Origin of the sequence: Bacillus benzoevorans (assembly GCF_014207535.1) — a bacterium.
Classification (GTDB): domain Bacteria; phylum Bacillota; class Bacilli; order Bacillales; family Cytobacillaceae; genus Bacillus_BD; species Bacillus_BD benzoevorans.
In genome coordinates, this window is sequence record NZ_JACHGK010000022.1 from 1 (window position 1) to 57,671 (window position 57,671).

A 57,671-nucleotide genomic window follows, 5' to 3' on the forward strand; every position below is an offset into this window, starting at 1 on the left:
TGGGAGCAAGCTCCCAAAAGTCCGCTCGACTTGCATGTATTAGGCACGCCGCCAGCGTTCGTCCTGAGCCAGGATCAAACTCTCCAATAAAGAGTATGAGTTAGCTCATAAAATTTGTTTTTAAAAACAACTAAAATTAACGTTGACGTTTTTGTTTGTTTAGTTTTCAAAGAGCAATTTGTTATCGCCATCAATCGGCGACTTTATTATGTTATCAGATTAGATAGAGAAAGTCAACAACTTTCTTTCGAATCTTTTCGATAAAATTCGCTGCCGTTTCGGCAACGGAATTAAATATAACATCTTAAATAATAAATAGCAAGAAGTTTTTAATATATTTTTTATAAAAGTATAAATATAAATTTACAATATAATAAAACAGCCATTTCTCCACAGTGTTTGGGAGATATGACTGCTAATTTTTAAAAGATAGGAAGTATAATGTTTCTGAACCTTGGCTAGTGTCCAGCTACAGCGCTAGCAAGGCGCTTCCGCTTTTTTATTAACGATGACGCATTAATGGAAATAACAAAACGTCACGAATAGAAGGTGAATTTGTTAACAGCATGACTAAGCGGTCAATACCAATACCTAGTCCTCCAGTCGGCGGCATACCGTACTCCAATGCTTCGACGAAGTCTTCATCCATTTCATGAGCTTCATCATTACCTTGTTCACGTTCCTTCAGCTGCGCCTCAAAACGCTGACGCTGATCGATTGGATCATTTAGCTCTGTGAAGGCATTCGCATGCTCACGACCAACAATAAATAATTCAAAGCGATCTGTAAAACGCGGATCTTCCGGATTTTTCTTTGCAAGAGGAGAGATTTCAACCGGATGACCATAAATAAATGTCGGCTGGATCAACTTGTCTTCTATTCTTTGTTCAAAGAATTCATTTACAATATGTCCATATTCCATCGTATCTTTGATCTCAATTCCGTTTTCTTTCGCTAATTGTTTAGCTTCTTCTGTAGTACTTACATTCCAGAAGTCAACACCGGTATATTCTTTAATGGCATCAACCATATGAAGTCTTTTCCACTGCGGTTTTAAATCCACTTCATATTCACCATATTGTACAGTTGTTGTACCTAATACCTCCTGTGCTACATGGGCAATTAAGTTTTCCGTTAATGCCATAATATCACGGTAATCTGCATATGCTTCATAAAGCTCAATCATTGTGAATTCAGGATTGTGGCGTGTTGATACCCCTTCATTACGGAATACACGGCCGATTTCATAAACCTTTTCCAGACCGCCGACAATCAGACGCTTTAAGTGAAGCTCAATCGCGATCCGCATGAATAATTCCATGTCTAATGCATTATGATGGGTAACAAACGGACGTGCAGCTGCTCCCCCGGCAATCGCATGCATCATCGGAGTCTCCACTTCCAGATAGCCATTTTGGTCAAGATAATTACGCATTGAGCGAATGATACGGCTTCTTGTTACAAAGGTTTCCTTACTCTCCTGACTCATGATTAAATCTAAGTAACGCTGACGATATCTTTGTTCTACATCTTTCAAGCCGTGGAATTTATCAGGCAGCGGACGCAGGGCTTTTGCTAGAACCTCAAAGCTTTGCGCTTTGATGGATAACTCACCCGTTTTTGTCCTGAACACATGACCTGTAATCCCAACAATATCTCCTAAATCAGCTATTTTAAAAACTTCATACTGTTCTTCGCCAACAGCATCCTGACGGACATAGATTTGAATTTGCCCGCTTAAATCCTGAATATGGGTAAACCCGGCTTTCCCTTTGCCGCGCTTTGTCATGATACGACCGGCTACAGTAGCAGTAATTTCCTTGCCTTCAAGCTCTTCATTTTCGAATTCACCGTACGTTTCGATAATCTCAGAGGCTAGATGCGTGCGTTCGAACCTTTTTCCGAACGGATCCAACCCTAAATCGCGTAATTTATCTAATTTCTCCCTTCTTACTTGCAATTGGTCATTTAATTCTTCATGACTCATTTATTTCATCTCCTAATAATAAATCTTTGTATGTAAACTATCTAAATTATCCGCTTCATTTTTTTGCATACTATATCATTTTACACAAACTAATGCCGACGTAAAAGTTCTAATAAAAAATTATTTCTAAATATAGCAAAAAACTGCCAGTAAATCTTAGACCGACAGTTTTATTATTCACCTTTAGACTTTCTCTTCACTCAAGATTATCCTACTTGTGTAGAGAGCGGCTTTTCTTCGACTTCTTCCACTAAACCATTTAACAGCAGCGCAAGATCTTCCCTTGTGTTGCATTCATTGATCGCATTTCTCACCTTCGCATTGCCATGGATGCCTTTTAAATACCACGCGGCATGCTTACGCATTTCTCTTACGGCAATGTGCTCTGATTTTAATCCAATCAATCTGTCAAGGTGTAAAAGGCATACATCAATTTTTTCCCGAGCGGAAGGTTCACCCATCAACTCTCCTGTTTCCAGGTATTTAATGGTGCGGTAAATCATCCAAGGATCCCCCAATGCCGCTCTTCCAATCATTACTCCGTCACAGCCGGTTTCCTCAAGCATCCGCTTGGCATCCTGAGGAGTCTGAACATCACCATTTCCGATAATCGGGATATCAACAGACTGCTTAACTTCACGAATTATGTCCCAATTGGCTTTGCCCTCGTACATTTGTACACGTGTACGGCCGTGCATAGACACCGCTTGACCACCGGCACGCTGTACAGCCCGCGCATTGCGGACAGCATAAATATGATCTTCATCCCAGCCCATACGCATCTTTACTGTTACCGGTTTATCAACTGCATCTACTACCGCCGCAACCATCTCATAAATTTTATCAGGATCTAAGAGCCATTTTGCTCCAGCATCACATTTTGTAATCTTCGGCACCGGACAGCCCATATTAATATCGATGATATCCGCATTCGTATTTTCGTCTACAAATTTTGCTGCTTCTACAAGAGATTCTTTCCCGCCGCCAAATATTTGCAGACTGAGCGGTTTTTCCCGCTCATCGATATAGAGCATGTTTAATGTTTTTTCATTCTTAAATACAATTCCTTTATCACTTACCATTTCCGCACAAACAAGCCCTGCACCAAACTCCTTAACGGTTAAGCGGAATGCAGAGTTGCATACGCCGGCCATTGGAGCTAACACGACAGGGTTTTTCATTTCGATATTCCCTATTTTTAACATCCGTGAATCTCCCTTTTGTTTATTCAGCTCCACTTTCCCCTTCTGGTGGAGCTAATTCATTCTTGCTTATATGAAGTACATCGATTATTTGTTCAATTAGTTGTGTTTCAGGCATTCGATTTCCTCTCTCAATCTCACCAATCACCGAAATCGAAACACCTAATTCCTTTGCAAAACCTTCTTGAGTATAACCTTTCAGTTTGCGAAAAGCGCGAATACGTCTTCCCCATTTCTCTGCTTCCATATTCGTACCCCTCCTCTATCAGGTAACTCGTGCGCCAATTCACACAACGGCTTATCGCCAGCCGGCAGCGTGATGTTCGGACAGATCTCTAATAGCGGTATGACGACAAAGGATCTTTCATGCAGCCGGGGATGAGGGACAATCAATCTCTCAGTTAATATATTTTCATCATTATACAGCAAAATGTCAATGTCTATTGTTCTTGGACCCCATCTAATTTCCCTCTTTCTCCCAAGAACCTGTTCCGCTTCCATGCAGGCATCTAATAATTCAAAGGAGGAAAGCTGCGTCCTTACTTCAATCACCATATTCAAAAATAATTCCTGTTCTTCGTACCCGACCGGATCTGTCTCATAAATAGATGAAACATTTACCACTGATATAGGATATCGCTTGCTTAAATTTTTAATCGCAGATTCCAAGTAACCGCTGCGGTTTCCTATATTGGATCCGAGCGAAAGAAAGGCTGTTTGTTCCACGTTATCCCCTACTCCTTTTTATCTCTACGGCAACTGATTGAAAATGCCCTGGAATGGGAGGATCCGGCTTAATCACCTTTACCGTGACAGCTTTGATTTTATTGAAATTATTTAATATTTGCTGGGCAATTTTTTCAGCCAAGGATTCAATCAGGCTGTATGGTTCTCCTTCGACCACCTTTTTACAAACTTCAAACAAATCAACATAGCTGACTGATTCATTCAAATCATCCGTTAGACCGGCAGCTTCGAGATCAGCCTCTGCTATTAAATCAACAATAAACCGCTGACCAAGAACATTTTCTTCCGGCAGCACTCCATGATATCCATAGAACTGCATTTGATTGACATAAATTTTATCCAAAGTCTTCAACCTTCCCCATCAGCGCATCCATCATTTTCGCCATTCTGCTTATTTCCTTTACATCATGAACACGAACAATTTGACAACCCTGTTGGATGCCGAAGCAGACTGCTGCTCCCGTACCTTCCATGCGTTCAGTTACTGGAAGATCCAGTACTGCACCAATCATCCGTTTTCGTGATGGTCCTAATAAGACAGGATAGCCAAGAGCTGTAAAGGTATCCAAATTGCGCATCATTTCCAGATCCCTTGCTGCGTTCTTGGCAAAGCCGATACCCGGGTCGATAATAATCTGTTCATCCTGAACGCCCGCTGCTCTGGCTATGGCAATACTTTCATACATGTCATTCAAGCAGTCCCTGAAGAAGGACTGATAATGTTCATTGTCCCGATTATGCTGTAAAATGATTGGAACAGAAAGGTCAGCCGCAACCTTGGCCATATTCGGATCCGCTTTAGCCCCCCAAATATCATTAATGATATGCGCTCCGGAATTTATTGCTTGTCTTGCTGTTTCTGCCTTGAAGGTATCTACGGACAGCACAACAGGTACCTCACGTGTAATTGCCTCGATAAATGGAATAATCCGTTCAAGTTCTTCTTCCACTGAAATAGGCGTATATCCGGGACGGGTTGACTCTCCGCCAATATCAATAATGTCAGCACCACAATCGACCAGTTCCTGCGCTCTTCGAACAGCCTGAACAAGCTGATTATATTTTCCCCCATCCGAAAAGGAATCGGGAGTCACATTTAAAATCCCCATAATAAGGGTCTTCTTTCCATAATCAAGTGTATAAGAACCGCAGTGAATCATATTATTCGCCATCAATCATCTCTCCTGTATTTCACATCTAAGATTTAGGAATATCATAATTAATAATAATAACGTAAACTCATTTTCAATGCAAAAAGAGACAACAGTCCTCGGACAGTTGTCTCTTTTTCTTAAGCTTAGCTTTTCTTACTCAGCATCAAATTGATATAATGCAGTACTTAAGTAACGTTCACCGTTATCTGGAATAATCGCCACGACTTTTTTGCCTTTTCCTAGCTTTTTAGCCACTTCAAGAGCTGCATAGATAGCAGCACCAGCTGAAATACCGCCTAGAATTCCTTCTTGGCTTGCTACTTGACGGGCAGCACCAAATGCTTGCTCAGTCGTTACAGTGATTACTTCATTGTAAATTTCAGTGTTTAATACTTCAGGAATAAATCCAGCACCAATTCCTTGAAGTTTATGCGGACCTGATTTTCCTTCAGAAAGTATAGGAGAATCAGTTGGTTCTACGGCATAGATTTGGATGTCAGGATATTTTTCTTTTAATACTTCACCAGCACCTGTGATTGTACCGCCTGTTCCAATTCCTGCAACAAAGGCATCTAATCCGTCTGGGAATTGCTCAACAAGCTCTTTACCAGTTGTTAATCTATGAATTTCAGGGTTTGCTTCGTTTTCGAATTGCTGTGGCAGAAAATAGCCGTTTTCTTGAGCCAATTCTTCAGCTTTTGCAATTGCCCCCTTCATTCCAGCAGGTCCAGGAGTTAAAACTAATTGTGCACCATAAGCACGAAGCAGGTTACGGCGTTCTAAGCTCATTGTTTCAGGCATTACAATAACAGATTTATAGCCCTTTGCCGCAGCAATCCATGTTAAACCGATTCCAGTGTTACCGCTTGTAGGCTCAATAATCGTTCCGCCTGGTTTTAAAGCGCCGCTTTTTTCAGCAGCTTCAATCATCGCTAAAGCGATACGGTCCTTTACACTGCTTCCTGGATTGAAATATTCTAATTTTAAGTATACATCTGCACTGTTGTCATCCACTACTCTATTTAATTTTACTACAGGAGTTTGACCGATTAATTCGGCAATTGAATTTGCATTTTTAGCCATTGATGATAGCACCCTTTCTTAATCCGACTATATTTATATGATTAATTGATTGATTCAAATTTAGCAAGAATCTCTGCCAATGTCAACCATTTTAATTGGAAAAGTATAAATTTCTTATAATTATATGTATAAACCAGTTAGCTCAATCTAAGACTTGCATTTTTTATGAGAAAAAAGTGGCCCTTCAGCCACCTTTCATTCTTTGCATAGTATTTACTTTGATTCCTTCTTTAATTCCTCTAATTCTTCTGCGCTAAAAAGATATTTCTCATTGCAAAAATGGCAGTGTACTTCGGCCTTGCCGTCTGTATCAATCATATCTTGTATTTCTGCCCGGCCCAGACCGATTATCGCATTGCCAAACCGTTCTTTTGAACATGTACATGTAAAAGAAACAGGAATTTTTTCAAGGAATTTGATTTGGTCCTTTTCTAAAACAACAGCTAATAATTCTTCAGGAGTCAATCCCTTTTCGATTAACTTCGATACCGGCTCCATACTGCTCAGGCTATTTTCGATTTTTGTAATCGTTTCGTCATCCGTACCCGGCATTAACTGAATAATAAAGCCGCCGGCAGCTAGGATTGAATTATCAGGGTTCACTAATACACCTACCCCCACGGATGAAGGGACCTGCTCTGAGGAAGCGAAGTAGTAGGTGAAATCTTCACCAAGCTCTCCTGAAACAAGAGGTATCTGCCCAGTGAAATAATCACGAAGCCCGATGTCCTTTACGACACTCAGCATGCCTTGTGTGCCGACGGCTCTTCTAACATCTAATTTTCCACTTTCATTCAAATCAAAATGAACCTGCGGGTTTGAAACATAGCCTCGGACTTCCCCTTTTGCATTGCTGTCGACTAGAATATGTCCAATCGGACCTCCGCCTTCGATTTTGACGGTTATTTGATCATCACCTTGCAGCATAGCTCCCATCATGACAGACGCTGTCATCGCCCTGCCCAGTGCAGCAGAAGCTGTAGGCCATGTCATATGGCGTTTTTGTGCTTCATTCACTGTTTCTGTGCTGCGGACAGCATACGCACGGATTTGACCATTATAGGCAAGCGCCTTAACTAAATAATCCCCCATCTTCGTTCTCCTTTCATTTTAAAGCGTAAGCGCTGTAGCTGGATACCAGCCTCATTCCATACCTTATGCTTTCTTATCCTTAAGACAAATATTTACTTCTTCATATTTTCCAGGTTCCGATGATAAATAAGCAGAAGTCCCTTTAAAGTTAAATACGGATCGACGATATCAATACATGTCGATTCATCGGCAATAAGCTGCGCCAATCCACCGGTCGCAATCACAGTTGGATTTACTTTGCTTTCTGCCTTCATTCGTTTAACCAGCCCTTCAACTTGTCCTACATAACCAAATAGTACGCCGGACTGCATGGCCGCAACTGTATTTTTACCAATCACACTTTCCGGACGGGTGATTTCAATTCTTGGCAGTTTGGAAGCCCTTGTATATAAAGCCTCGGTTGATATCCCAATCCCCGGAGCAATTGCCCCGCCAATATATTGCTTATCCTCATTGATATAGCAATAAGTCGTAGCGGTACCAAAATCAACGATAATTAACGGACTGCCATATTCATGAATAGCCGCAGTTGCATTGACGATTCGGTCGGCACCAACTTCTCTTGGATTGTCCGATTTAATATTTAATCCGGTCTTTGTTCCCGGGCCAACAATAAATGGTTTTACATGAAAGTAATTCTGACACATTTTTTCTAATGAGAACATAATCGGCGGTACTACCGAAGAAATAATAATTCCTTTAATATCTGAAAAAGACAAACCGGCATAGTCAAATAATGATTTGATCATCATTCCGTACTCATCACCTGTCCGATTGCGATGTGTTTCGATCCGCCAATGATGCTTTAATTCATCACCATCGTATGCTCCTAATACTATATTCGTATTTCCTACATCAATTACAAAGATCAACGATTTTCACCACTTTTTCTATTATTCGGATATATTACTGCAACATCATACCATAGCTAAGAGGACGCATACACTAGTCCTTGATTAAACCTTGTAAGATTGCTCCAAATTTAATGATAAAAAGGTGCTCTGTAGCGAGCACCTTTTTAATCATCATTATTTTTCTTTTGAATCAGGATTATCTCCTGAATTTAATCCTTCAATCGCATTGGGTACGATGTTTCCTGTAAGCTCATCATCATCTTTCTTACTGATGTTCACTTTTACATCAGCGCCCTGCTTTCCGTCTTTAGTCAGTGCCACTTTACGTTCCGGCAGTGTACCATGGTCAGCAAGATGTCTAATTTGTTCAGCATCCAAAGTTTCAACTTCAAGTAATGTATTGGCAATAACATTAAGCTTCTCACGATTTTCGGTAAGCACCTTTCTTGCCTTTTCATAACATTCTTTGATGATCCGTTGAATTTCGAGGTCAATTTCATAGGCAATCGCGTCTGAATAATTTTGCTCATTATGGAAGTCGCGTCCTAAGAATACCTGTCCGCCCTGAGCCTGTCCAAATTGCAGCGGTCCAAGCTTATCACTCATACCGAACTCTGTCACCATACGGCGGGCAATACCTGTTGCGCGCTGGAAGTCGTTATGAGCTCCAGTACTAACTTCACCAAAGACAATCTCCTCTGAAACACGTCCGCCAAGCAGACCGACAATTTTATCCAGCAGCTCCGGCTTTGTCATAAAGAAGCGGTCTTCTTTTGGAAGCATTACCGCATAACCGCCTGCCTGCCCGCGAGGGACAATTGTTACTTTATGAACGATTTCAGCATTATCGAGCATTAAACCGATAACTGTGTGACCTGCTTCATGGAATGCCACGATCCTTCTTTCCTTTTCAGAGATAACACGGCTCTTTTTGGCAGGTCCGGCAATGACTCTGTCTGTAGCTTCATCGATATCTTCCATATCGACCTTTTTCTTATTTCGACGAGCTGCCACAAGGGCTGCTTCATTCAATAGATTTTCCAAATCAGCACCTGAGAATCCTGGTGTACGCTGCGCAATAGCCTTTAAGTTAACAGCTTCATCAAGTGGTTTATTGCGTGCATGGACCTTTAATACCGCTTCACGTCCGTTTACATCAGGACGGTCCACCGTAATTTGACGGTCGAAACGGCCTGGACGAAGAAGTGCTGGATCCAAAATGTCAGGACGGTTTGTTGCAGCAATAATGATGATTCCCTCATTAGCGCCAAATCCATCCATTTCAACAAGCAATTGATTTAATGTCTGTTCACGTTCATCATGTCCGCCGCCAAGACCAGCGCCGCGCTGGCGTCCAACAGCATCAATTTCATCGATGAAAATGATACAAGGGGCATTTTTTTTCGCTGTTTCAAATAGGTCACGCACACGCGATGCCCCTACCCCGACAAACATTTCAACGAAATCCGAACCACTGATGGAGAAGAACGGTACTCCCGCTTCCCCTGCTACAGCACGGGCCAGCAATGTTTTACCTGTCCCTGGAGGTCCAACAAGAAGGACACCCTTTGGAATTCTGGCTCCCAGTTCGGAGAATTTTCTTGGATCTTTTAAGAATTCAACCACTTCAACGAGTTCTTGCTTCTCCTCATCTGCTCCTGCTACATCTTTAAAGCGGACCTTCTTCTTGTCCTCGTTGTATAGCTTGGCTTTACTTTTACCAAAGTTCATAACCCGGCTTCCGCCGCCTTGAGCTTGGTTTAACAGGAAGAAGAATAAGATAAAGATAATGATAAACGGAATAATAGATGTAAAGAAAGTCACCCATCCGCTTGTCTCTTTCGCAGGCAGCACATCCAATTTCAATTGTGGAACATCCCCTGCCAGCGTTTGAATGCGCTCAATTTCACTATCGCTGTTTGTAACATAAGTGATAAAATATTTATCTTTCTCATATCCGTTAAGCTGTCCGCGAATCTCCAGCACACCGCGTTCCGGCTGCATGGTCATGCTGGTAACCTTATCTTGTTCAAGGTTTTGAATAAATTCATTATAGGTTATATTTTGCGTAGGCTTGCTTCCGCCATTAAAGAAACTAACAACGCCGATAATAACTAGAAAAATTAATAAATAAAAGATGGTATTACGGAAAATCCGATTCATCCCTTACCTCCTCCCACGGTCAAGAAACTATAGAGTATAGTAACATAGAAAATAATAGTAATACAAGGAATTACACTTCTATACAGTAGTTATTTAAATATTGCGGTGTACATGTCAAGAAGAATTTAACGGTCTTAATTGCCGCTGCTATATACGTATGGCTTTAGAATACCAATATATGGCAGATTACGGTACTTTTCAGCATAATCAAGCCCATATCCAACAACAAAGGCATCAGGGACAATGAATCCTGCATAATCCGCTTTAATATCAGCCTTGCGTCCTGTCGGCTTATCCAGCAGGGTTACAATTTTGACCGATTTCGCTTTCCGATATTGGAAAAGCTGAACGAGATAGCTGAGTGTCAACCCGCTGTCAATAATATCCTCAACAATGAGAATATCGCGTCCTTCTACAGAGGTATTCAAATCTTTGACAATTTTCACTTCTCCTGAGGAAACCGTTGAATGACCATAGCTGGAAACATCCATAAAGTCCATTTCCAAAAATACGTCGATACGTTTAATTAAATCTGACATGAACGGCATAGCACCTTTTAATACACCTATAACAAGAGGAAATTTGTCTTGATAGTCCTCTGTTAATTGTACCCCCAGTTCCCTTACTTTATTTTGAATTTCCTCCTCTGATAGTAATACCTTCTCAATATCATTCTTCATCTTTTTCGTATGCCTCCTAGAAGTAATTGCGCCTATTGTTGATGCCCCGCCCTCTTATATGTGAAGAGCAGCGCCTTTGTTCCTTTTTCATAATCCATTTCCATAGCAGATTTTTTTAATCCAGGAAGCCACAGGATTTGACCATTTCCGTCTGTTACAACCGGCCAGCTTCCCCTTTGCTCTAAAGGTATTTTCTCGTCAATGAAGATAGACTTAATTTTCCGTGTGCCCTTCATCCCTTTTAAGCTCATTCGGTCTCCCGGCTCTCTGGTCCTGATCACGATAGGGAAAGCAGCATCCTCAGGATTCATTTTGAAGGTGTACGGACCCAAGTTATGAAGTTCTGGCACATGATCCGTTTCCTCAAGAATGATGGAGTCCCCATTAGGCAGAATGCATACACCCGGCGAATCGAGCTCAACATGGAATTCCTCTGTCTGGATAGAATCAAAACAAAAGTGACAAATACGATAGGAACGAATAACCTTTAATCCATCTGGAAAATCCAAACTTCCTGATGGATGGGGTCCTTCGATGAGAGAAAAAAAGTGCTCAATATGTATAGCAGACAGGGATTCGGGCCTTTTTTCGGACCTTTTTTCATAAAGATAATTTAATATTAGTTGAACGACTCTTCTTTGTAAAGGAATCGCCATATCCTGAAAAGCGTTAATATCAATGGTTACGAGACCTTCCTGCTTGTCTTTACATACTGTACTCATTTTTTGCAGCGCTAATTCCTGTAAAAATTGTTCATCCTCCTGGAGCTCTTCGCTGAATCGCTGAAAATGCTCATGAACACGGGAATTTTCCCTCTGCAAAAATGGTACAACATATTTTCTGAATCGGTTTCGGAGATACACGTCCTTCTCATTACTGGGGTCTCGCCGGGGATTTAACTGATTTTCACCGCAATAACGCTCAATTTCGTCTCGATTCAAGCATAAAAAAGGTCTGACAATATAACCGTTCTGGAAAGGTCTGAGAAAGGGAATCCCTGCCCGTGCGGCTCCCGAACTGCCGCGTGTTAATCTCATCAGCATGGTTTCAATCTGATCATCTCCATGATGTGCCAGAACTAGATAGTCAAGCCGCAATTCCTTCATGACCTTTGCAAAAAACTGATAGCGGCATTCTCTTGAGGATACTTGTGAGCTTTTCCCAGATTCCTTCATATACTCTGGAACATTCATTCTAGTCATGCGAAAAGGGATGCCCCGCACCGCACAGAACGCTTCAACAAATTTAGCCTCGTTATAAGATTCCATCCCTCTAAACATATGATCAACATGTGCAACGGTAATAGAAAAATCATATTGTTCCTGCTGTTTCCAAAGATAATGCAGCAGCGCTAGTGAATCAGGTCCGCCTGATACACCTACAAGTAATCGCTTCCCATTCAAAATAAACCTTTTTTGCTTTAAAAAAGACTCCACTTTCTCTTCTACCATGACACATTCTTCCTTACTATTAAACATATAGTTTATTTCCCCATATATTTCATGGGTTTCTAGGTATATCCTCTAGCATATCATGTTTATTGAGAACACCCAAAGCTTGAACCCTAACTTTTTTGTATTTTTTCTGACCTGCATACTCCATAACCAGGGGGTACAATTTTCCTAAATGAGCTGGCCAAACATATATATGACATAAAAGGAAATAACGATGAGAAAGATAATAACAGTCTCCATGATACCGCCCTTTTTCCTCTTATGCTGCTGACGTTTCGCACTTACCTTCTTTGTCGTTCTCGACTGCTGTACAACCGAGCGGGCTGCGGGCTGTTCTTTATTGACCGCTGCAAGCAGTTCCCTTCTCATTTGAGCAGCGCTTTGATAGTGCCCCTGAAAGGCATGCAGGATGATCTTTTCATACCCTTTTAGCACGTCCTTTTGTTTAACCATCCAGGTTAATTGTGACAGACCGCCTTCACTTTTGTTAAACCGCTTTGGATAAACCGTATTCATCATAATCATTGCGACAGCGAATAAGTCATAACCGGGGTCAGCCTTACGCGAACCAAGTCCCCAATAACCCCTGTCGTAAAACTCGGTAAATTCCTTGATGGCACGGCCCCTTAATGTGGTACCGCCTACATCAATGCAGCGCACCTGCACCGGTGGTCCTGTAACAATAATATTTTCCGGCTTTAAATCGCCGAATACCCAGCCGCTTTGATGCAGCTTCTCTAAGTCATTCAGCAGCTGCAGCATCAGTACAGGAAGCCAGGCATGCCCCTTTTGTTCTATAAAGGTCAGCAAATCGGGACCTTGTATATACTCCATCACATAAAAAGGAATATTTCCGCTTTTTGTTACCCAATCATCAACATCAAGCAAAGAAGGTCCAAGTGCCGATGCTTGGACCTTTGCAAAAGATTTAAGTACGTTGACCTCTAAAGTGATAGAGGCACCGTTACTGCTCATTTTCAGCGCGGCATACTGATGATTTCGCCTTACAAGATAAACCACCCCATTCGCCCCATATCCTAATTCCTTAATAAGGGTATAGCAATTTTTATGCCATTTGCCTTCAATCAGAGTTCCAGGTGCTGCTTTACACTGATTCTTCATAGAATTCATCATCAGACAGCATACTCCTTAATGAACGTTTTTTTCTGAAGTAGTTAAGGGCTTCACTTAAGGCTGGTCCTGTTGGTGTGATTCCGCCGGTAGACAACTTAGAGAAGATTCCTGTTAATGATTCAAGCCTAGGTGTCCAGTCGAGCAGTTTTTCCACCTCATTGTTTTTCCCGGGAAATATAAACACCGAAAAACGGTTTTCCCCTGTCCGTGCATTTAAACTTAAAGAGAGATCAAGGAGTGCTTCCTTCACGGTCTGCAGCTTCTCCTTCATACTTGCACTCGTATCAACAAGAATAAGGACCTCAAGCTCGACAGTTTCTCCTAGTTCGTCGACTACCTCCATGATTTCGCCTCTTTTCTCCGGCGGGAGATCCTCCATCGTCTGTGAACGCCCGAGAATTTGCTTTAGTTCCTGATTGACTAGTCCTTGGAGCGTCTGTGTCATTGCCTTTCTTGTCACCATCTGAACGGTTTGCGAGAGATTATAAGTATAAACAATTTGGCTTACCCCGCCTCCGGACATAGAGATTTCCTCAATTTCCTTCATTGCCTTTTCATCTATCACATCATGTTCCATGACACCAATAACATTTACCGTAATACCCTGTTCCCTGGCCAGTGCCGCTTTTGCCACCGGGTCATCTCCCTGGTTTGAACATCCATCCGTAATTAATAGGATTTGCTTTAAAGTTCCTTTTCTCAATGGAATTCCCCTCCATAAGTGAATTGTTACCATTTTCGACTGTATGGAGGGGAATTATACCTATCGCTATTTAATTTGCCTTTTGCCTGTATTTCAGAACGGGGATCGATGCCCATTTAGGTGTATTATGCTTAATTTTTGCGACAACAACAGTCATATCATCCGCAATTTGTCCGGACCGTGAACGAATGACCTCTTCTATAATTAAATCCGCCACTTCCTGCGGATTTTCCGTTTTCAATTCGGTAATTTTCCGTTTCATCCATATGTCATAATTCTCGACATGCTTCGGTCCTTCAAAGACCCCGTCACTCATCATAATGAGCAAATCTCCTGCTTTCAGTTGTTCGCTGACGACATCAACCTCCAATTCCTGAATGATCCCTATCGGGAGATTATTTGCCTGAATTTTAATGACTCTATCTCCTCTCTTAATGAAGCTGGGAATAGAGCCAATCTTCAGAAATTTGGTAGCAGCATTTTGTAAATCAATCATCGCCAAATCCAGAGTAGAAAAAATCTCATCCGTTGTCCTCAATGACAAGACGGAATTAACCGATTTAATCGCCACCTTCTCCTCGATCCCTGATTGCAGTATTTTTTGCAATAACTGCAGCGTTTCCTGGCTTTCTATATGGGCACGCTCTCCATTTCCCATTCCGTCGCTGATGGCAATGGCATATTTCCCTCCGCCTAATTCAATCGTTGAATAGCTGTCACCGGAGATTAAACCGCCGTCTTTAGCTGCGTGAGCCACCCCTGTTTCAATCGAATAGGTCTTGGCCGAGCGGAACGTGACATGATAAATGCTAGTTGAATCCGGTGCGTAGGCCTCTTTATTCACCAAAATATTCTCGCCTAAAATATCAGAAAGCATTGGAGCAATAATTTTTTCACATTCTCCATGTCCTTCATAGCCCGGCAGTGTCATTTCAATATCGACATTACCTGGTTCAAGACTGTACACATCCACGTTTTCAATTTCGATGCCAAAATCCTGAAGTGCCTCCAGAATTAACTCTTCTTGCCTGTGATGGTTTTCCCTTTCTCTTTGAATCTCCTTCGCGAAATTCTCCATCACTTCAGATACTCCTAATAATTGATCAGCCACCAGTTTTCTTGATTCCTTCACCTGCTTTTTCAACCTTTGATTGGCCTGATGAAAGGTTAACTCCTGATCCATCACCTCGATTACCTTCTTCGGCTTAATACAATAAGTTTCAAAATCACGGTATAGTTTTTGCGAGACCCCCTCTTCTCTTTGCTCCATTTCCAGCATAATTTGTTTCATATAATCATAAGTTGTAGTAAAGTGCTTTGACCAGCATTTATCCTTCCGGTGGCATAACTGGCATGTCTTTTCCGTTACATTGCCGAGGAAGTAGTCCAGTTCGCGGTCAATATCATCGAATTCCATTTTTTCATCCTGACTTGAAAAGCTATTAGAAAGCGCCTGGAAGACGCTTGAAAACTGCGCCACTCTTTGCGCCGTAACATCCCTCATTTTTCGCATATATACCTGCTGTTCCTGTGTATGCTCCGCTGTCCCGGGAATATATTTGGCCAGTTTAGAAGTAAGACTATTAGGGGTTAGGAAAAATAAAAGAACCGCTGCAGTGGATTCTGAAATGGTTTTAACAAGGTTGGCGCTGCCGTCACCATACATTCCCAAGAGTAAAGTGGCAATGAACAGACCAATAGCCACACCTATTTTTTGCCCCTCTTTTAACAGACCTCCGAGCAGTCCCGAGAATGCCAGCAAACTCATATGAAAGAAGCTTGAAACACTGGCCAGGCTGAAGATCAGTCCTGTCACAACACCGACGGTTGAACCTACAGTTGCCCCCGCAACAAACGCAAAGAGGATAACAAGATAACGGGAAAAAATATGTTCAACCGAAAGATTATAAATCGACCAGCCAATCGTCCCGGTCATGACAGATGCCAGCAGAATAATTAAACAGACAATTTCCTCTGTCTTTAATGACTGTCTTCTTTTGGTAATCGACAGCAATGGAAGGCTCTGCAGGAAAATTAAGGTCAAAATAAAACCTAATCCTGCCTCTACCCCTGCCATGATTAAATCATAAAAGGCGATCGTCCCATTAAAGAAATATCCCTCAGCAAGACCTCCCAGCAGAATAATAGATAATACATAGAATGGGATCATTTTGACTTCATTTTTCAGCCACTTTCTTGTAACCCGGTAAACAATTAAATAGAGAATCGTTAAGGCAAATGTTGATACAGCATCCCGGATTGACAAAGTTGCAGCCCCGGCAACTAATCCAACCAAGGCTATAGGGGCACGATCACGTCTGATTAAATACACAGCAGCAAAGAAAGGAATACTAAATGGGGTTAATTTCGCTAAGATTAAGGCTCGTCCGAGTAGAAAACCGATTAACAACAGAATATAGGCTTTTTTGAGGAAGATTGTTTCAAGCTTAGATTGAATATTTATGAAAGGGTTATCAAACTTAAACTTAGCTTTGCTGAAATCTACTTCACGCATAGGTTCCATGAAACTCCGCTCTACCTTTTCCACATAGCTTCACTCCCTGTTAAAGATACTGTTGCTAAACATTATAAGAGATTCGTAACTTAAAAGTTTGTCAAAACGAGAGAGAGCTGCCTGATTTTTGTTCGACGCTATTCAGCGTAATCACTGAAAAGGAAACAGATTTATATATATTCAGTAAAAAAGCCCTTCGATATTGTGAAAATATCGTATATATTCCCCGGGTTTTGTTTTCTCTATTATTTTGCGTGTTAAATAGTATCTTGCTCTGGAATGATAGAGTGACCTGATCTATTGTGAAACAAAAAAAAGACCTCTAATTAATAGTAGAAGTCTTCTTTTGCTGTTCATTTTATTTTATAGCGGCGGAGGGGATCGAACCCCCGACCTTACGGGTATGAACCGTACGCTCTAGCCAGCTGAGCTACACCGCCGTAATACATTTTACGACACAATATATATCATACAGAGAAAACATGTCGATGTCAATAAAAAACATGGATTCACTATATAACCACTGCCACAATAGAAAGGTTCTTTTAAAGAGCTGCTTGTCCAAAGATAAAAAAGACAAACCCACGCAGGATTTGTCTTCAACAAAGGGAATATAAATGATAAACCCTGCTATATTTATGAATGAATCAGCAGCAAGTTAACCTCTTCTGGCGCCTCTTCCACCGCGTTTGGATTCAGTATTGCGCTTGAGAGAAGATAAGCGATCTTCACTGTCCTTCAAAAAACGTGCCATTTTTGATTCAAAGTTCTCTTTAGGAGCTCGGTGGCTATCATTTGACTTCCCATGACGCGGACGTCCTCCAGAGTATCCGCCTCTTGAATCGCCACGATCACCTCTATCGTGTCTCGCCGGTCTTTCTGATCTTTCCGGTCTTTCCGGGCGGTCAATTGCTTTCTTAATGGAAAGACCTATTTTCCCGTCCTTTTCCACATTAATAACCTTTACGGTAACCATGTCGCCAACCTTTAAATGATCATTAATGTCCTTTACATAATTGTCTGCGACTTCACTAATGTGAACAAGTCCGGTTGAGCCTTCCGGCAGCTCCACAAACGCTCCAAAATTAGTAATGCCTGTTACCTTTCCTTGTAACTTGCTGCCTGCTTCGATTGACATAAAAAGAAATTTCCTCCTTAAAAATATGCAAAATCATACTTAATCTATATTATACAAAATATGTGAAAGGAGTGCAATAACACCTTTATTTTGCCGTTTCTTCCTTATTATCCTTTTTAGGCAGGGTAAAAATAATTTCATCCTTTTCCGATAAGAAGTATTCTTTTCGCGCTAATTTAGCGATATAATCATCATCATTCAGCTTGACAATTTCATCCTTCAGCGATGCCTCGTCATTTTTCAAACCAGCGAGTTCCTTTTCCAGCTGTTCCTTTTCTTCCAGCTTTTTAGCCTCGGCATGATTCTGCGATACCACGGTTGAAACCATTAGGAAGGCGATGACAGCAGTTAGTACAAAGAAAGCACTCAACCGTCTGATAAGAACCTTTTTCCGTCTTGCAGCCAGCAATTGGCCTTCCTCTTGCTGTACAGCATATTGAGTTTTGAGCTTGGTGATCTGTGGCTTTTTCATTGCACCCATCTGCAGTCCCCCTTACTTTATTTATTCTTCCATTTATCTTTCCAATTACTGTAATAATTCTTTAATAATAGTGATTTTCCTGCTAATTTATTATATAACTTCTCGACTGATTTTTTAATATTTTTCGGAATTAATTTCCAAAGCAGTGTCAACATCCATTGAAATGGTTTTAAGGCTGCTTTGATTAATACCACAATGCATTTAAGCAGCCACTTAGCTGCCGTATATAAACCTTTGCCAATTGAGATAATGATAGCTATTAAGGTAGTAATCAGGATATATATCGGCTTATAAATAAATATATTAATAAGCTTAACAAGAAAACGGTAGACAGAAATACAGAATTTTATCATCTTCTCAAGCGATTTCAAATACCATTGCTTGAGCATAGCCTGATAAGCAGCAAACCCGCACAATATGGCGATAAAAATATAAAACCGCAGATCTCCCTTGTTTACCTGGAATAGCGTATAGAAAACGAGCAGACCCTGTATGACCATAAAAAGGACATCATTAAGAAATACGAGCCAGCTCTTTCTTTTGCGTCTTTGTAAAAACCGATTATAAGTGTCAAGTGAAGCGCCAAAGAAAACTCCCATGCTGATCATTACCAGCATGGTTGCAAATTGTGTACTGAGGGTCATCGGAACAACTTGCTAAAGAACCCTTTAGCTTTATCTCCAGGTTGTTCGTCAATATAAACCAGGTCAAAGACCCTCCCTTTAATGGACACAATTCCCCTGTCCACATCAAGATTCTTCATTTGCAGATTTTCACCTTTTATCGCCAAAAAGCCCATCACAGTTTCCAATAAAAACTCTTCGTTGTCAAAGCTCTCTACCTGCTTAACTCCAGTAATCTCTAATGTCTTTCTGCCCCTCATAATGACATCGTGCTCCTGGACAGCCTTCGTCGAATTAGATTCGTAATACTGACTCATCCTTATCCCCTCACAATCACAAAAGTACAAGCTGTTTGTACATGATTATGAGGAGCACGAGCAATATAGAACTTCGATTAGCGAAGCGGGGGCGGCTGGAAGATGGGTCTGACTTCTTCACCCCCGGGATCAGACACCCTCGGAAATTCTTTCATCCTTAAGAGTCGTATACATTTCTGCAGCTTCTTCTTTTTTCGATGTTTCCTTTATGCTGTCAATTCTAACCGTTACAATTCTTTGACCGAAACGGATGGTTAGTTCGTCACCCTCCTTAACATTCGTACTTGCTTTAGCCTGAACACCATTGACTAAAATTCTGCCTTGATCCGAAACTTCCTTTGCCAATGTCCGGCGTTTGATTAACCGTGATACTTTTAAAAATTTATCTAGTCGCATCTTTAATTCCCCCGTTATCTCATTTCACTTCTTTTGGCTTCTTCCCAAAAGGAGTCAAGTTCCTCAAGTGTATATTCCGCAAATGCCTTTCCGCTTTCCCTTACCTTTTCTTCAATAAAATGAAACCGGCGGATAAACTTTTGATTCGTCATAAATAGAGCCTCATCCGGGTTGATTTTATAATAGCGGGCAACGTTCACAAGAGCAAAGAGAATATCGCCGAATTCCTTTACAGACTTTTCATCATTATAGCTTCCGTTTTGCATCTCTGCTTCAAACTCGGAAATTTCTTCTTTTACCTTTTCCCATGCTCCGGTAACATCATGCCAGTCAAAGCCTGCTGCAGCAGCCTTCTTTTGCAATTCAAACGCGCGAATCAAATTTGGAAGTGATAAACCCGTCCCATCTAATATGGATGCAGACTTAACCCCCTTCTCCTCCGCTTTAATTTCCTGCCAGTTCTTCACGACCTCTTCAGCGGTTTCAGCCGTTCTTTCCCCGCCAAACACATGCGGATGACGGCGGACCATTTTCTCTGACAACCCTTCAATGACATCTTCAATTTTGAAAAATCCCTCATCCTCGCCAATCTGAGCATGAAGCAGCACCTGAAGCAGGACATCCCCCAATTCCTCGATAAGATGATCATAATCCCGCTCCTCTATCGCTTCAATCACTTCATATGCTTCCTCAATTAAATATTTCTTCAGTGTTTGATGGGTCTGCTTCCTGTCCCACGGACAGCCATTTGGTCCCCTTAATACAGCGATAATTTCCCGCAGCTTCGCAAAATCTTTATAAAGAATAGTTTCATCCGTTACCGGCGGTATATAAACGGAAGTTAAATTATTTAATTCAGCCGCGCGGTCTAACTCGTACAAAGGAACTTTGCGGATTCTCTCTTCCCTGCTCCCGGCAGCTGTCACAATATATACGGCATAATCATACGGCAAGAGCTCCATAAAGCTTAATTTAACATTGGAAGCAACGAACGCATCATAAACCTGTCCGATAATCATATGCTGGCGTAACCCAATCTCCTCTGCTTTTAAATCAGTCGCATCGAGCAGTTGGAATCCCTCAATCGGATCAATCTTTAGCGCAGCAAACAGATCATCCAAAAAGCTCTGACCGCCCTTGACTTCAATCTCAACACCAGCCGCAGGGCCTGCCTCGATGAGCAGCTGGACTGTTTTTTCCGCTACAAGAGGGTGTCCCGGAACCCCGTAAACAATCACTTCATGTTCTTGATGATTTAATAAAGTTTTAACGATTTCCTCATAAACCGCTTCAAATTGCTCATGCTTTTCATAAATCGAATCAAAGGATTCGAAGCTAAGCCCCTCCTGCACCAATGCGCTTATCACAGGATGCTCCTTTGTCCGCAGAAAAATAGGGATCCCGCTTTGCAGCAATTTATAAATTCCGAGCGGCAGCTGGTCCAAATCCCCTGCTCCCAAACCTGCGATGATGATTTTTTTCATAGACACTTCATCTCCTGTTTCTTTTCGGTAAAAACATCATAAGCTTACTGCCGAACGGCAATAATGAAAGCTCTTCTTCTTTAAAAATACGTCCCCTTAAAATGATGATCGTGTACACAGCCCCGCCGATGAAAACTGCGCTTACTGCTTGAATTCCGGCCGATAAACGTTCTGAATAACCTAACCTATAAATAAAATAATCACTTAAAAACATATACAACTGCAAGACGCACGTCATGACAAAAGCTGCAAGCGTGACAATAAAATAGAATCTCTTGTTCATCATCACTGTACCAATCATCGTACGCAGCTTCATGATTAATAAAACCAATATAAAAAGGAATGCCAGAATCGAAGCACAAGCGGCACCCATAATTCCATACTCCGCAATCAGGAAGGTATTTAACCCATATTTAACTGCCGTAGAAGCTACTATCACGATTGCGGGAAAAACAGTACACCCTAAACCTTGCAGGATTGCGATTACAGTCATAATCACCGAACCGAGAAGAATGAGTGTACTAAGTACCGCTAATACATCCGAGCCGTTTGTGTTTTCAAAAAGGAGCTGATTTGTCTGCCCGATAATATTCCATAATCCCATTGTCGCCCCTGCACCGACAAGTATACTTATTTTCAAAGCGGACTCAATTTTTTTTCGCAAAAAGACAGTATTTTGCTGCAGCTTTTCTTTTGTTATCAATGGTACTAATGTTAAGGACATCGATGTCGCCACAACCGTACCTAATTGGATCAGCGGCTGCCCCCGATCATAGACTCCCTTTAATTTCTTCGCTTCCTCTGCCCCCATGCCCGACTGCACTAATAGCGAGTATAAATTCAGCGAGTCGGCCAATTGGATAAATATCAAAAGCATTGCGCTGATGCAAATGGTAAACCCCTCGATACTCAATGTTTTCAGGATTATCTTGCTCTTTCCTTTTTGGAACGTACCCGCAAGACGCAGATTAGACCTGTGCCGCCGCCAAAACAGAAGCAAGAGGATAACGGACACTAGCCCGCCTGTGATTGAACCGAACACAGCTCCGCTGCCAACAACATACAGGGAATAGGACTTACTCATGAGGATGACGGCTGCTGCTAATATCGTAGCAACCCTGATAAACTGTTCGCTAATCTGTGAAACTGCCGTTGGAATCATATCCCCGCTTCCCTGGAAAAATCCCCTGAAAAGGGAGATAAAAGGCATAAAGAGAAAAACCCATGCCACCATCCGGAGCAGCGGGACCAGCTGCGGATCATGCATATGGTCAGCCAGCCAACCCGCGCCCCAATATAGAGCGGAAAAACAGACTAAACCAAAGCTAAGCAAAAAGAGACCCGATACAACAAATAATTGCCTCACACTGCCATGCCTTTCCTTAGCTGTTTCAAACGCATATAATTTAGAGATAATAAGCGGAAAGCCGTATGTCGATAAAGCCACCGCAATCCCGTAAAAGGGATAAACCTGTTGATATATGTAAAAACCGACATCTCCGACGATATTTTGAAACGGGATCCGATAAAAGGCGCTGAGTATTTTTGTCAAAAGGGCGGCTATTGTGAGAATGAATGTCCCCTTAAATAATTTCTTGGCATGATCATTGGGCATGATTGTAATAGCCCCTTCCACAAAATGAAATTCCAAAGTATTATAGCATATTTTTCCACGGGAGTTTTATAAAAGAAAGGCTCTATTAATGTTCATTGTTGATATTAACCTTATGTGTATGGCGTGAACGTGTTTTCCTTGGTAACAAGGAACGTAGTGAAACCCATACACATAAGGCGGTATAAGGGTCAACAACAAGATTTAACAGCGCCAAAAGAAAAGGAGACAGCAACGGCTGCCTCCTCTCTCTCTATTCAATAATTAATCTCTAATAAACCACAATTTTAAGATTCCATCTGTCGTGCCAAGAAACCGGCGGCTGTTTCAACAGCCTTATGCTCAACTTCGCCTAATGTACCCTCTTTGGAATAGATAATAACGGCGCCAATTGGGTCTCCATTCGCAATAATGGGTCCAATCGTATAAGAGGTCATCTCCTCCAAGTTGCCATCTGCTAAAGAAGTCTCGCCTGATTGGTTAATGAGAATCGAATTCCGGTCCTCCATCGTTTTTTCGACCAATTCGCTTATCCCTTTATTTAAGTAATCCTTTTTCGATCCTCCAGCAAGGGCTATGTAGGAGTCCCTGTCACAAATTAGAACAGGATTTCCAAGGCTATCATATAAAGCTTCAGCATACTCTTTTGCAAAGTCACCTAATTCACTAATCGGGGAATATTTCTTCAAAATCACTTCTCCATCACGGTCAACGAATATCTCCAATGGGTCGCCCTCACGGATTCTTAATGTCCTGCGGATTTCCTTGGGAATAACTACACGACCTAAATCATCGATTCGACGAACAATTCCAGTTGCTTTCATTCAACGTTGCCTCTCTTTCATCTGATGATTTGATTCATGTGGCAATGATTCATATTCCTCAATATGTAACCTTCGCCATATTTGAACTTAGTATCTTTCATATGGAAACTTCTATACACATCCTAATACTTTTTCTTGTTGGTATTATTAATTCCAAATTAGGATGGAATTTCCAGATACATAGGACATAGGCGAGGTTTTTAAGAAACTGGTGTTGCTCCGTCTTCCTTTGTTTCATGGAGACCCTGCAAAATTTCATGGATGGCCTTAAGCCATGTCTCAAGCTCTACCTTCTTAATGTGAAGGACCATTTTCAGCTGTTTCCCTTCCATGCCAAGCCCGACCATCCGACCGTATTGATTACTCAATTTGAAAACCCTTTGCCCATCAATCGTGCTGCTGGCCTGTTCAGATAACAGGATCGTTACTTCATCCTTAACCTGCTTAATGCTTTCAACGCCAACAAGCACAGCAAATACTTTAATTTCAGCCACTTTAAACAAGTACCTGACTTCCTCTGGATATTCCCCAAAACGGTCGATCATTTCTTCCTGAAGTTCTGTAATATCTTCCAGATCCTTCACGCCGCGGAAGCGTTTATACATTTCAATTTTTTGCTGTCCATCGGAAATATATAGATCCGGGATATAGGCATCGATATCTAAATCAATTTCAATCGAAACCGGTCTTGGTTCATCTGTATGTTCTCTTCTTCGTTCTTCAATCGCTTCTTTCAGCATTTGTGAATAGAGGTCAAATCCAACCGAATCAATAAATCCGTGCTGCTGTGCCCCTAAAAGATTTCCTGCGCCGCGGATTGACAAGTCCCGCATGGCTATTTTGAAGCCTGAGCCAAGCTCTGTAAATTCCTTAATGGCTTGGAGACGCTTCTCTGCCACCTCCGCCAGTACCTTATCTTTGCGGTAAGTAAAGTAAGCATATGCCACCCGGTTGGAACGCCCTACACGACCGCGCAGCTGATAGAGCTGGGAAAGTCCCATTTTATCTGCATCATTAACGATAAGTGTGTTTACATTTGGAATATCAACACCCGTTTCAATAATCGTTGTGCTGACGAGGACATCATACTCCCCCTCGAGGAAACTGAGCATGACAGACTCGAGTTCATTTTCGTTCATACGACCATGAGCAAATGTCACCTTTGCATCTGGAACCAGCATCGAAATTTCCTCTGCCTTCCGTTCGATATCCTCCACGCGGTTATAAAGGAAATAGACCTGTCCGTCTCTTGCCAGCTCACGTTCAATTGCCTCTCTTATTAATTCACCGTTATACTCCATTACATACGTTTGAACCGGAAAACGATTCTCCGGCGGTGTTTCGATAACGGAAAGATCGCGGACACCCAGCATGGACATATGGAGAGTACGCGGGATTGGTGTTGCCGTTAAGGTCAGAACATCTACATTGGTTTTTAACCTTTTAATTTTTTCTTTATGGCTGACACCGAAGCGCTGTTCTTCATCAATAATTAACAAGCCGAGTTCATGGTAAATAATCTCCTTTGATAATAATCGATGGGTACCGACAACGATATCAACCGTGCCATTTTTAAGTCCCTTAATGGTCTCCGTTTGCTGCTTTCTTGTTCGGAACCGGCTGAGGAGACCAATTTTCACCGGATAATCCTGGAACCGCTCCGTCATGGTTTGGTAATGCTGCTGCGCCAGGATTGTTGTCGGTACCAAGATCGCCACTTGTTTCCCATCCGCCACTGCTTTAAAAGCCGCACGAATCGCGACTTCTGTTTTTCCATAGCCTACGTCACCGCAAAGCAGACGATCCATTGGCCGCTCTTTTTCCATATCCTTTTTAATTTCCTGAATGGAGCGAAGCTGATCCTCTGTCTCTTCATAAGGGAAGGCTGCTTCAAATTCACGCTGCATTTCCCCATCAGGACTGAAAGCATAACCGACCGCCGCTTCACGCTCTGCATATAGCTTTATGAGATCTTCGGCAATATCCTCCACCGAAGATTGGACCTTTTTCTTTACCTTCCTCCAATCATTTCCGCCCAATTTATAAATTTTCGGTTCTTTGCCTTCTGAACCGACATATTTTTGCACAAGGTTAATTTGCTCTACCGGAACATACAATTTATCCGAACCCTGATAACGAATGTGAAGATAATCCTTATGAACGCCATTAATGACAAGTGTTTCAATCCCGAGATATTTCCCGATCCCGTGATTCACATGAACAACATAATCTCCAACATTCAATTCAGAATAACTTTTAATTCTTTCAGCATTCGATAATTTTTGCCGGCGCTGTGTCTTTTTCGCCCGCTTCGTGAACAGTTCTTCTTCCGTAACAACGGCGATTTTTTGAATGGGCAGTTCAAAGCCAGTCAGCAGGTCGCCTTTGACAATTTGCACTTTGCCCGTTAATAGATCTGTCCCGCTCGTTATGTCTGCCTCAATCTCATAGTCTTGAAGAACACGTTCCAGCTTTTTTATCCGCTCTTCATCCATACCAAGAAAAAGGATAGAATAATGGCTCTTTTTCCAGCGTTCAATTTCTCCTCTCAGTACATTCATCTGACCATGAAAGTTCTGCATTTGTTTACAATTAATATTAATGATATTCTGTGGATTCGTATTAGGTACATGCCGTAAAAACAAGGATAAATAAACGCGCGGCAGTTTTAGACCGGAGAATAATTCCTGCACATTATGAGAAACTTTAATCCCCTGAATGATATTGCCTTCAGCTAATAAATGCGTATACCATTCCGCTTCTTCCCGCTCCAGTGATTCATTCATTTCCTGAACGCGGCTAATCTCATCGATAAAAAGAATCGTATTCTTTGGAAAATAGTCTAGTAAACTACTAGCATGATCTTTGGTAATGGATAAATATTTGAATAGTCCCTCAGGCTTTTGCTTATTCCGCAACTGTTCAAGCTCATAGCCGACATTTTGCAAGGCCTGCGCTTTTGCCTTTTCATCCTTAATAACCTTTAAGCTGGCCTTAAGACCTGTCTCAAGCTTCTCCGCCAGCTGTTCAAACTGCTCGTTCTTGAAAGGTATTTCCGATGCCGGCCCAATAGACAGTTCTTTGCGTTTTTCAATCGAACGCTGATTTTCCAATGAAAAGCTGCGTATCGAATCGATCTCCGTATCAAACAGCTCAATTCTGACAGGATTAGACTCAGTCAAAGGATAGATGTCAACAATTCCGCCTCTTACACTAAATTCGCCGGGGGCTGTAATCATTTCTGTACGGACATACCCCATTTCGACAAGGAGCTGCAAATGCTGCTCCACATCAATCTCTTCTCCCAGCTTAAAGGTTAATTGATATTCCCTCCAAACAGCCGGAGATGGGATCATTCTTCTTATTCCAGCAATCGGTATAATCGTGATTCCCTTTTTTTGCAAAGACAAACGGTTTAATACTTCGACCCGCTGTGCTCTTAATTCAGGACTGGCAATACTAATCTCGGCACTAATAAGCTCGTTAGCTGGATATAAAAATACATCATCTTCGCCAATAATATGGGTTAAATCATCAAAAAGCTTTTGCGCCTGTAATAAATTATACGTAATAATGACAACTGATTTTTTTGTTTTTTCATAAATTGAGGATAGAAATAGAGTTCTTGCAGAGCCGGACAAACCGGTAACAAGCTGTTCTTTTAACCCACCTTCAATGCCCGCAATGATGCTCAGAATATCTTCCTGTTGATGAAAAAAGTTCTTCAATCCTTTCAACGCAGTCCCTCCCTCCAAAATTCGCCCTATATCTAATTTTTATATAAGAAAACTTAAATATGATTGCAATATTAATAATACTTTATTAAAAAAGTAATAAGCGCCTGAGCAAATCGAAACAGAAAAATGCTTTGGATGCGGCTCCAAAGCTTTAATGAATTAAAAAGTCATTTTGGTAATATTCAGGATTTTTCTGCAGCGATTCCTGGCAATCTTCACAAATTGATTTAATATGCAAGTCTCCATTCTCATTATAAGTAATCATTTCATGTCTTTCTTCGTCCGTCAGTTTATTTAAACCAAGACGTTCAGCCTCAACAGAGACTTGATCAATCATTCCTATTTTCATTCCACAATGTCTGCAGTGGTAATGAATAGCCATGCTATTCCCTCCTCATAACACAATAAGCGATGATACCTGCATAGGCGTCACAAAACAGCGCAGCAAAAATCTTTCATTCTGTTTCCCTTTGCATCTTATTTCCAGACAGGTCATACGCTTTTTATAATGTTATTATTACCTGCAATTGTGAAAATCATTCTATTGATTATAAGTATTCATGACTTGCAAAAAAGGTTTCTTCGTCCATTCTATGCAGGCATCCGCACTTCGTTCAACAGCTTCTTGAATTGGATCCTGCTCTTCCCGGGCAAAACGGCCAAGAACATAGTCTGTAATTGCCATCCCATTCGTCGGGCGGTTGATGCCGACCCGGATACGATTAAATTCCTGAGTGCCCAAATGTGAAATCGTTGATTTAATTCCGTTATGCCCGCCTGCACTCCCTCTTTGCCGCAGGCGAATCTTTCCGGCCGGCAAATCTAAATCATCATAAATAACCAAGATGTCTTCTGGATCTATTTGATAAAAATCCATAATCGCACGGATTGACTCACCCGATAGATTCATATAAGTTAATGGTTTTAATAATAGGACTTTTTCACCTTCAAAGAAACCTGTGCCAAACAGACCTTTAAACTTGGCCTGATCGAGCTGAATATTCAGCTTCTCTGCGATTCTTTCAATGACCATAAAACCAATATTATGTCTTGTTTGTTCATACTGCTTTCCGGGATTCCCCAGGCCAACGATTAGTTTCATTCTCCCCCACCTATCATATGCCGCTACTGCCCCTCTAGATCACTTGCCGCAAAAACATTGGCTGAATAAAGTTAAAGCGTTTGCAAAGGCAGCCCATAAGAGAGCTGTTGCCCGTACAGGGGTCCCCGGTACGCGGTTTGCATCCTCCTTATGGGCCTGATATCCATTTATGAACATCCGGGCAAAGGCTGCCTGTTACCATTCCGCTCTTTATTATTCGCCGCCTGTTTCTCTTCCTTCAAGATTTTCAGGAGAAGCTTCACTTTGCGTTTCACCTGTACTGATTTCCTTTTCCTGACGCGGAGGAAGAATCGAGCAGATCACTTCATCTTCATCATGATCAATATGATAAGACTGAGCCCCTCTGATATCTTTAACGGTCATCGTTTCTGCCACTTGCAGACCAGTGACATCCACCTCAATAGAGGATGGTATATTATTGGGTGTTGCCGTAACGGAGATCTCATGCAAGGACTGCTGCATCACACCGCCGTCTTTCACGCCGGCAGCATCTCCTGTTAAAACCAGCCTTACTGCTGCTGTTACTTCCTTTGACAAATCCACCGCCAGAAAGTCGATATGTGTTAATACCTTTTTTAACGGATCGGATTGGTAATCAGTCAGGATAACATTTTTCTTCTGCCCCTCAACATCAAGTGAAATCACGCCATTTCGGCCTATGTCCTTAATCGTTCGCAATAAATCAGATTCATTCAAATAAATCGATTTATTTTCAGATTCAGACCCGTAAACGACCGCGGGAATTTGACCCTCTTTGCGTAACTTCTTCAATTCAGAACGGCGGAATTCCTTTCTTTCCTTTGCCTGTAAAACTGCATTCATGTTCATAGTCCCCTTCCATTTTTGCTGGGCGTTTCTTGAGGCTGTCTAGAAATCTATACCCCTCTATTTAACGTTGCCCTTTGACAGGAAAAAATAAACATGAAAGTTTTTTGTCAATCTATGCATAGAAGGCTTGCTGAATAGCAAGCCCTATATGTCTCCATTAATCAAACAATATGCTGACAGATTGTTCCTCATGAACGCGGATAATTGCCTCCGCAATAAGCGGTGCAATCGATAAACTTTGGATCTTCTCGATTTGTTTTTCCTCTTGTAATGCGATGGAGTTTGTGACAACAAGCTCTTTAATTTTTGAATTATCGATTCTTTCAATTGCCGGACCTGAAAGAACAGGATGCGTACAGCAGGCATAGACTTCCTTCGCGCCATTTTCAACTAATGCATTGGCTGCTAAAGTAATCGTACCAGCTGTATCAATAATATCGTCAATCAGGATACATACTTTTCCATCGACATTCCCGACGATATTCATAACTTCAGCTACATTTGGTCTTGGACGGCGTTTATCAATAATAGCGATTGGCGCCTTTAATCTTTCGGCTAATTTTCTAGCCCGTGTTACACCGCCGTGATCAGGAGAAACAACGCAAATATCGCCGCCAAAATCACGATTTTTAAAGTGCTCAGACAGAATCGTCACAGCCATTAAATGGTCAACCGGAATATCAAAGAAGCCTTGAATTTGCGGAGCATGCAAGTCTAAAGTGATCATGCGTGTAGCACCGGCAGTTTCAAGTAAGCTTGCTACTAATTTAGCCGTAATTGGTTCACGTGCACGCGCTTTTCTATCCTGGCGCGCATAGCCGTAGTAAGGCATAACGACACAAATCGTTTTAGCAGATGCTCTTTTCAGGGCATCAATCATAATGAGTAACTCCATTAAGTGTTCATTGATCGGAGTGTTGGTTGATTGGATAACGAATACATCACAGCCGCGGATACTTTCTTCAATATTGATTTGAATTTCCCCGTCGCTAAAACGGCTTACTGAACATTTCCCCAGCTCAACACCGATATTTTGAGCTATTTCTGCAGCAAGTGCTCTATTTGAATTTAATGAGAACACCTTTAAATTTGGATCTAAATACTGATTAGACATGTTGACCTCCAATTTTCTTGATTAATATTTAGTTTTTTGTACATAATTCTCTTTATTAACTTGGCGGGCGCGCGCAAGTGCAAGCGCATCCCCAGGGACATTCTCTGTTATGGTTGAACCTGCTGCGATATAAGCTCCCTTTCCTACAGTAACAGGGGCGATCAAATTAGAATTGCAGCCAACGAATACTCCATCTTCTATTTTGGTTAAATATTTATTTTTCCCATCATAGTTTACCGTAATAGAGCCGCAGCCGATATTTACATCGCTGCCAACTTCGGCATCTCCAATATAACTTAAATGCGAAGCCTTGCTTCCCTTTCCAAATACAGCCTTTTTGATTTCAACGAAATTCCCAATTTTTACATCATCTAAAATATCGGACTGTGGGCGGATATGAGCAAATGGTCCAATATTCACCCCAGATCCAATGTGGCTATCATATGCAACAGATTGGCGGATGACTGTAGCATCACCTATTTGGCAGTCTTTTATTTCACTGTTTGGACCAATTTTACAGTCAGATCCAATCTTTGTTTTTCCGCTGATCATGGTACCCGGCATGATGACAGTATCTGGGCCAATCTCAACATCTGAACCAATATAGGTTGTGTGCGGGTCCATAATCGTCACACCGTTTTGCATCTGCTGCTTATTTATCCGCTGTCTCATGATTCTTTCCGCTTCGGCAAGAGCAACCCTGTCATTGACTCCAAGCGTTTCTTCGAAATCTAACGTTTTGTAGGCTGAAACAATTTCGCCCTTGTTTTTTAAAATTTCAATAACATCAGGTAAATAATACTCACCCTGCACATTATCATTTGTCACTTCATTTAATGCTTGAAACAAAGCCTGATTGTCAAAACAATACGTACCGGTATTGATTTCCGAAATCAGACGTTCCTCTTCAGATGCATCTTTATGTTCAACTATTTTTTCAACAAGACCTGTTTCATTCCTTACAATACGGCCATATCCTGCCGGTTCAAGAGCCTGTGCTGTTAATACCGTAACTTTTGCACCTTTTTCCTCATGATGAGTGATTAGTGCCTCCATCGTTTCCGCTTTAATAAGAGGTGTATCACCGCATACAACAAGCGTAGTCCCCTGTTTGCCGCTTAGAATAGTCTTTGCCTGCAGCACAGCATGACCAGTGCCAAGCTGCTTTTCCTGCAGTACGTATTGGCTTTGTCCACCCAGCCCGGCTTTTACCTTTTCTGCACCATGACCAATAACGGTGACAATTTGTTCGATATTAAGCTTTGTGATTTGGTCAATCACATGTTGTACCATCGGTTTTCCGCAAACAGGATGCAGAACTTTATAAAGCTTTGATTTCATTCTAGTTCCTTGACCTGCTGCTAATACGACTGCATAACGAGTAAGCATGAATTGGCCTCCAATTACCTTTTTATCCAATAAAATATTATCTTAAATACCATGCTATTTCAAGGTTAGAAAAAAGGGAATCTCCTTTTCAACTGGAAAAAGGGCAGAAAATGCTTAAAATATTGAGGAATTTGAAATAGAAAACTTCCGAAAGGTATGGGACTGTCTTCTGTTTCAGGGGGGGTGCTAATCCGGCGCGTAAAAAAGAGCCTTACTTTTTGGTCAGGCTCTTGATGTTGATATTCTTTTTTATGCCTATGAAGCCCCAGCTTCTTCAAACTCAACTTCTACTTCACCTAAGCGGTGGTACTCAGTTAAAACCGCCTCTTGAATTTTACCACGTGTTCCAGAGTTAATTGGGTGGGCGATATCGCGAAATTCACCATCTGGTGTACGTTTGCTTGGCATGGCTACAAACAAGCCATTGTTTCCATCAATAACGCGAATATCATGAACGACAAACTCGTTATCCAACGTAATAGATGCGATGGCCCTCATGCGTCCATCCGTATTCACACGGCGTAATCTTACGTCAGTTACTTCCATTTTTGTTCACCACCTTTACGTAATCTATTATTTTTTTCTAGTTAATAAATTCAACGGATTTTTTCTTTCTCCTGCTTAATAATTAAAATTTTTAGAAAAAGATAGACAAAGTGGTGAATTCTGAAAATAACTATCATTTAAGTGTTGTTTACGGTAAATAACGTAAAAAAACGCTCGTTATTATTTAACGAGCGCAATTACTTCGATCTCAACTAGAACATCTTTTGGAAGACGCGCTACTTCAACGCATGATCTAGCTGGTTTATGTGTACTGAAATATTCTCCGTAAACCTCATTGACTGCTCCGAAATCGTTCATATCCTTAATAAAAACAGTCGCTTTCACTACTGTATCTAGTGCCGCGCCGGCTTCACTAAGAATGGCCTGAAGGTTTTTAAATACTTGATGAGTTTGTACCTTTACATCTCCGTTCACTAGTTCGCCCTCTGCTGTCAACGGAATCTGCCCAGAAGTGTATAACATATTATTAACGATAATCCCTTGTGAATACGGTCCAATTGCTGCAGGTGCCTCAGTTGTATTTACTACTTGCATATGTATTCCCTCCAATTTCTTTATCAGCATCATTCGATGCCTATCCTTATATAATTATATGGCAAGGATTACTATTCTGAAAAGTAGTTTCCCTCACACATTTTAATTTGTTTTTGCTTTAAATCTACATCTTTCAATCTGATTAATGAAAGATATTCATCAACCAAGCGGCCTTCTGCTTGTTCAGCTTCCATTAATACCGCGATCCCCGCTACGTTGGCACGGAATTCCTCCAGCATGCTCACCATGCCGTTTACCGTACCGCCCGCTTTCATAAAGTCATCAACAATAAGCACATTCGAACCCGCTGCGAGGCTTCTTTTTGAAAGAGACATCGTCTGGATGCGGTTTGTCGAACCGGATACATAATTAATACTTACAGTTGGACCTTCTGTTACAATGCTGTCCCTGCGGACAATTACAACAGGGACATTTAAATAATTAGCGACTGAATAAGCTAAAGGGATTCCCTTAGTGGCAATCGTCATAACAACATCAACAGGAGTTTTGCTGTATTTAGAGGCAATCATCCTTCCTACTTTTTGCACGATCGCCGGATCACCTAAAATGTCTGTCATATACAAGTATCCACCAGGAAGAAGTCTAGCCGGGCTAGTCATCGTTTCACATAACTGCCCAATAAACTTTCTCGCTTCTTCGTAAGTGGAATGGACTTGATACTTTACTCCGCCTGCCGCCCCGGAAACTGTTTGCAAGGTGCCAATACCTCTTACTTCAAAGACCTCTTTTATGATGGCTAAATCCTCACTAATGGAGGATTTTGCCGAACTGTACCGTTCTGCAAAGAACGTAAGAGGGACTAGTTTTCTAGGATGCTTTAATAAATAGTCTGTCATATCTATTAATCGTTCGCTTCTACGAAATTTCACTGTTCACCCTCCCTTAAAACCGAATAATTTAAGGTTAATATAACATTAATATACGGTTTTAATCAAGAGTCTCTTGCTCGCCTAACATTCTTACCGCAAAGACTTGGTCACAAAAACCTCTAAGCCCGTTATATACCCTTTGCATTCTTGAATCATGCTGCACAAGTCCAAAAACGGTCGGACCGCTGCCGCTCATTAAAACAGCATCTGCACCAAATCGTTTCATTTGTTCTTTGATTAAGGCTACTTCCGGATGAAGCTTAAAGGTAACATCCTCCAGTACATTTTCCAGGTTCGAACATACACCGGCGAAATCTCCGTATTCTATCGCCTCAATCATCTCCTGAGTATTTGGATGTTTAATGCCATTTAAGCTTAAACGGCGGTAAACATCTGCTGTTGAAACACCGATGAAAGGTTTTGCTAAAACAACCCAGCACGTCGGCGGCGCCGGAAGCGGCGTAATGATTTCCCCTCTTCCTTTTGCCAGCGCCGTACCGCCGTACACACAGAAAGAAACATCCGAACCAATTTCCGCTCCAAGCTCAGCTAACTCATCAAGGGTTAACCCTAACTGCCAAAGCTTGTTTAATCCTCTTAAAGTCGCAGCAGCGTCACTGCTTCCGCCGGCTAGTCCAGCGGCAACAGGAATATTCTTTTCAATCATGATCGCAACACCTTTATCAACAGAAAAGCGCTCCTGCAGGATCCTGGCCGCCTGATAGGCCAAATTCCGCTGATCATCCGGTACAAAACGGTTATGTGAAAGGATCCGAATCTCCTTTCGATCTAATAAAGTTAATTCTAAGCGGTCGGCAAGATCAATGGTTGTCATGATCATTTCAACTTCATGATACCCATCAGGTCTCTTATACAAAACATCTAAAGATAAATTAATTTTTGCCGGCGCCTTAACTAAAAGCCTCAACTAACTCCACCTACTTTTAAAAATTCAGCGACTCCATTTTTTGTCCTATTTTACCACAAAATAGCGAAAGTAAGACGTACCATTCGTGATAATCTTTTCACATTAGACATTTTATTGATTGAATGGACTGATGTAAGACCTTTTCGCTGATCAATTGAATGCCGGAGGAGTTGTCCATTTGCCTCGCCTTCGATTAAAACGGGGCCGTCTCACAGGCAGCAAAATACTAGTTGCCTAAGACAGCCCCAGCCATGATGAATTTTTTATTGTTAATTGGTCTCGTTACAATTGTATCGGTAACTTAAACGGCAATGGAAAGAGTTATCACTTTTGTTCCAAAAGATTTTGCTGAGCTATTTCAACGGCCCTTTTGACCATATTGCCTGCATCCCTGGCCTTTATTCCGCCCCAGCCTTCCTTCTGCACAACATCATAAAATCCCAGTTCTTTCGCAAGCTCCTCTTTAAATCCTTCAGACATTATTCCTCTTCTTCTGCCCAACCAAAGCACTCCCTTCATCACCACGGCATTAATTAGTATTAAATGATCTGTACCGATTATGAAGGGTAATAAAAGGCAGCAAAAAGGGCAAAAATAAAACGGTGAACGCCCGCTCACCGCCTGCTTCTTTATTAACTTAAGGCAACTTGTCCTGATGTATCCTCATAGAAAGTAATTTGTACCGTTTCCGTCAGTACATCTGCATAACTGTACGAAACACGTTCAAAAGAATTTTCTTCTTGATCCAATTCGATAACAAACACAGATGGATAGGTCTCCGCTAGAACCCCTGAACGTTCAATCGTTTTCCGTCTTCCACCGTTAGCCTTGAGCAAAAGCCTTTTTCCTAAATTTGAATCAAGAGCCTTCTTAATATCTAATAAAGTTTTTGCCACAACGATCCACCTCACTAGTTTGAGTATATAACAATGCTGCAAAAAAGTCAATCAAAAATATAAATTATAAAGTTTTTAAAAATCAAAGTCAATATATTTTCTTCTACAATTTATCCTTTTTTTCTACAATCCTATCTTGTCCCTTTTTGTTATTATTATGTACGATAATGCCAAATTACTTTTAAGTTGACTAATTTGCTGGAATTTCCCACTTTCCTGCTCTTTAGGTTATTCCTGCTTTTTTTGAAGACAGTAAAAATAAGTCGTTTTTTGGCAAAACGACTTATGAAAGCGTATGATCAGGTCCGCTATTTTTGGGCATTCCTGTTCTTAAAATTCCCCTCGTTTCAATTCCACCGAGACCCTTTTCACCAGTCAAAGTATTGCGCAGTACATCCCAGACATTAATTCTTTCCATAAATGGTGTAAAGCTAATTTTCGCGACAATATACACTGGATCCAGCGCATGGATATTGACGCGGGATGGAGAACTGGCAAAATTGGCCCCAGCCTGAATAAGGGATTCAAAATGCGACTGGCAGGCCCCGGCAAAAATAACGAGCTGATCGAGACTTGAAATTTTCCTCCTTGCCTCCCTTACCGTTAAACCAAAGTGCTTAGAATGACGATATGCATTCAAATCGTTAATGTCCCCTTTTGACTTTGTATAGGCGTCATGTCCAGTAATAACCAATATATCCGGGCGGTAATAATCAAGTAATTGTCCGATTTTGCTTGGCATCTCTTTTTCATTGCAATGAACTCCCGTTACCGGTATCCCAATTCTCTCATAGAGTGCTAAACATTTGTTTAAATAAACCGGGTCACCATCCAAGTGCAGGACTTTTCCGGGGATTTGAAAATAATTATAGGTTTTCGCATATCCTCCGGTTGACTCATACTCGTGCTTTTCCTGCAGCAAATGCAGATCCTGGCGGAATAATTGCAGCGACTGCTCCTCCAAAGAACGAAACTGCTGCGATTTTTTTAACCGTTCCTTCTGATCAATCTGGACTAAATCTTCATAAGGGGCATCAGCAACGAGGCGGAAATCCTCCCCATACAGGATGGCCACTTTCCCGTTTTTACCCTCTTTTATTTCAATAACCCTAAATAAAATATCGCAATTATAAGAGATCCTTCCTACAATATCCATCTTGCTTATGCCCATCGATGTCACTCCTGCAAACAAAAATCAAGTTTCAAGTCATAATCCTAGTCATAAAATATGCAGGGGCCGATGAATCTGTGTCGGGAAATATTTCTGCACCTAACTGTGATGGGTGCAGAAATATTTAGGTACTGCAAAATAAGGTCTTTAGTATGCAGGCATAGTTTTATTTCTTTGCCGTACCTAAACAAAAAACACCCTAAAAAAGGGTGTTAATGAAAATAGGGATAAAGAGCATCGCTTAAGCGGGCAAATTCAGGGATAGAAAGTGATTCCCCACGTCTTCCCGGTTCAATCTCAGCAAGGGAAAGAGCCTGTAATATCTGCTCTTTCTTTTCCTTTCCGCCCGGCAGCTGGCTCGTTAAGTTATTTAAGATTGTTTTTCTTCTTTGGGCAAAGCTGGCTCTTGTCACAGTAAAAAGAAAATCCTCACTGATCACCGGGACTAGCGGACTTTCCCGTTTCGTTAACCGAATCACGGCTGAGTCTACGTTAGGCTGCGGCATAAAAACCGTCTTTGGAACAATCATAACCGTCTCTGCCGCTGTATAATATTGAATCGCAATGGAAAGAGAACCATAATCCTTCGTTCCGGGTTTGGCTGAGATTCTGTCCGCGACCTCCTTCTGCAGCATCACCACAATTCCACGAATCGGGAGGTTCTCCTCTAATAACTTCAAAATAATCGGAGTCGTTACATAATACGGCAGATTTGCCACGACCATAATATCACTGATTCCGGCTAACTCCTCCTCAATCACCTTCGCGACATCCGCCTTTAGGACATCCTGATGGATAATGTGCGTGTTCGGATAAGGCTCCAATGTATCCGCTAAAATAGGCAGCAGCCTTTGGTCAATTTCAAACGCGACGACTTTTTTACATCTTTTCGCCAATTGTTCTGTTAATGCTCCAATTCCCGGTCCAATTTCGATTGCGGCTGAATTCTCCGAGAGTTCAGCATGTTCAACAATATTGCGTAAAATATTGGTATCGATAAGAAAATTCTGACCTAAGCTTTTTTTGAAGGAAAAGCCGTATTTTTCTAAAATAGCCTTTGTTCTAATAGGCGTTGCAATGTCCTTATGCATTCCCCTTTTGTTCCTCCTCGCGAATCAATTGAACGGCCTTGGAAAAATCCTCCCGGCTGATTTCAAAAACCATCAGTCTTTTGTGGAGCTGTTTGCCATTTGCAAACCCGATTTTCAGGATTTTGCCCAACAGCTCTCTACGCCATTTTGCGCCAGCGCCGCCCATTAATCCAGCATCTATTAAATCATCATAGGTGATCATCTCAGGTGTATTTTCCTGCATCACCTGTGCATCCTTTAAAGCCCGTCTGATCGTTTCAGGGGAAGCATGCTCTACCCCAACTCCCTTTCCTCTTCTATGTATGGCATCTTCCTTTGCAATAAAGGCATGCTTGCAACCAGGAACCTGAGCAGCAATCGTATGACGGATTTTCTGTCCGGGATAGTCTGGATCTGTTAAAATAATAACCCCTCTTGTCTTCTGCGCTAGACGGATCTTTTCTATCGTCTCTTCGTTGATTGCCGATCCATTTGTTTCAATCGTATCTGCTGATACGGACTGCTGCACCGCAGTTGTATCATCTTTTCCCTCAACCACAATGATTTCTTTTATTTTCATTTAATCCTCCAAATTTTTTCGTAACATTCATGAGCAGGTATCCCCAACCCAGTATGTAAATGTCGTGCAGCCTGCTTTCTCTGCCGCGCACTTCTTACTGCGTAAAGAAAGGCTTGTTCAAGCTGGCTGCCCGGCATCCTAAGTTTTACACAGAAAAATGAAACCTTTTTATCACATAATTCGTCTATATAAAGTGGAACTTCCAATAAAAAAATAGTTCATCCTATTATAGCGCAATCTTGCCAAAAAGAGAAAAGGCAGTGGAAATGATTCCACCGCCGCAAAATTTCGATTCTATTCAAGAATTTTTATTTTAACTGTTCTCCTGCCCCAGCGGTATGCCTCGGCCTTGGAAGCAATAAAGACATCGATTTTATTCCCTTTTATCGCTCCGCCAGTATCAGCGGCTATCGCATAGCCGTAGCCTTCCACATAAACCTTTGAGCCTAGGGGAATGACACTTGGATCGACGGCAATTACCTTTGCGTCTGAGTTGACATGAAGATTAATCCCTGTAGCGGTAGTACCAGAACAACCGCTGCAGCTTGCCGTATAAGCAGTGGCAACGACATACATTTCCCTGCCAGGTTCATTTCCGCGGGAAGCTACCTGGATTGGCTGCAGCTTCGTTCCGACAGCGACCACTTTATCCTGCTTATCGCGGATCATCTGCTCACTGATCACGTTCCGGGAAACTTCAACCCCGTTCTCTTTTATAACTTCATATTGTCTTGAAACAAGACCTTCTTTACCATCTGTAATAATCTTTTCTGTACCGCTTGGTAGATTTTCATCCTTTTGCGCTACAACAGCATAACCAATTGGTTCTTCCACTACATCGGTGACCTTTTCTACCCGAATAACGTTTATCACGCTATTTTCTATCACTCTCTCCTCTAACATTGGCTCAACCCGGTCCAAATCTGTTAAAGTAATTCCCTGTTGTGTTAAAAAGCCAGCGACCGTAGTCGAAGTTGACCATACTTTCTTCTCAGTCCCGCCATCAAAAAGCGTTACGGGAAAAGCCCTGTTAACAATAACGTCCATACCTTTTTCTAAATTAGTCTTGGACTCTGGATATACCCGATCATACTCGTTTAATGCAATTTTCTGTTCCTCTAACAAATCCTCAACTGTTACTGCTGTTGTCCATACAAATCTTTTCTGGTTATCACTTTCTAATTGCACCTGTTTTGCTGGATTCCAAACAATTTCTGAATTGTTCTTAACCTTTGAGTCTAGTGAGGGTTGTATATAATCTTTTGAAGATATATTAATATCTAACTCTTCAAATAATTCTTCAACTGTTGACGCATGTGTTTTAATGACCTGTTCTTGGCCGTTTAATGTAAGAGCTACCCTTTTGTCAGTAGTTTCATAGACTACAAAGCCTAATGCAGCGATAAACACAATCAAGCCAGCTGCAAATATAGACCACTTTTTTGCACTCAAAGATTTGAAAAACAGGTTTTTCATGTTTTTATACCAAATGAAAAACGCCTCCTTCTCTCTCGGTGATTATATAAACTAATCTGCCAATTTGTCAACCCATGCCTTTTTTGGCACTTCCCCCAAACTTAGTCCTAATTATGCTAAAAGTTTGTTTCGTCTGTAAAGGGGGATTTATCGACAAGATTATTACGAGAGATGAAGAAAGCGTGTAGAAATTATTAGAATTCAATCATATCAAGGCTGAAAAGTACACCATTCGACATCACATTTTATCAGTTTATGGCGAATAATCTTTTTGCATTTTCCGTTGTTGCAGCGGCAACCTCGTCCAATGTCAGACCTTTCAGTTCTGCAATTTGTTCTGCTACCAATTTTACATAGGCAGGCTCATTTCTTTTCCCCCTGTATGGATGCGGGGTTAGATACGGACAGTCCGTTTCGATTAACAATCGATCAAGCGGAACCTCCTTTGCCACTTCTTTTGGCTTTTTCGCATTTTTAAAAGTGACGGGACCGCCGAGAGAAATATAAAAATTCATATCGAGGCATTCCCTTGCCGTTTCCACACTTCCGCTGAAACAATGCATGATTCCTCCTACCTCAGAGGCTTCTTCCTCTTTAAGGATCCCAATGATATCAGAGGTGGCATCCCGATTGTGAATGATAATCGGCAGCTTCACCTTTTTGGCCAGACGAATCTGTCTCCTGAACACTTCCTGCTGAATATCCTTTGGCGACTTGTCCCAATAATAGTCAAGCCCGATCTCCCCAATCGCCCTTACCTTCGGATGAGCTGATAATTCCTCGATCCATTGTAAATCAGCATCACGCATCTCAATGGCATCCACCGGGTGCCAGCCAACGCTGGCCACCATAAAATCATACACTTCAATGAGTTCCATTGCCTTCTCAATCGTCGGACGGTCGAAACCAACAATCGTCATCTGCTCGACCCCAGCCTGAAGCGCCCGCGCAATAACTTCAGACAAATCATCGTTGTACTGTTCGGCGTTTAAGTGGGCATGTGTATCAAATAACATCACGAACCCCCTTCTTTAACGAATATTAATTTTTTATTACATTTCTTTCAATGGTGTAACTAACATAATAGAAGAAACGCATCTTCTATGACAAATAATACAAAAATGCTTCACGCAAATTGTTCCACGTGAAACATTTTTCTACATGATCAATCAATTTTTTTCGCAAACCGCTGTAATAACCTTATTTAACCTTAGATCCTAACGGAAGGGAATCAGGAACGGTTGCTAATGCTAAAGCCCCATCCTTGCTGCCGGCAAGAATCATCCCCTGCGATAATTCCCCTCTTAATTTGACAGGCTTTAGGTTTGTAACACAGATAACCCTTTTGCCGACTAATTCTTCAGGTTTATAATATTGAGCAATGCCGGATACAACTTGTCTCGTTTCGTAGCCTAAATTTAATTGAAGCTTCAATAACTTATCAGCTTTTTTAACGGGTTCTGCTGCTGTTACTTCAGCTACCCGCAAATCAACCTTCATAAAATCATCAATCGTGATCTCATCAGCTTCAGGTACCGCTTCCGCCTTTTCTTCTTTTTCTTCGGTCTTAGGCTGAGTTCCCTGCATCTTTTCTTTAATATAATTGACCTCTTCTTCTATATCTAAACGAGGGAAAATAGGTTCACCTTTCGTAACTTTAGTCCCCTCAGGGATCGCACCGAATTTCTCCATACTGTCCCAAGAAGTCAATCCGCCTTCTGCAATACCAAGCTGCCCAAAGATTTGTTTTGGCGCCTGGGTTAAAAATGGTTGTAACATAATTGCAATTCTTCGTAATGTTTCTGCCAAATGTGTCATAACATCAGCCAGCTTCGACTGATTTTCTTCCTCTTTGGCCAGCTGCCATGGCTGTGTTTCATCAATATATTTATTGGTTCTGCTTACCAACTGCCAAATTGCTGTTAAAGCAACAGAGAATTCCATTTTCTCCATAGCCTCTTCATACTTCCTCACCGTTGTTTCATTGACTTCAAGCAGTGATTGTTCAAATTCTCCCGCCGACTCTTTATATCCAGGAATAACTCCGGAGAAATACTTATTAATCATCGCAACCGTACGATTAAGCAGATTTCCTAAATCATTCGCTAAATCAAAATTCAGGCGCTCTACAAATCCTTCTGGAGTGAAGACTCCATCTGCACCGAATGGAACCTCTCTTAATAAGTAGTAACGAAGCGCATCCAGACCGTATCGATCAATCAAGGTTACCGGATCGACTACATTCCCTTTCGATTTAGACATTTTTCCATCCTTCATTAAAAGCCATCCATGAGCAAATACCTTTTTCGGCAATGGAAGATTCAATGCCATAAGCATAATCGGCCAATAAATAGTATGGAAGCGGACAATTTCTTTTCCAACTAAATGGACATTCGCCGGCCAGTAATTTTTATATTTTGCTTCATCTTCTGAACCATAGCCCAGCGCCGTAATATAATTAGTCAATGCATCAATCCATACATAAATCACATGACGCGGATTGCTTGGAACTTTAATTCCCCAGTCAAAAGTTGTCCGTGAAACAGCCAAGTCTTCAAGACCGGGTTTAATAAAGTTATTGATCATTTCATTTTTGCGCGATTCCGGCTGAATAAACTGCGGGTTTTCTTCATAATATTGCAGGAGACGATCTGCATATTTGCTTACCTTGAAAAAGTATGACTCCTCTTTAACTCGTCCTACCGGTCTGCCGCAGTCCGGACAGTTTCCTTCTTCATTCAACTGCAGCTCAGTAAAATAAGATTCGCACGGCGTACAATACCAGCCTTCGTATTCCCCTAGGTAAATATCGCCTTGTGCCAAAAGCTGTTCAAAGATTTGCGCCACTACCTTTTTATGGCGTTCTTCTGTCGTCCGGATAAAATCGTCATATGAAATGTCGAGCTTCTTCCACAGATCCTGAATCCCAGCGACAATCTCATCAACATATTGTTGAGGAGTGACACCTTTTTCCTCCGCCTTTTGCTGAATCTTCTGACCATGTTCATCCGTTCCTGTTAAATACATAACATCGTAACCGCGGAGGCGTTTGTAACGGGCCATTGCATCGCCGGCAACCGTTGTATAAGCATGCCCTATATGTAGATTTCCACTTGGATAGTAGATAGGAGTAGTTAAATAAAACGTTTTCTTATCTCCCATAATTTGTTCCTCCTTTTCATCATCACCGATCTATCTAATATACCATATTTCATTATATATCTTGCGAAATAACAGGCAAAATTTTTTCAAAAATATATTTTATTGGATTTTTACTGAAAGGGCTATAACGTCAATATAACCTCACACACTACCAAAATATACCTAAAAAATGCAACTAATGCAATACCATCCTGCAAAAGCCATCTTTCACTACCTTTAATCCAAATGTCCCACACAACACCTAAAACATGACGATAGAACTGGTATCGTTCATTTCTAGCAGATGAAACGACTATGGATAATATTACCAAAATATTTTATTACCCTTTTACTTTATTAATATAATAAGATAAAAGAGTGTCTTTTTTGAATAATTCCTATTTTCCATGATAAATGGCGATATACAGGTGGAAATCATTTCCACCGTATCCATAAACAAAGCAATTGACGTTTATTGGAAGAATTGTTATTATTATATTCATAATAAAATTATTGTCGAATAATGACGAATAATTAATACTAGAGAGAGAACCCAATTGCACATATGGAGGAGAAACACTATGAAATCTACTGGAATTGTCCGTAAGGTTGATGAATTAGGACGGGTAGTTATTCCTATCGAATTAAGAAGAACTCTTGGTATTGCTGAAAAAGACTCATTGGAAATTTACGTTGACGATGATCGTATTATTTTGAAGAAATATAAACCTAACATGACTTGCCAGGTTACTGGTGAAGTATCTGATGATAATCTTTCTTTAGCAGGCGGAAGATTAATTCTTAGCCGTGAAGGCGCTGAAATTCTTTTAAAAGAAATTCAGGATAGTTTCAATCTAGCTAAATAATAAACCCCATAGAAAAAGTGCCCCTCCTCATAACGGAAAGGCACTTATTTTTTTCTTTAGTTTTCTGTATTTTTATTCGACATGATATAAATGATAGACATCACGCTTATTCATGTCCCTGTCCTTTGCTGTCTGCTTAATAGCATCCTTTGATGTCATACCTTTTTCCTCAATATAATGTTCAACATGATCCGTAATAGATAAATCCTCCCACCAATGATCTTCCACTCTGGTCACCGGCTCACCTTTTTCAATAATTAAACAGAATTCACCACGCACCTCCTGCTCGGAGGCCCATTGAATGAACTCAGAGACAGTACCGCGGATAAATTCCTCGTACCTTTTTGTCAGTTCCCGGCATAAAGCCATTTTCCTGTTTCCTAATACTTCCTCAATTAAGATCAGTGTTTCTTTTAATCGATGTGGTGCTTCATATAAGATGATCGTTGCCGGAATAAACCCTAGTTCTTCGAGTTGCTTGCGTTTATCCTTCTTCTGCCGATCAAGAAATCCGAAAAAGTAAAAGGGCTGTGTGGAAATACCCGAAGCAATCAGTGCCGTCAATGCGGCATTGGCACCCGGCAGCGGTACAACTGTTAATTGCTCCGCTATCGCTGCAACTACCAGCTCAAAACCGGGATCCGATATCGTCGGTAATCCCGCATCGCTGATCAGGGCAACTTTTGCCCCCTCTTTTAACAAGCCGATGATTTTGCGTCCGCTATTCTCTTTATTATGTTCATGGTAACTCATCAATGGAGTATCAATTTCAAAATAATGTAATAACTTCTTGGAATTCCTTGTATCTTCAGCAGCGATGTAATCTGCCTCTTTCAACATTCGTATCGCGCGGAAACTCATATCCTCTAAATTGCCAATCGGAGTCGGCACAAGATAGAGAATTCCCTTCGTCTCTTCGTTATCAAAGCTTTTCTGCTGCCACATATTGACCCTGCCCTTTTATATATTGCTGTTTCTTTTTGCGATCCAGCTGTTTAAATGCATATTCTGCCTTAAGCGCTTCGCTTTTCGTTGCATATTTTTTGCTGAATACCAGCTTAACCGGTCCTCTGCCGCGTGTATATTTTGCGCCCTTTCCTTCATTATGAAGTTTAATCCTTCGCTCTATATCATTGGTGTAGCCGGCATAGAGGCTGTCATCCTTGCAGGATAGGACATAAAAATAATGCTCATCCTTCTCCATATAAAATGTTCCTCATTTCAGGAGTATATTCGTTATTATCTTGATAGACTGTCAGAGGCGGCGAAATTTTCAAATCAGCATTACCTCCCTTTATCCCTTCGATTAATAAAGTATTCGCTTCTTTTCCCGCCTTAGGATAGACAAATTGAACCCGCTTTGGCTCTAATTTATATTTCCGCATCAAGGTAATGATATCAATCAGCCTGCCTGAACGATGAACAAACGCTGCTTTGCCTCCCTGCTTAAGCAGAATGCTTGACGCGCGAACAGCATCCTCCAGGGTACAGAGAATTTCATGGCGGGCAATGGCCAAGTACTCATTTCCATTCATTTCACTTTTTGCCGGCGTTGAAAAATACGGCGGGTTACAGGTCACGACATCATATTGATCATGACCAATCGTCTTGTGGATCTCTTTTATATCCCCATGGATCATATGGAGGCGGTCTGTGAGATGATTATAAGCAATACTGCGGACAGCCATGTCATATAATCGTTCCTGAATTTCAATTCCTGTGATCGTGCCTTTCGTTCTCGTACTTAAAAACAAAGGGATCACCCCGTTCCCGCTGCATAGATCAACTAATTTCCCTTTTTGAATCGGGACATAAACAAATTTCGCTAACAAAACGGCATCAAGGGAAAATGCAAAAACAGAGGGGCTTTGAATAATCCGCATATCCTCCGCTAATAAATAATCAAGCCTTTCATCCCCTTTTAACTCAACCAAATTGATCCCCCCTCTTCACTTCCATTTATTATGAAAAAACAGCCTTCCCAATAAAATAAGGAAGGCCAGAAATTATTTTTTATTTAAAAAAGATAGACAAAAAATACAATCCCCGTCCGTGCGCGGGCTGCCAAATTGCAGGTTGCATATATGAAACCCTTCCTGGTAAAGACGGGCCAGATTATCATAGCCTTCTCCAATTTCAGCAAGTATTTGATCGGTTGAATGAGCCTTTGCCGTGCCCTTTTTTTTAACCCTCTTTGACTCTATATTTTCTGTTCTTTCATCAAGATGACGTCTTAAATTTTCATTCTCCAGCTTAAGAGAATTATTTTCCTCCAGAAGTTCTGCCACATGCTGTTTTAATTCTCCCAGCTGCTGGTATAACTGCCCAATCTGACTTTCCAAATTACTTACTGAATCAAAAATTCCTCTTTTATCCACTGATTCCACCTCATTACTCTGTGGATTGAACAGAAACGGCACCTTCTTTTAAAATTTCATCCAACGTATATTCTAACACACGTTCATGCTGTGGAATTTCAACCTGGAGCACACGTTCAAGAATATTCAGCCCGACTACTTTTCCATTACCAAGAGGAGTTTCTATCCACTGGCCCAGATCAGGTAATAATTCCTTTGATGATTCATACTCATCATTTTCATATTTTAAACAGCACATCAGCCGTCCGCATAAACCGGAAATTTTCGTTGGGTTTAATGACAGATTTTGATCCTTTGCCATTTTAATAGAAACCGGCTCGAAATCCCCCAAAAATGTCGAGCAGCAAAGCATTCTCCCGCATGGTCCAATGCCGCCGAGCATCTTCGCTTCATCACGGACACCGATTTGCCTAAGCTCGATTCTTGTCCGAAAAATCGCCGCTAAATCTTTTACCAGCTCCCGGAAATCAACTCTCCCATCGGCTGTAAAATAGAAAATGACTTTATTGCGATCAAATGTATACTCTACATCTACCAGCTTCATTTCCAGTTGATGAATATTTACCTTTTCACAGCAAACATCATAAGCCTCTTTTGCTGCAGCTTTATTTTCTTCGACAATCAGACGATCCTTTTGATCTGCAATTCGCAATACCTTTTTTAAAGGAAGAACAACATCATTTTCATCTACCTGTTTCGGGCCGATTACCACTCTTCCGTACTCTACCCCTCTAACTGTTTCGACAATAACGTGTTCATTGTTTTGAATTGGAAGATCTCCGGGATCAAAGTAATATATCTTACCCGCTTTTTTAAAGCGTACTCCTACTACATTATACACTTAAGATCCCTCCTGCAATCTAAGAACAAGCTGCTCCATCAATAACTGTGGATTCATGTTCGCCGCCAGCTTACCCTTTGCCTCTAATATGGCTGTCATTTGCTCGCCTAATTTCCTTCCTGATATCTTTAGTGCCGACCGCTCTAATAATGAACGCTCATTGACAAAGACCATTCTGTCCTGCTTACCAATCTGTATATATAATAAATCCTTAAATATAAGAAGTAATAAATCTAAACCACGGTCTATCTGTTCTTTGTCCTTAAAATGCAAAAACCATTCCTCTTGCAGCGCCGTAAGAGCTTCAAGCGGATCTTTCTTAAGGACTGAAAATAATTTTACCACTATCTTTTGTGCTTGTGCAAACCAATCATCACTATTCAGCGCTACTGCTTCATCCAAATTATTGGTTAGGCAGGAAAGTATAGGCGCCTTCTGCTCCGGGACCCCGGCCTCAACCATTCTGCGCAGCAAACTCTGTCCGGAAAGGGGCTGAAATGAAAGCGTTTGGCAGCGGGAGACAATGGTCGGCAGTATTTTCTGAATTTGTTCTGTGACTAAAATAGCAAATGTCTGCTGAAAAGGCTCCTCGAGAAATTTAAGCAGACTGTTCGCCGCATTGACCGTCATCCGATCCGCATGAATGATCATATAGATCTTCTGACGCGATTCAACCCCTGTCTTCGCAAACTCCTCCTGCAGATCATGGATTTGCTGCTTTTTGATCGACAAACCGTCAGGCTCAACGATATGAATATCAGGATGGTTGCCATGATTAATTCTTCTGCAGTTCGTGCATGCCTCACACGGCCGGAAGCCATCTATCAAAGATAAACAGAACAGACTTTTTGAAAGCAGCATTCCTGTCTCGTGTTTCCCTGTCCCTCTCATCCCTTCAAATAAATAAGCATGGGCGAGGCGTTTTTTTTGCAGACTGTTTTTGATCATTTTTAGTGCAACCGGTTGAATCTCTTCCAGCTCTTCCCACGTTTTCGACAAAGCTATCACTCACCTCATGTATTGACAACAATCGTGTTTCACACTGCTTAGAAGTTAAGCCAATGCATCTTCATTATAACAGCAAATACGCTAGAAAAACACGACTTACCGCTCAAACACACGAAAGTTGACAGGCACCCTAGCGCCATCCGCTCTTATTGATTGCTGTTGATAAACAAGCGATGCTGCTCCCTTCAACATCCAGCCTTCTAATCCTTCTTTTCGCTAAATTATGCATACTTTCCTGCCAAATTGGAGATTATTTGATAGTACAGCATTTTTTTAGGGGGAAACAAGTGTGATTTTAAATAAAGAACAACTCAGTGTGGAAGCACACAAATCTGCATTAAGTCATGACCCTTTTATCAAGCGTAAGCCTATTGGGCGTTTCTGGAACGGTCATGTTTCCGATATGGAAAAGATCCGTGTGTTTGTGAACCAGCTTCGTGAGAGAAATTCAACCTGTTCACAGCCTGCTGAGGAATGGCTTCTCGATAACGCAGAGTTTCTAGAAGAACAGGCTTTGACCATTAAACAAGAGTTGAGCAAACAGCTGATAGATTCCCTGCCCCATCTAAGCAAAAAAGGGGAACCGAGAATCTTTTCTATTTGTAAGGATTATATCAACTATACGGACGGTCATATAAATATTGATACCTTTCTCTCCTATATCCATGCCTATCAGGAAGTATCTATATTAAAAATTTCCGAGGTCTGGTCGATCCCGGTAATATTGCAGATTGCACTGATTCATCGCCTCGCCGAAATGTCGGATGAGCTGAAAGTTCGGCTCGATATTTGTACAAAAGTGAACGAACTCCTTTCCGGGATAAATTCTACGGAGTTAAATCCGGAGAGTTTAAATAGAGCGCTGGAGGATGCAGGTCTGGAAATGCCGCTTGCCGGTTCCATGATTGTTCATTTAGTCAGGCATCTTCAGGAGCGTGCCGATTATACAGCAATGGTTAGTGAATGGCTTAGCTGCAAGCTGGAAAATGGGACAGAAAGCTTAGAGCAGATTTTATCCTATGAATATCAGCTTCAGGCTTCCTATCAAATGTCTACCGGAAATATTATCGGAAGCATGCGGAAGCTTACACGGTTTGACTGGCATGAGTTATTTGAGAAAATGAGTTTGGTTGAACAGACATTGAGAACAGACAGTACAGGAGTCTATCCCCAGTTGGATGTATCAAGCCGCAGCACACTGCGGAAAAGAATTGAACAGCTTAGTCTCCGCCTGAATCTGCCAGAAAACTTGATTGCCTGCCAGGCAGTAGAATTAGCAAATGAGTATGTACAGCAATTGCCGGAGGAGAATAGGGAAGATTGCGGGCGCCAAGCATCTATTGCTTTTTATTTATTAGAGCCTGCAGGACTGAAGCTTTTAAGACAAGGACTAAAAAAATGCGGCGAAGGCAAACCGAGAATGATGCCGGAAAATGGGATTCTGCGCCGCCCGACAGAAACGTATTTTAATATGTTAGTACTTATGTTTGCGGCTGCTCTCCTCGCCTTTTCTCTCTGGATGGGCATGGGCTGGAGCTTTACACCGCTTCAATGGCTGGCCATTGTTCTCGTCCTTGTCCTGCCGGCTATGGAATGGGCTGTTACAGCATTGCATTGGTTCATCGAACGGGTCAGACGTCCGATCCCCTTACTAAGATATGATTTTTCGAAAGGCATTCCTAAAGAGGCCGCGGCAATGGTTGTTATTCCGGTGATTTGGTCGGCGAAGGAGGAGGCTTTGGAAATTGCCGAACGCCTTGAGCTGCACTATTTAGCAAACCGTGATTCTAACCTGCACTTTGCTATTTTGAGTGATTTTAAGGATGCCAAAACAGAGCAGCTTGATGAGGACAAAATAGTAACAGAAGCGGCACTCAAGGAAATCAGACGATTAAACCGGGTTTATCCTGACAGCTCCTTCTATTTATTCCAGCGGAAACGTTTATGGAATCCTGCAGAAAATGCATGGATGGGCTGGGAAAGAAAACGCGGCAAACTAGTCGAATTTATTGAGCTGCTAAAAGGAAGAAAGGATACCAGCTTTACAGCTATCGAAGGAGATGTTTCGCTGCTAAAGGATATCCGCTATATCATTACACTCGATGCAGATACAATGCTGCCGCTTGAAAGCGCTCAGCGAATGGTCGGTACGATGCACCTCCCATTTAACCGCCCTAAATTAAACAAAACAGAAACAAGAGTGATTGAAGGCTATGGTGTTCTGCAGCCCAGGATTGGAATGAGTCATGAAGCGGCAGCAAAATCCCGTTTTGCTGCACTTTGGTCCGGAGATCCGGGTATCGATCCTTATGCATTTGCTGTGTCTGATACTTATCAGGACGGTCTCGGTCAAGGGATTTTTACAGGAAAAGGAATATTTAATATTGATGTCTTTTACCGGGTGCTTTGCGAAAGGATTCCAGAAAATCGGGTGTTAAGTCATGATTTGCTAGAAGGAGGATTCCTGCGCACAGGGGTGCTTTCAGATATTGAATTAATCGATGATCATCCAGCACACTTTCACTCCTTTCAAAAAAGGCTTCACCGCTGGGTCCGCGGCGACTGGCAGTTAATATCATGGCTCTTGCCGAAGGTGATAAATCGCAGCGGTAAATTACTGCCGGTAGATTTATCTATATTAACCCGCTGGCAGATCATAGACAATTTAAGGCGCAGCCTGCTTTCTCCGGCATTATTATTGACCCTGCTCTTAGCCTTAACCATACTTCCCGGTTCTCCTATCCGCTGGTTGGCAATTGTAATGATAACTTGGCTTCTGCCTTTGCTTCGTCAGTTAGCTGCAGTGAAGGCCAGTCTCAAATATACAAAAGGGCTGCTGTTCACTGCAGGACAAGTACTGGTTAACATCATGACCCTGCCATTTCAAAGCATTCTGCTCTTTGATGCAATCGGAAGGGCGCTTTATCGATTATTGATTTCGAAACGGAACTTGCTGGAATGGACCACATCGGCTGAGGCAGAACGAAATAGTCAAAGGAATGAAGCTCCAATCCTTTTAGGAATGGCGGGAGGTTATCTGCTGATCCTTCTATTTTTCGCTGCAGCAGTTTTCAGCGGATATTTACCCGTTCAAATAACAGGCATAGCACTTGCCGTGCTGTGGGCATGCGCCCCATTTGTTATAAGATGGCTAAACCAGCCGGTGCCGCAGGAAGGTCTTTCTTTTTCCAACAGTGAAAAAGAGGAATTACAGACGCTGTCAAAGCAAATATGGAGCTTCTATGAAGACTTTGTTACGGAAGAGGATAATTGGCTGCCTCCCGATAATGTGCAGATGGAGCCGCCTAAGGGAGTGGCACACCGGACATCGCCTACTAATATCGGGTTGTATTTGTCCTGCGCCTTGGCCGCGAGGGACTTTGAATTTATCGATACACCGGAGTTGATTCAACGGCTGGAACGGACATTGGGTACAATGGAAAAAATGGAGAAATGGGAAGGTCATCTTTACAATTGGTACGATACGGTAACACTCGCGCCACTACCGCCCAAATACGTCTCAACCGTGGATTCCGGCAATTTAGTATGCTGCTTAATTACAGTAAAAGAAGGTCTGCTGGAATGGATGCAGCATGATTTCGGGATTGACATGGGAGAGTTTCCTGCAGGAAAGGATAAATCACTTCATATCGCCTTCTCCGAGGAACTGGCCCCGATCATTACCGATGATTTCCTGAAACAGTCAAATACACATTGGCGCGATCGCGGACAGAAGCTGCTGGTGCGAATAGAGGAATTTATCCGCAGCACGAATTTCCGCCCGCTGTATGATCATAAGGCAAGACTTTTCTCCCTAGGCTGGCATATGGAGCGCCACGTGCGTGATGAAGTGCTTTATGACTTAATGGCCTCAGAGGCAAGATCAGCAAGCTTTATTGCGATTGCACTTGGACAGGTTTCCGTCGCCCATTGGAATGCCCTTGGCAGAACGATGACGAAGACTGCGAACAAGCCATTATTACTATCTTGGTCCGGCACCATGTTTGAATATTTAATGCCATGGCTCTTTATGAAAACGTACCGCAATACTTTGTGGGACAGCACCTATAAGGCAGTGGTCGAACGGCAGATTGAATATGCAAAGCAAAGAAGCGTACCATTTGGGATTTCGGAATCGGGCTATTACGCATTTGACTACCAGATGAATTACCAATACCGCGCCTTCGGTGTACCGGGACTCGGGTTTAAACGCGGGTTGGATCAAGACTTAGTTACAGCACCTTATGCAACCATTCTGGCCCTGCCTTTTGCAAAAAGTGCTGCTCTTAATGCGCTGAAAAAATTTGAACAGCTCAAAGCCCGAGGAAAATACGGCTTTTACGAAGCAGTGGATTTTACTAAAAGAAGGCTGCCAAAGCAGAAAGAATACATGGTCATCTGTAGTTTTATGGCACATCATCAGGGCATGAGCTTACTTACGCTTGCAAACGTACTGCTGCCGAAAAAGATGTATCAACGGTTCCATCAAAATAAAGAAATCAGGGCAGCTGAACTGCTGCTGCAGGAACGGATTCCAAAACGGCCGAAGCTTATCCAGCATCCGTCAATGAACCGCGTTCATAAACCATTTGAAAAAATGACACACAATAATACGCCAATCAGGGAATTTGTCTCGCCGCATACAAAAACCCCAGCAGTCAATATCCTCTCAAACGGGACTTTCACGACCGTGGTGACCAATTCCGGAAGCGGATACAGCCAGTTCAAGGATGTGTTAGTCTCAAGATGGCGGGAAGATCCTGTTATGGATCCATGGGGAAGCTTTATCTATATCAGGGACATTTCCAAAAATACGGTATGGTCGCCATCCTATCAGCCCTGCATGGTAGAAGCTCCTGAGGCTCGGGTTCAGTTTGGCTTAGATCGTGCTGTTTTTATGAGAACGGACGGCGAAATTAAAACGACGATGGAAATCAGTGTTTCTCCAGAGTGTAACGCAGAAGTCCGCCGCATTACGCTGTTAAATAACAGCCTTGAAGCTAATGTCCTTGAGGTTACATCATTCGTAGAGCTCTCCCTTTCAAATCCGATTGCCGATGCAGCCCACACCGCCTTCAGCAAGCTGTTTATCCGGACTGACTTCGATCCGGAATCAGAATGCCTGATTGCGAGCCGCAGGCCGCGTGAAGTAAATGGAAATACGCTGTGGTCAGCCCATTCCCTTATGATCAAAGGGGACACACTAGGCTCAATCGAATTTGAAACCGATCGCACAAGCTTTATCGGCCGCGGTTATTCTCTCGCTAAACCTCAGGGAATCACAAGCCGCCTGCGCGGTCAGACAGGCTCTGTTGCCGATCCGGCCTTTGTTATGCGGCGCCGTATCAGCATCGGTCCGGGAGAGCAGGTCCAATTAATAGCGGTCACCTCTGCTGCCGATACATGTGAAGAGGCGATTCATATCGTGCGTACGTTTACCGCGGAGCAATCCATCGAACGTACCTATCAAATGGCTTGGAACCGGGTTCAGATCGAACTGCGGCATCTGCAGTTGAGCAATACGGAAGCTGTGGAATTTCAAGGACTCGCCGGGCATATTCTCTACCGCACGCCGCTAAAGAAAGAACAGGAGTCTAGTATTTCGATGAATCAGAAAGGGCAATCCGGTCTTTGGTCCTTCGGGGTATCCGGTGATCGGCCAATTGTTTTGGTCAAAATTGCCGACAGCAGCCATATGCCCTTTATTCAAAAAATCCTGACAGGTCATGAATACCTGCGCCGCCTGGGTCTTCTCTTTGACCTTGTTATCTTCAACGAATCGATTGGCGGATATCAGCAGAATCTGCAGGAGGCGATACAAAGTGCGGCGGAGCATGGTGTTGATCGCTTTGGTGCTGCCTCATCAGGAGTCTACACCATTGCCGCCAACCAGCTGACCGAAGAAGACACAGCATTGCTGATGGCTTCCGCACGGGTCATCCTCCAGGCGGGAAGATCAAGCTTAACAGCGCAAATGCGGCGGCAAAAAACGGAAGAGGGACTGCCGGAGGCATTGGTTTTGAATCCTTCGCTGAAGATAGAGAATCCTCCATCGACGCTGCCACAGCTAATGGATACGAAGACCTGGCAGTTCTTTAACGGCTGGGGCGGATTTTCCCCGGACGGAAAGGAGTATTGGATCCTGATTAAAAATGGAAATCATCTTCCTGCTCCTTGGGTGAATGTCATCGCCAATCCCAAGCTTGGTTTTATGATTTCGGAATTAGGAACAGGCTACACCTGGTGGAAGAACAGCCGGGAGTGCAAGCTGACACCATGGTCGAATGACCCTGTGCTTGATCCGCCGACTGAAACGGCTTATTTGCGTGATGAGGCGAGCGGTGAGGTCTGGACGGCAGCGCCAACAGCCGGTTTTTCCGAAGCACCTTATAAAATCACTCACGGCCGCGGCTACACCCGTTTTGACCATGAAAGAAACGGCATCACACATGAGCTGACGATGTATGTGCCGCTTGAGGATCCGGTCAAAATTATGAAATTGAAGCTAAAAAACAATTCTGCTGTTCAAAGGGAGATTTCCTTAACCTATTATGCAGAATGGGTACTCGGCGTCCAGCGCCAGTCCAATGCACCTCATATCGTAACAGAGTGGCTTGAATCTGCCCAAGTTCTAACAGCGCGGAATACTTATCAAGAAACGTTCCGTGATGCCACTGCCTTTTTGGGGATGTATCAGCAGCAAACGGCGGATAGTGATGTTTCTAAGGATGAGAACCTGTCCTGGACAGCTGATCGAAATGAATTCATCGGACGCAATGGCACGCTGGGACATCCGGCGGCACTTGACCGCATCTCTCTATCAGGCCGCACCGGTATACTTTATGAGTCGTGCGGTGCCGTGCAAATGAAGCTTACACTAAGACCTGAGGAGGAACACGTTGTCTATATTCTTCTTGGCTGCGAGGCATCCAGAGAGACAATTGCCTCCTTAGCGAAAAAATACAAACAGCCGGCTCAATGCGAGACCGCTTTGCAGGAAGTTCATGACTTCTGGGCGGAACATCTTGATCAAATCCAAGTAGCGACGCCATCCCCGGAAACGGATATTCTGTTAAACGGCTGGCTGTTGTATCAGTCGCTGGCATGCCGCATGTGGGCAAGAACGGCTTTTTACCAGGCCGGCGGTGCCTACGGTTTCCGCGATCAATTGCAGGATTCTCTTGTCCTGCTTCATACGCTGCCAGAAATGACAAGAAAACAGATTCTGCGCCACGCCGCCCATCAGTATCTTGAAGGTGACGTGCAGCACTGGTGGCATGAAGAAACGGAACGCGGTATACGAACCCTTTTCTCCGATGATTTATTATGGATGCCATATACTGTATCGCGCTATATTGAACATACAGGAGATTGGTCCGTACTGGATGAAATCGAGCCTTACTTGACAAGCGAGCCGCTTCATGATGGGGAGCACGAGCGTTATGAACCGACTGTGATTTCCTCGGAGCAAGGAACCATTTACGAACACTGCCTGCGTGCGATTGACAAATCCCTGTCCCGCATCGGGGAGCACGGCTTGCCGCTTATCGGTGTCGGCGATTGGAATGACGGGATGAATCTTGTCGGCGCAGAGGGCCGCGGGGAAAGCGTCTGGCTTGGATGGTTTCTAGTGGATGTGCTGCAGCGCTTTAGCGGGATTTGCTCCGAGCGCCATGATCAAGAAAAAGAAAAGCAGTATCAGAAGGCGCGGGAGGATTTCATTTCTGCCCTTAATGAGCATGGATGGGACGGGCAATGGTACCGCCGCGCCTTTACAGATGCAGGACAGTGGCTTGGATCGATTCAAAATGAGGAATGCCGCATAGACGCTATTGCTCAGTCCTGGTCGATTATTTCCGGGGGTGCACCACCGGAGCGTGCCATCCAGGCGATGGACTCCTTTGACCGCGAACTGGTTGAGCGCGATTTGAATGTCGTCAGATTGCTGACTCCGGCCTTTGACAAAACAGAACCGAGTCCTGGATATATCCAGGGATATCCGCCGGGACTGAGGGAGAACGGTGCCCAGTATACCCACGGTGTCATCTGGGGCATCGTGGCATGGAGCCAGATGGGACGGGGAGATAAGGCAGTGGAAATGTTCCAGATGCTAAACCCTTTAAACCACACTAGGACTGACTTCGAAGTCAAGCGATACGCTGCCGAACCATATGTAATGGCGGCCGATGTCTATACCGCAGCACCGAAGGAGGGTCATGCCGGATGGACCTGGTACACAGGAGCAGCAAGCTGGATGTATCAGGCCGGGATTGAGTGGATTCTCGGCATTCGCCGCCGCGGCAACAAGCTCTATATCAACCCATGTATTCCAAAGGACTGGTCCGGCTTCACCGTGACATACCGCTTTGGTAAAACGCCTTACAAGATTCAAGTTGCGAATGAAGCGGAAAATAGGATTCGTGCTTCTGTTGAAATGGATGGAAAGAATATTCCTCTCACAGAGGACATTCCTTCTATTGAATTAATCGACGATGGGCGGGAGCATCAAGTTCATGTGAAAATGTAAAAAATAACAATGGGTCCTTATCGTTTCATTATCCGATTTTGTCCTTCATTGCCCCGATGAAGGACCTTTTTCTCGTTTCATATTCCGATTTTGTCCTTCATTACCCTAATGAAGGACCTTTTTCTCGTTTCATTTTCTGATTTTGTCCTTCATTGCCCCGATGCGGCTCAGCTGTTATTTTTGTTTGTCTCAATAAAGGTTAACACAGCATTTAAAGCATCATGAAATACTTCTTCAATTGTATTTTCCGCATTGATGACCTTTATCCGATTTGAATACTGCTGCTGCAGCAGTTGATAGCCTTCTCTTACTTGATAATGAAACTTTATTGATTCTAGATCTAAACGATTCACTTCTCGGTCTTCATCCTTAGCAATTCTCGATAAACCGATTTCCGGATCAAGGTCAAAATAAAGGGTTAAATCAGGCATATAGCCTTCGATTGCAAATTTATTGATGGAATAAATCTCTTCCATCCCAAGTCCCCTGGCAAATCCCTGATAAACTAAACTGCTGTCAATATAGCGATCACATAGGACCATCTTCCCCATTTGCACTGCCGGGATAACTTTTTCTACTAAATGCTGCCGTCTCGCTGCGGCATACAGCAATGCTTCCGTTCTTGAATCCATAGCCGTATTGGCCCGATCGAGAATGACTTTCCTAATTTGTTCTGCGATATCAATACCGCCGGGTTCTCTTGTCCGAACCACTTCGAATTCCTTTTCTTCTAAGGCTTCTGCTAATAAATTCAGGATCGTTGTTTTCCCCGAACCTTCACCGCCTTCGAGAGTAATTAAATAGCACATTTGCGATTCCCCTTGCTTCTTAAAGTATATATCTATTTTTTCAACTCAAACATTTCTAATATACATGAAATCCTCAACCCGCACATCTCTTTATTTTAGGCATTTCCCCTTGCATCGATTACAGAAGCCTCCGTATTGACTTCTTTATCATTTAG

At 42.3% G+C, this 57,671-nt stretch carries 51 protein-coding genes, 1 tRNA gene and 1 rRNA gene (1 of these 53 running past the window's edge); 2 read left to right on the plus strand and 51 right to left on the minus strand.

The genetic code is table 11. The annotated features are described in order from the left end of the window. The 43 genes from HNR53_RS20000 to metG all read right to left on the minus strand — a co-directional run. A 16S ribosomal RNA gene (locus HNR53_RS20000) occupies window positions 1-90 on the minus strand; the annotation flags it as partial. A gap of 412 nt (window positions 91-502) precedes the next feature. Further along, entirely contained in the window at window positions 503-1,987 is a 1,485-nt protein-coding gene (gene lysS / locus HNR53_RS20005) for a lysine--tRNA ligase (protein WP_184529407.1), read from the minus strand. A gap of 206 nt (window positions 1,988-2,193) precedes the next feature. Beyond that, window positions 2,194-3,192: a tRNA dihydrouridine synthase DusB gene (gene dusB / locus HNR53_RS20010; RefSeq protein WP_184529409.1), complete on the minus strand. Its 999-nt coding sequence runs from the start codon at window positions 3,190-3,192 to the stop codon at window positions 2,194-2,196. A gap of 19 nt (window positions 3,193-3,211) precedes the next feature. After that, a complete protein-coding gene (locus HNR53_RS20015) occupies window positions 3,212-3,436 on the minus strand; it encodes a helix-turn-helix domain-containing protein (RefSeq protein WP_184529411.1) in 225 nt (74 codons plus the stop codon). Further along, complete coding sequence (gene folK, locus HNR53_RS20020) at window positions 3,388-3,915, minus strand: 2-amino-4-hydroxy-6-hydroxymethyldihydropteridine diphosphokinase (protein WP_184529413.1); 528 nt, start codon at window positions 3,913-3,915, stop codon at window positions 3,388-3,390. The genes HNR53_RS20015 and folK overlap by 49 nt, the downstream gene beginning before the upstream one ends. 1 nt (window position 3,916) lies before the next feature. Further along, window positions 3,917-4,279, minus strand: coding sequence for a dihydroneopterin aldolase (gene folB, locus HNR53_RS20025; protein WP_184529415.1), 363 nt, complete (start codon window positions 4,277-4,279; stop codon window positions 3,917-3,919). After that, the gene (folP, locus tag HNR53_RS20030) at window positions 4,272-5,108 is read right to left on the minus strand and encodes a dihydropteroate synthase (RefSeq protein ID WP_184529417.1); all 837 of its coding nucleotides are present in this window, start codon (window positions 5,106-5,108) and stop codon (window positions 4,272-4,274) included. Before folP ends, folB begins: the two co-directional genes overlap by 8 nt. Window positions 5,109-5,243: 135 nt before the next feature. Then, entirely contained in the window at window positions 5,244-6,173 is a 930-nt protein-coding gene (cysK, locus tag HNR53_RS20035; protein WP_184529419.1) for a cysteine synthase A, read from the minus strand. A gap of 213 nt (window positions 6,174-6,386) precedes the next feature. Continuing rightward, complete coding sequence (gene hslO, locus HNR53_RS20040) at window positions 6,387-7,265, minus strand: Hsp33 family molecular chaperone HslO (RefSeq protein WP_184529421.1); 879 nt, start codon at window positions 7,263-7,265, stop codon at window positions 6,387-6,389. Between the two features lie 92 nt (window positions 7,266-7,357). After that, window positions 7,358-8,137: a type III pantothenate kinase gene (locus tag HNR53_RS20045; protein ID WP_184529423.1), complete on the minus strand. Its 780-nt coding sequence runs from the start codon at window positions 8,135-8,137 to the stop codon at window positions 7,358-7,360. Window positions 8,138-8,293: 156 nt separating this feature from the next. Beyond that, complete coding sequence (ftsH, locus tag HNR53_RS20050; RefSeq protein WP_184529425.1) at window positions 8,294-10,282, minus strand: ATP-dependent zinc metalloprotease FtsH; 1,989 nt, start codon at window positions 10,280-10,282, stop codon at window positions 8,294-8,296. A 134-nt stretch (window positions 10,283-10,416) separates the two neighbouring features. Further along, window positions 10,417-10,962, minus strand: coding sequence for a hypoxanthine phosphoribosyltransferase (hpt, locus tag HNR53_RS20055; protein WP_184529427.1), 546 nt, complete (start codon window positions 10,960-10,962; stop codon window positions 10,417-10,419). 32 nt (window positions 10,963-10,994) lie between these two features. Beyond that, the gene (tilS, locus tag HNR53_RS20060) at window positions 10,995-12,440 is read right to left on the minus strand and encodes a tRNA lysidine(34) synthetase TilS (protein WP_246439713.1); all 1,446 of its coding nucleotides are present in this window, start codon (window positions 12,438-12,440) and stop codon (window positions 10,995-10,997) included. A 144-nt stretch (window positions 12,441-12,584) separates the two neighbouring features. Then, on the minus strand, window positions 12,585-13,553 hold the full coding sequence (locus HNR53_RS20065; RefSeq protein ID WP_281391882.1) for a serine/threonine protein kinase: 969 nt from the start codon (window positions 13,551-13,553) through the stop codon (window positions 12,585-12,587). After that, complete coding sequence (locus HNR53_RS20070; RefSeq protein WP_184529431.1) at window positions 13,522-14,253, minus strand: VWA domain-containing protein; 732 nt, start codon at window positions 14,251-14,253, stop codon at window positions 13,522-13,524. The genes HNR53_RS20065 and HNR53_RS20070 overlap by 32 nt, the downstream gene beginning before the upstream one ends. A 70-nt stretch (window positions 14,254-14,323) precedes the next feature. Then, the gene (gene spoIIE, locus HNR53_RS20075; RefSeq protein ID WP_184529433.1) at window positions 14,324-16,801 is read right to left on the minus strand and encodes a stage II sporulation protein E; all 2,478 of its coding nucleotides are present in this window, start codon (window positions 16,799-16,801) and stop codon (window positions 14,324-14,326) included. Between the two features lie 333 nt (window positions 16,802-17,134). Continuing rightward, window positions 17,135-17,208, minus strand: a tRNA-Met gene (locus HNR53_RS20080). Window positions 17,209-17,426: 218 nt separating this feature from the next. Next, window positions 17,427-17,906: a S1 domain-containing RNA-binding protein gene (locus HNR53_RS20085; protein WP_184529435.1), complete on the minus strand. Its 480-nt coding sequence runs from the start codon at window positions 17,904-17,906 to the stop codon at window positions 17,427-17,429. A gap of 85 nt (window positions 17,907-17,991) precedes the next feature. Beyond that, window positions 17,992-18,387 carry an FtsB family cell division protein gene (locus HNR53_RS20090; RefSeq protein ID WP_184529437.1) on the minus strand — a complete coding sequence of 132 codons (396 nt, stop codon included), beginning with the start codon at window positions 18,385-18,387 and terminating at the stop codon, window positions 17,992-17,994. 17 nt (window positions 18,388-18,404) lie between these two features. Beyond that, a complete protein-coding gene (gene yabQ / locus HNR53_RS20095) occupies window positions 18,405-19,031 on the minus strand; it encodes a spore cortex biosynthesis protein YabQ (protein ID WP_184529439.1) in 627 nt (208 codons plus the stop codon). Further along, entirely contained in the window at window positions 19,028-19,327 is a 300-nt protein-coding gene (yabP, locus tag HNR53_RS20100; RefSeq protein ID WP_184529440.1) for a sporulation protein YabP, read from the minus strand. Before yabP ends, yabQ begins: the two co-directional genes overlap by 4 nt. A gap of 129 nt (window positions 19,328-19,456) precedes the next feature. Then, entirely contained in the window at window positions 19,457-19,723 is a 267-nt protein-coding gene (locus HNR53_RS20105; RefSeq protein WP_184529442.1) for an RNA-binding S4 domain-containing protein, read from the minus strand. A gap of 14 nt (window positions 19,724-19,737) precedes the next feature. Beyond that, window positions 19,738-21,207: a bifunctional methyltransferase/pyrophosphohydrolase YabN gene (yabN, locus tag HNR53_RS20110; protein ID WP_184529444.1), complete on the minus strand. Its 1,470-nt coding sequence runs from the start codon at window positions 21,205-21,207 to the stop codon at window positions 19,738-19,740. 7 nt (window positions 21,208-21,214) lie between these two features. Beyond that, on the minus strand, window positions 21,215-22,822 hold the full coding sequence (locus HNR53_RS20115; RefSeq protein WP_184529446.1) for a putative polysaccharide biosynthesis protein: 1,608 nt from the start codon (window positions 22,820-22,822) through the stop codon (window positions 21,215-21,217). 284 nt (window positions 22,823-23,106) lie between these two features. After that, window positions 23,107-23,643, minus strand: coding sequence for a stage V sporulation protein T (gene spoVT / locus HNR53_RS20120; RefSeq protein ID WP_184529448.1), 537 nt, complete (start codon window positions 23,641-23,643; stop codon window positions 23,107-23,109). Window positions 23,644-23,843: 200 nt separating this feature from the next. After that, window positions 23,844-27,380 carry a transcription-repair coupling factor gene (mfd, locus tag HNR53_RS20125; protein WP_184529450.1) on the minus strand — a complete coding sequence of 1,179 codons (3,537 nt, stop codon included), beginning with the start codon at window positions 27,378-27,380 and terminating at the stop codon, window positions 23,844-23,846. A 151-nt stretch (window positions 27,381-27,531) separates the two neighbouring features. After that, window positions 27,532-27,762, minus strand: coding sequence for an anti-sigma-F factor Fin (gene fin / locus HNR53_RS20130; RefSeq protein WP_184529452.1), 231 nt, complete (start codon window positions 27,760-27,762; stop codon window positions 27,532-27,534). Window positions 27,763-27,921: 159 nt separating this feature from the next. Continuing rightward, window positions 27,922-28,482: an aminoacyl-tRNA hydrolase gene (pth, locus tag HNR53_RS20135; RefSeq protein WP_184529454.1), complete on the minus strand. Its 561-nt coding sequence runs from the start codon at window positions 28,480-28,482 to the stop codon at window positions 27,922-27,924. Between the two features lie 213 nt (window positions 28,483-28,695). Next, window positions 28,696-29,325, minus strand: coding sequence for a 50S ribosomal protein L25/general stress protein Ctc (locus HNR53_RS20140; protein WP_184529456.1), 630 nt, complete (start codon window positions 29,323-29,325; stop codon window positions 28,696-28,698). Window positions 29,326-29,488: 163 nt separating this feature from the next. Further along, window positions 29,489-30,445 (minus strand): ribose-phosphate diphosphokinase, encoded by a 957-nt coding sequence (locus HNR53_RS20145; protein WP_184529458.1) that lies wholly within the window; start codon window positions 30,443-30,445, stop codon window positions 29,489-29,491. Window positions 30,446-30,466: 21 nt separating this feature from the next. Continuing rightward, window positions 30,467-31,834, minus strand: coding sequence for a bifunctional UDP-N-acetylglucosamine diphosphorylase/glucosamine-1-phosphate N-acetyltransferase GlmU (gene glmU / locus HNR53_RS20150; protein ID WP_184529460.1), 1,368 nt, complete (start codon window positions 31,832-31,834; stop codon window positions 30,467-30,469). 255 nt (window positions 31,835-32,089) lie between these two features. Beyond that, the gene (gene spoVG / locus HNR53_RS20155; RefSeq protein WP_184529462.1) at window positions 32,090-32,380 is read right to left on the minus strand and encodes a septation regulator SpoVG; all 291 of its coding nucleotides are present in this window, start codon (window positions 32,378-32,380) and stop codon (window positions 32,090-32,092) included. A 180-nt stretch (window positions 32,381-32,560) separates the two neighbouring features. Beyond that, window positions 32,561-32,935 carry a RidA family protein gene (locus HNR53_RS20160; protein ID WP_184529464.1) on the minus strand — a complete coding sequence of 125 codons (375 nt, stop codon included), beginning with the start codon at window positions 32,933-32,935 and terminating at the stop codon, window positions 32,561-32,563. A 71-nt stretch (window positions 32,936-33,006) separates the two neighbouring features. Next, on the minus strand, window positions 33,007-33,825 hold the full coding sequence (purR, locus tag HNR53_RS20165) for a pur operon repressor (protein WP_184529466.1): 819 nt from the start codon (window positions 33,823-33,825) through the stop codon (window positions 33,007-33,009). A gap of 58 nt (window positions 33,826-33,883) precedes the next feature. Beyond that, window positions 33,884-34,753, minus strand: coding sequence for a 4-(cytidine 5'-diphospho)-2-C-methyl-D-erythritol kinase (ispE, locus tag HNR53_RS20170; RefSeq protein WP_184529468.1), 870 nt, complete (start codon window positions 34,751-34,753; stop codon window positions 33,884-33,886). Between the two features lie 324 nt (window positions 34,754-35,077). Next, window positions 35,078-35,254 carry a small, acid-soluble spore protein, alpha/beta type gene (locus tag HNR53_RS20175; protein ID WP_184529470.1) on the minus strand — a complete coding sequence of 59 codons (177 nt, stop codon included), beginning with the start codon at window positions 35,252-35,254 and terminating at the stop codon, window positions 35,078-35,080. A gap of 131 nt (window positions 35,255-35,385) precedes the next feature. Next, complete coding sequence (gene veg / locus HNR53_RS20180; RefSeq protein WP_184529471.1) at window positions 35,386-35,649, minus strand: biofilm formation stimulator Veg; 264 nt, start codon at window positions 35,647-35,649, stop codon at window positions 35,386-35,388. 283 nt (window positions 35,650-35,932) lie between these two features. Then, window positions 35,933-36,820 carry a sporulation peptidase YabG gene (yabG, locus tag HNR53_RS20185; protein WP_184529473.1) on the minus strand — a complete coding sequence of 296 codons (888 nt, stop codon included), beginning with the start codon at window positions 36,818-36,820 and terminating at the stop codon, window positions 35,933-35,935. Between the two features lie 212 nt (window positions 36,821-37,032). Further along, the gene (gene rsmA / locus HNR53_RS20190; RefSeq protein ID WP_184529475.1) at window positions 37,033-37,911 is read right to left on the minus strand and encodes a 16S rRNA (adenine(1518)-N(6)/adenine(1519)-N(6))-dimethyltransferase RsmA; all 879 of its coding nucleotides are present in this window, start codon (window positions 37,909-37,911) and stop codon (window positions 37,033-37,035) included. Next, window positions 37,904-38,470, minus strand: coding sequence for a ribonuclease M5 (gene rnmV / locus HNR53_RS20195; RefSeq protein WP_184529477.1), 567 nt, complete (start codon window positions 38,468-38,470; stop codon window positions 37,904-37,906). The genes rsmA and rnmV overlap by 8 nt, the downstream gene beginning before the upstream one ends. A gap of 294 nt (window positions 38,471-38,764) precedes the next feature. Next, window positions 38,765-39,946, minus strand: a complete 1,182-nt coding sequence (locus HNR53_RS20200; RefSeq protein ID WP_184529479.1) for a resuscitation-promoting factor — start codon at window positions 39,944-39,946, stop codon at window positions 38,765-38,767. 248 nt (window positions 39,947-40,194) lie between these two features. Continuing rightward, a complete protein-coding gene (locus HNR53_RS20205) occupies window positions 40,195-40,962 on the minus strand; it encodes a TatD family hydrolase (RefSeq protein WP_184529481.1) in 768 nt (255 codons plus the stop codon). A 184-nt stretch (window positions 40,963-41,146) separates the two neighbouring features. Beyond that, window positions 41,147-43,108 (minus strand): methionine--tRNA ligase, encoded by a 1,962-nt coding sequence (gene metG, locus HNR53_RS20210; RefSeq protein WP_184529483.1) that lies wholly within the window; start codon window positions 43,106-43,108, stop codon window positions 41,147-41,149. Window positions 43,109-43,668: 560 nt separating this feature from the next. Between metG and abrB the strand changes: the two genes are divergently transcribed. Next, on the plus strand, window positions 43,669-43,953 hold the full coding sequence (abrB, locus tag HNR53_RS20215) for a transition state genes transcriptional regulator AbrB (protein WP_184529486.1): 285 nt from the start codon (window positions 43,669-43,671) through the stop codon (window positions 43,951-43,953). A gap of 72 nt (window positions 43,954-44,025) precedes the next feature. Here abrB and rsmI read toward each other — a convergent pair whose 3' ends face one another. From rsmI to holB, 6 genes are all read right to left on the minus strand, one after another. After that, on the minus strand, window positions 44,026-44,898 hold the full coding sequence (rsmI, locus tag HNR53_RS20220) for a 16S rRNA (cytidine(1402)-2'-O)-methyltransferase (protein WP_184529488.1): 873 nt from the start codon (window positions 44,896-44,898) through the stop codon (window positions 44,026-44,028). Then, a complete protein-coding gene (locus tag HNR53_RS20225; protein ID WP_184529490.1) occupies window positions 44,876-45,157 on the minus strand; it encodes a GIY-YIG nuclease family protein in 282 nt (93 codons plus the stop codon). Before HNR53_RS20225 ends, rsmI begins: the two co-directional genes overlap by 23 nt. Further along, the gene (locus tag HNR53_RS20230) at window positions 45,144-45,836 is read right to left on the minus strand and encodes a tRNA1(Val) (adenine(37)-N6)-methyltransferase (RefSeq protein ID WP_221452414.1); all 693 of its coding nucleotides are present in this window, start codon (window positions 45,834-45,836) and stop codon (window positions 45,144-45,146) included. The genes HNR53_RS20225 and HNR53_RS20230 overlap by 14 nt, the downstream gene beginning before the upstream one ends. Window positions 45,837-45,959: 123 nt before the next feature. Then, on the minus strand, window positions 45,960-46,331 hold the full coding sequence (gene yabA, locus HNR53_RS20235) for a DNA replication initiation control protein YabA (RefSeq protein ID WP_184529492.1): 372 nt from the start codon (window positions 46,329-46,331) through the stop codon (window positions 45,960-45,962). A 13-nt stretch (window positions 46,332-46,344) separates the two neighbouring features. Next, a complete protein-coding gene (locus HNR53_RS20240; protein WP_184529494.1) occupies window positions 46,345-47,172 on the minus strand; it encodes a regulatory iron-sulfur-containing complex subunit RicT in 828 nt (275 codons plus the stop codon). Further along, window positions 47,173-48,171, minus strand: coding sequence for a DNA polymerase III subunit delta' (gene holB, locus HNR53_RS20245; protein WP_184529496.1), 999 nt, complete (start codon window positions 48,169-48,171; stop codon window positions 47,173-47,175). Between the two features lie 298 nt (window positions 48,172-48,469). On the opposite strand from holB, the gene HNR53_RS20250 reads away from it, so the two are divergent. Then, window positions 48,470-56,707 (plus strand): GH36-type glycosyl hydrolase domain-containing protein, encoded by an 8,238-nt coding sequence (locus tag HNR53_RS20250; protein WP_184529498.1) that lies wholly within the window; start codon window positions 48,470-48,472, stop codon window positions 56,705-56,707. 167 nt (window positions 56,708-56,874) lie between these two features. Here the strand turns inward: HNR53_RS20250 and tmk are convergent, their stop codons facing one another. Both tmk and HNR53_RS20260 read right to left on the minus strand, forming a co-directional pair. Continuing rightward, window positions 56,875-57,516 (minus strand): dTMP kinase, encoded by a 642-nt coding sequence (gene tmk, locus HNR53_RS20255; RefSeq protein ID WP_184529500.1) that lies wholly within the window; start codon window positions 57,514-57,516, stop codon window positions 56,875-56,877. A 147-nt stretch (window positions 57,517-57,663) separates the two neighbouring features. After that, window positions 57,664-57,671: the 3' end of an aminotransferase class I/II-fold pyridoxal phosphate-dependent enzyme gene (locus HNR53_RS20260; RefSeq protein ID WP_184529502.1), read on the minus strand. Its footprint extends 1,429 nt past the window's final position; 8 of the gene's 1,437 nt are visible here — the last part of the coding sequence; the start codon falls outside the window, past its right edge; the stop codon is at window positions 57,664-57,666.

Coding starts and splice junctions, on each gene's coding strand:
- HNR53_RS20205 (WP_184529481.1), bottom strand. CDS start 40,962: ATGTTATTTGATACACATGCCCACTTAAACGCCGAACAGTACAACGAT.
- HNR53_RS20140 (WP_184529456.1), bottom strand. CDS start 29,325: ATGAATGCAGTTTTACAGGCAAAGGAAAGAAAGGAATTCCGCCGTTCT.
- folP (WP_184529417.1), bottom strand. CDS start 5,108: ATGGCGAATAATATGATTCACTGCGGTTCTTATACACTTGATTATGGA.
- yabP (WP_184529440.1), bottom strand. CDS start 19,327: ATGAGTCAGTATTACGAATCTAATTCGACGAAGGCTGTCCAGGAGCAC.
- HNR53_RS20230 (WP_221452414.1), bottom strand. CDS start 45,836: ATGCGGATTATTCAAAGCCCCTCTGTTTTTGCATTTTCCCTTGATGCC.
- spoVG (WP_184529462.1), bottom strand. CDS start 32,380: ATGGAAGTAACTGACGTAAGATTACGCCGTGTGAATACGGATGGACGC.
- yabN (WP_184529444.1), bottom strand. CDS start 21,207: ATGAAAAAAATCATCATCGCAGGTTTGGGAGCAGGGGATTTGGACCAG.
- glmU (WP_184529460.1), bottom strand. CDS start 31,834: ATGCTTACTCGTTATGCAGTCGTATTAGCAGCAGGTCAAGGAACTAGA.
- tilS (WP_246439713.1), bottom strand. CDS start 12,440: ATGTTTAATAGTAAGGAAGAATGTGTCATGGTAGAAGAGAAAGTGGAG.
- HNR53_RS20115 (WP_184529446.1), bottom strand. CDS start 22,822: ATGCCCAATGATCATGCCAAGAAATTATTTAAGGGGACATTCATTCTC.
- lysS (WP_184529407.1), bottom strand. CDS start 1,987: ATGAGTCATGAAGAATTAAATGACCAATTGCAAGTAAGAAGGGAGAAA.
- HNR53_RS20105 (WP_184529442.1), bottom strand. CDS start 19,723: ATGCGACTAGATAAATTTTTAAAAGTATCACGGTTAATCAAACGCCGG.
- HNR53_RS20200 (WP_184529479.1), bottom strand. CDS start 39,946: ATGAAAAACCTGTTTTTCAAATCTTTGAGTGCAAAAAAGTGGTCTATA.
- HNR53_RS20085 (WP_184529435.1), bottom strand. CDS start 17,906: ATGTCAATCGAAGCAGGCAGCAAGTTACAAGGAAAGGTAACAGGCATT.
- ftsH (WP_184529425.1), bottom strand. CDS start 10,282: ATGAATCGGATTTTCCGTAATACCATCTTTTATTTATTAATTTTTCTA.
- dusB (WP_184529409.1), bottom strand. CDS start 3,192: ATGTTAAAAATAGGGAATATCGAAATGAAAAACCCTGTCGTGTTAGCT.
- yabG (WP_184529473.1), bottom strand. CDS start 36,820: ATGGGCATAAGCAAGATGGATATTGTAGGAAGGATCTCTTATAATTGC.
- abrB (WP_184529486.1), top strand. CDS start 43,669: ATGAAATCTACTGGAATTGTCCGTAAGGTTGATGAATTAGGACGGGTA.
- rsmI (WP_184529488.1), bottom strand. CDS start 44,898: ATGTGGCAGCAGAAAAGCTTTGATAACGAAGAGACGAAGGGAATTCTC.
- pth (WP_184529454.1), bottom strand. CDS start 28,482: ATGAAACTAATCGTTGGCCTGGGGAATCCCGGAAAGCAGTATGAACAA.
- hpt (WP_184529427.1), bottom strand. CDS start 10,962: ATGAAGAATGATATTGAGAAGGTATTACTATCAGAGGAGGAAATTCAA.
- yabQ (WP_184529439.1), bottom strand. CDS start 19,031: ATGACCCTCAGTACACAATTTGCAACCATGCTGGTAATGATCAGCATG.
- HNR53_RS20015 (WP_184529411.1), bottom strand. CDS start 3,436: ATGGAAGCAGAGAAATGGGGAAGACGTATTCGCGCTTTTCGCAAACTG.
- HNR53_RS20160 (WP_184529464.1), bottom strand. CDS start 32,935: ATGCAAGTAGTAAATACAACTGAGGCACCTGCAGCAATTGGACCGTAT.
- rsmA (WP_184529475.1), bottom strand. CDS start 37,911: ATGCATAAGGACATTGCAACGCCTATTAGAACAAAGGCTATTTTAGAA.
- tmk (WP_184529500.1), bottom strand. CDS start 57,516: ATGTGCTATTTAATTACTCTCGAAGGCGGTGAAGGTTCGGGGAAAACA.
- metG (WP_184529483.1), bottom strand. CDS start 43,108: ATGGGAGATAAGAAAACGTTTTATTTAACTACTCCTATCTACTATCCA.
- hslO (WP_184529421.1), bottom strand. CDS start 7,265: ATGGGGGATTATTTAGTTAAGGCGCTTGCCTATAATGGTCAAATCCGT.
- HNR53_RS20090 (WP_184529437.1), bottom strand. CDS start 18,387: ATGGGTGCAATGAAAAAGCCACAGATCACCAAGCTCAAAACTCAATAT.
- HNR53_RS20145 (WP_184529458.1), bottom strand. CDS start 30,445: ATGTCTAATCAGTATTTAGATCCAAATTTAAAGGTGTTCTCATTAAAT.
- spoVT (WP_184529448.1), bottom strand. CDS start 23,643: ATGAAAGCAACTGGAATTGTTCGTCGAATCGATGATTTAGGTCGTGTA.
- fin (WP_184529452.1), bottom strand. CDS start 27,762: ATGGCTATTCATTACCACTGCAGACATTGTGGAATGAAAATAGGAATG.
- cysK (WP_184529419.1), bottom strand. CDS start 6,173: ATGGCTAAAAATGCAAATTCAATTGCCGAATTAATCGGTCAAACTCCT.
- HNR53_RS20225 (WP_184529490.1), bottom strand. CDS start 45,157: ATGGAGAAGGATGAGCATTATTTTTATGTCCTATCCTGCAAGGATGAC.
- rnmV (WP_184529477.1), bottom strand. CDS start 38,470: ATGAAAATAAAAGAAATCATTGTGGTTGAGGGAAAAGATGATACAACT.